Consider the following 51077-nt stretch of genomic DNA (forward strand, 5'->3'; position numbering starts at 1 on the left):
GCACGCCGCGGGACCGGCGGTCCCCGGCGGCGCGTGCGCCACCGGACTGCTCGCCCGCGAGGCGGCGGACGGCGGCCTGGAACTCCTCGGCCACCGTGCCGACCAGCGGGTCGACGCGGCCGGCTACACCGTCCGCCCCGCCGAGAGCCGCTGGGTCCTCACCTCCCTGCCGGAAGTGGCCGACGCCCGCGTCGGGTTCGACCCGGACGGCGTGCTGAGCGCCCGGATCACCCCGCGCCCCGCGGACGACGGCACCCCGGCCGCCGTGGACGCGGCGGCGCTGACGCGGCGCCTGCGCACCCTGCTCCCCGGATACCTGCGCCCCGTCCGGCTGGTGGTGGACCCGCCGGCCCACGGGACGCTCCCGCACCACTGAACGACGTCCAGGAAGAACTGGTGAGTGTATTGAGCAAGGCCGACCACGGCGGCGGCACGCGCCCCGCCGCACACGATCCGCGCGACTGGATCGTGCTCCGCGGAGTACGGGAGCACAACCTGCGGATCGAGGAGCTGGCCGTGCCGCGGCACGGGGTGACGGTGTTCACCGGCGTTTCGGGCAGCGGCAAGTCCTCGCTGGCCTTCGACACGATCTACGCCGAGGGCTATCGGCAGTACCTGGACAGCCTGTCCGCGTACGTGCGCCGCAAGCTGCCCAAGGTTCCCCGGCCTGCGGTGGAGTGGATCAGCGGTCTGAGCCCCACCGTGGCCATCGAGCAGCGCACCATCAGCCGCAACCCGCGGTCCAACGTGGGCACCATCACTGAGATCTCGGACCGGCTGCGGCTGCTGTACGCGCGGGCCGGACGGCACGAGTGCCGTGGCTGCGGCCAGGACGTCTACCCGCGCGACGTCACCGAGCACCTGCGGGCCCTGGCGGCGGCCGCGGCGACCGGCCCGCTGGAACTGGTGCGGCCCGCCGCCGACGGGCCCGGCGGACCGGCGGCCGAACGGGTCCTGCTGCTGGCGGCCTGCCCGGACGATGATGAGCTGGCCCGGGCCCGGCAGGCCGTCGAAGCGGCCCACCGCGACGGGAGCCGGTTGGTCGCCCTCCGGGACGGAAGCCCGGTCCGCCACCTGACGGCCGGCTGGACCTGCCCCGACTGCGGGACGGAAGCACGCGCCACCTCCTCCCACTGGTTCACCCCGAACTCGCCGGCAGGCATGTGCGAGGACTGCCAGGGGCTCGGCTTCACCTACCGCGTCGACCCGGCCCTGCTGGTCGGCGACCCCGACGCATCAGTGCGTTCCGGCGCGCTGACCTTCTTCGGGGACCGCACCCGCAGCAAGAAGACCTGGTGGCCGCTGCGCGAGCTGCCCACCGTGCTGGAGCTCGCCGGTGCCGGCCTGGACACGCCCTGGCGCCTGCTCCCCGAGGGCGTGCGGGAGCTGGTCCTCACCGGCGCCACCGCGCACCCCCTGCCGGAGCCGCTCGCCCGCGAACTGGCGGCCAAGCCGTTCGACGGCCTGGCGCAGCACCTGGAGAGGCTGTTCCGTGAGGCCGACTCGCCCGAACGCAAGTCCTTCTACCAGGTGTTCATGGCCGCCCGCGGCTGCACCGGCTGCGGCGGCACCCGCCACCACCCCGAGGCGCTCGCCGTGCGCCTCGCGGGCCTGAACATCGCCGAGGTGAACGCGCTGCCCGTGACCCGGCTGGTCGACTGGCTGGCAGCGGTCCGCGCCGAACTCGCCCCGACCTTCCTCGCCGAGCTGGCGGAAGAGCTGCTGGCCCAGATCGGCACGCGGCTGACCTTCATGCTCGACGTGGGCCTGGGCTACCTCTCGCTCGACCGCTCCGCGCCCACCCTGTCCGCGGGCGAGGGCCAGCGGCTCCGGCTGGCCCGGCAGCTCGGCTGCGGACTCGTCGGCGTCACCTACGTGCTGGACGAGCCGTCCATCGGGCTGCACGCCCGGGACAACGCGCGGCTGATCGCCCTGCTTCGGCAACTGGCCGACGCGGGCAACACGGTGCTGGTCGTCGAGCACGACCAGGAGACCATGGAGACCGCCAACCACCTGGTCGACCTCGGGCCGGGCGCGGGTACCCGGGGCGGAACGGTGATCGCGGCCGGGCCCACCGCCGAGGTGGTCGCCCACCCCCGCTCCCGGACCGCCGCCTACCTGCGCGGGGAGCTGGTTGTCGGCTCCCCCCGCACGGCCCGGCGGCGCCCCGGCGACGCCTGGCTGACCGTCCGCGGAGCCCACCTGCACAACCTGCGCGGCGTGGACGCCGCCCTGCCGGTCGGCCTGCTGACCTGCGTGACCGGGGTGAGCGGCAGCGGCAAGAGCTCCCTGATCACCCGTACCCTGCAGCCCGCCCTGGAGCGGGCGCTGAGCTGCCGGCACGCCCCCACCGGGCCGTTCACCGAACTGACCGGCTGGGAGTCCTTCAGCCGGGTGGTCACGGTCACCCAGGAGTCCATCGGCGCCTCCTCCCGGTCCACGCCGGCCACCTACGTGGGCGTCTTCGACGAGATCCGCAAGCTCTTCGCGAAGACCGACGAGGCCGTCCGGCGCCGCTGGTCCACCGCCATGTTCAGTTTCAACACCGAGAAGGGCGGCCGCTGCGACCGCTGCGCGGGCAAGGGCACGATCCGCATCGAGATGCTCTTCCTCGCCGACTTCTCGGTGCGCTGCCCCTCCTGCGACGGGCGCCGTTATCACCCGCGCGTCCTGGAGGTCACCTGCCGGGGGCGGGACATCGCCGAAACCCTGGACCTGGAGGTCGCCGAGGCGCTGGAGGCGTACGCGGACGTCCCCGCGATCGCCCACCCGCTGCGGATGCTGTGCCAGGTGGGTCTCGGCTACCTCCGGCTCGGCCAGGACACCACCACCCTCAGCGGCGGCGAGGCCCAGCGGCTCAAGCTCGCCCGGGAGCTGATGCGCCGGGACGACGGCCGGACGCTGTACCTGATCGACGAGCCGACCACCGGACTGCACTTCTCCGACGTGGAGGTGCTGCTGGGCGTCGTCCACGACCTGGTGGACCTCGGCAACACCGCGGTGGTGATCGAGCATAGCGTCGAGTTCGCCGCCGCCTGCGACTGGATCGTCGACCTGGGCCCGGGCGGCGGCGAGCACGGCGGTGAACTGGTCGCCGCCGGCCCGCCGGAGGAGGTCGCCGCCCACCCCGCGAGCGCACTGGCGCCCTATCTGGACCGCCAGCTTCAAGTCATGTCGAGCAGAGGAGAACACCGTGCCGGGACTGAGCGCTGAACCGGTCGTCGACGTCGTCGCCGCCTTCGGGCGATGGGTGGAGCGTGAGCCAGGGCGGCCCGCGGTCACCGGCGAGGGCCGTACCTGGACGTACGGCGAACTGGGCGCGGCCGCCGATCGCGTCGCCGGGCGCCTGCGGGCGCTGGGCGTCGGCGCGGAGAGCCGGGTCGCCGTGCTCGCCGGACGCACGCCCGAGATGCTCGCTGCCCTCGTGGGAGTCCTCAAGGCGGGTGCCGCCTACGTTCCGTTGGACCCGGCCTATCCGCGCGAGCGGATCGGCTACATGCTCGGCGACTCCGGCGCGGCGGCCGTGCTGGCCGAGCGGCGGCACGCCGGCTCACTGGACTACGACGGCCCAGAACTGGTCCTGGAGGAGCTGGTGGCGGGACCGCACGACCCGCCGGGGGAGCCGGCCGCGCCGGTGACCGGGGGGCAGCTCGCCTACGTGATCTACACCTCGGGGTCCACCGGACGGCCCAAGGGGGTGCTGGTGCCCCGGGCGGCGATGAGCGAGTTCGTCGCCGCGGCGGCGGCCCTGCTGGGCCCGGTCGCCGCCGCCACCATGGTGGCCACCTGCCCCACCTCGTTCGACTTCTCGGTCTGCGACGTCTTCACCCCGCTCTACGCGGGTGGCCACGTGATGCTGGCCCAGGACGTGTTCTCGCTGGTCGAGCCGGACGGCTGGGTCACCGGGGACGCCGTCTGCGCGGTCCCCTCGGCGCTCGCGCAGATGGTGGCCCTGGGCGGACCGCCGCCACGGATCAAGGCCGTGCTCACCGGCGGCGAGGCGATGCCCAAGGCGCTGCTGGCCGAGCTGCGGGCGCGCGGGGTGACCCAGGTGTTCAACATCTACGGGCCGACCGAGACCACCGTCTCGGCGGCCGCCGCCCTGCTCGACTGGGACGACGAACTCGTCTCCATCGGAACGCCGTTGCCGGCGATCCGGGCGTACGTGCTGGACGAGCAGCTGCGCGAGGTGCCGGACGGCACCCCGGGCGAGCTGTTCGTCGGCGGGGCCCAGGTCGCCCGCGGCTACCAGGGGCGCCCCGGGCTGACCGCGGAGCGGTTCCTGCCGGACCCGTTCTCCGGCGAGCCGGGCGCCCGCATGTACCGGACCGGGGACCGCGTGTGCCGGCGTCCGCAGACGGGTCTGCTGGACTACTTCGGGCGGCTGGACGCGCAGGTCAAGGTGCGCGGGTTCCGGGTGGAACTCGGCGAGGTGGAAGAGGCGTTGACATCCTGCCCGGGTGTCGTACACGCTGCGGTGGCACTCCGTGACGATCTTGCCGGCGGTCCCCGCCTGGTGGCGTACACGGCTCCGGCCGGCCCCTCGGCGCCGACCGGGGAGCAACTGCGGGACCACCTCAGGCGCAGCCTGCCGGAGCACATGGTGCCCAGTCAGTTTGTCCGACTGGACGCCCTGCCCCTCACCCCCATCGGCAAGCTCGACCGCAAGGCACTGCCCGCGCCGGCCCTGCGCCGCTCCCGGGCCGAGGTGCTGCCCAGCCGGTGACCGCGGCGAAATCTTCCGCGGACCACTGAGAATCCATTTCTTATCTTTGTCGATCGAGCGGAACACGATAAGCTCGCGGCATACGGACCACGGCTCAAGGAAACTACTCCAGGGGCCTGTTGGAGGTTGAATACCGGTGCGCCTTCTCGCGATCGAACGGGACCAGTTCGAGGACCGGCTCAGGGGTATATTCGGACCGCGGATCACTCCGGTCGAGGAATCCTTCGACATCATTCAGAAATTCAAGGACGGATCGTTCGCCATGGGGCATATCGGCCTCATGCTCTATGCGAACGGATACAATCTGCGGGGGGCCAGCAGCAAGTACCCGAACGGGCTCGTCTACCACGACGGGAGCAACATCTTCGGGGTGGGGTACTTCAGCAAGGAGGGGCACGTCGCCAAGCACCTCCACATCGTCGCCCCGAAGGGCCCGACCCGGGTCGAGGCGGTGCGGGAGTTCATCGCCGCGGTCCGCGCGGCGGGCCTGGCCAAGGAGTCGGTGTACGTCCGACACCTGTTCGCCGAGGACCGCGACGCCTTCCTGGCGGCCGGGTTCACGGGGATCGAGACGGACCCGTGGCACCTGGGCGCCCCGGAGGAGGACGAGACCTACCCCAACCGCGTCTACTACCTGGACGAGCTGTTCGAGCAGGACGCGGACGGCGCCCTCCAGGTGGCCAAGCTGGCCGGCGAGGAGCGGCGGAAGTACAAGAACAAGAACAAGCTGGCCTACCGGCGGTTCCAGAACTTCCTGGAGCGCAATCCCCACCTCTCCTTCGAGATCGATCCCTACCATTACTCGGGACCCGAGAAGGAAAGCGCCCGCAGCGTGGTCGAGAGCTACTTCCAGGCCCGCCGCGAACAGGGCACCGTGGTCGGCTCGACCCCCGAGGACTATTTGGCCATCGTCCGCGAGAAGCCGGGCGGAGAAAATGAGCGTGACTATTTCTCCTACCTGGGGAACATTGTCACCGAGGATGGCGAGAGGTTCCCCGCGATGTTCTTCGCGGGGGAGCGGATAGGGGAGCGCCGGGCCGCCTTGTACTGCACGATGACAATGCGTTTCCGTGAGCGGCTGACCGGGCTCTTCAAAGACAGCACCGGATTCACCGCGATTCCCCAGTACGTCTGGCTCAACGTGTTCCGGCTCATGTGGGAGCAGGGAATCCGCGAAGTGGACGCCGGAGGTTCCGAGGTCAAGGGCCTCGACGATCAGAAGCGCCAGCTGGGCGGAAAGCCGGAGAAGACCTTCTGGGTCGTCGGGGCCGCGGCCGGCGACTCGTCGGCCGCCTGATGTGACCAGTGTCGAAGTCGAGGGGGAAATGATGGAGTCAACCATGTCCAATGCGGACTACGACGTCTGCGTCGTGGGACTGGGGTACGTCGGCGTCACGCTCACCGCGGCTCTGCTGAAGACCGGCAGGAGCGTCCTGGGCTACGAGTACAACAAGTCCGTCGCCGAGGACCTGGACGCCGGCGTGCTCCAACTCGCCGAGCCCGGCGTCGAGGAGGTCATCCGCGCGTCCGTCGGCTGCCGGCTGCGGGTCACCTCCGAGCTCGGGGCCGGCCCGCTCCCGCCGGTGGTCATCATCTGCGTCGGCACCCCGATCGAGGCCGGCGGCACCGACCCCAACCTGAAGCACCTGGAAGCGGCGGTGGAGACCATCACCGAGGGGATCGACGAGCAGACCCTGGTGATCGTCCGCAGCACGGTGCCGGTGGGCACCACCCGCAACCTGGTGCTCCCCCTGCTGCGCCGCAAGGTCGCCCGGCCGCTGGTCGCCTTCTGCCCTGAGCGGACCATCCAGGGAAAGGCGTTGGACGAGCTGCTCTCCCTGCCGCAGATCGTCGGCGGCATCGACGACGAATCGGTGCGCCGGGCCACCGAGCTGTTCGCCTCCCAGACGCCCACCGTGGTGCCGGTCTCCTCGGTCGAGGCCGCCGAGATGATCAAACTGATCTGCAACTGCCACACCGACCTGATCTACGGGTTCGGAAACGAGGTGGCACTGATGGCCGAGAAGCTGGGCCTGGACGCGGTGGAGCTGATCAAGAGCGCCAACTTCGGCTACCCGCGGCCCGACCTCAGCCTCCCCGGGTTCGTAGGCGGCAGCTGCCTCACCAAGGACCCGTACCTGCTCATGCACGCGCTCAAGCCGCACGACCACACGCCCGGCATGATCGCCGCGGCGCGGCAGCTCAACGAGTCACTGCCGCGCCGGATCGGCGAGCGCGTCCTGGCCGCGCTGTGGGAGCAGGGCTGCGACCCCGCCGGCGCCCGCGTGCTGGTGTCCGGCTTCGCCTACAAGGGCCAGCCCGAGACCGACGACCTGCGCGGCGCCGCCTACGAGGGCCTGCTGGAACTGCTGCGCGGTCGGGTCGGTGAGATCGTCGGCCACGACTTCGCGGTCCCGCGCGAGCGCATCGCCGCGCTCGGCGTACGCCCGGTGGACCTGGCGGAGGGCTTCGAGGGAGCCCATGCCGCCGTGATCCTCAACAACCACCTCTCCTACCGCGACCAGGACCTGGACGCGCTGGTGGCCACCATGCGGCCGCCGGCGGTGGTCTACGACACCTGGCGCATCCTCCCCGCCACGTCGAACGTAATGAGGCTCGGCCATGCGTAAGAAGATCCTGATCACGGGCGGCGCCGGATTCATCGGCATGCACCTCGCCCGCCGGCTGGCCGACGAGCACGACGTCACCGTCGTCGACGACTTCAGCCGCGGACGCCACGACACCGAGCTCGACGCACTCCGCTCCAAGGTCACCGTGTTCACCCACGACCTGACCCTGCCACTCCCCGCCGACCTGCCGCGCGACTTCGACGAGGTCTACCACCTCGCCGCCGTCGTCGGCGTCGTGTACTCCAACGAGGAGCCGCAGCGGGTGCTGCGCACCAACCTGCTGTCCACCATCCACGTCCTGGACTGGTTCAAGGAGCTCGACGGGGCCACCCTCTGCTTCGCCTCCTCCAGCGAGGCCTACGCCGGCAGCGTCACCGCGGGCGTGGCGCCCGTGCCGACCCCCGAGGACGTCCAGCTGGTCGTTTCCGCCCCGACCGTGGCCCGCTCCTCGTACGGCTTCAGCAAGATCGCCGGCGAGCTGCTCTGCCGCAACTACGCCCAGGCGTACGGCTTCCCGCTGCGGATGGTCCGCTTCCACAACGTCTACGGGCCCCGCATGGGGTACGAGCACGTCATCCCGCAGTTCATCGAGCGGCTGCTCGGCGGCGCCGACCCGTTCCAGATCCACGGCGCCGACCAGTTCCGGGCGTTCTGCTACGTCGAGGACGCCGTCGAGGCCATCGCCGCGCTCACCGCACTGCCGACCAAGGAGACCCTCCTGGTCAACGTCGGCAACGACCGCGAGGAGATCCGTATCGACGACCTCGCCCGCGTGGTCTTCGACGTGGTCGGTCGCCACCCGGAGCTCGACGTCCACCCGGCGCCGCCGCTCTCCCCGGAGCGCCGCGTCCCGGACATCTCCCTGCTGCGCTCCCTGGCCGGCTACGAACCGCGCACCGCCCTGCGCGAGGGCGTCCGCCGCACCTACGAGTGGTATGCCGCCGCCCGGGAGCAGCGGGCATGACGTCGGTGCGGGTGGTCCACCGCGGCTACTTCCCGGCCCGCGCGGGCGCCGAGGTGATGGCCCAGTACCTCGCCGAGTCGCTGCGCCGACGCGGCCACCGGGTCGGGCTCTACTGCAGCGGCATGGACGGGGAGTCCGCTCGCTGGATGGCCTCGGCGGGGGTCGAGGTCGGCGTGCTGCCGGCCACGGCCCGGCCCGGGGACCGGCCCGACCTGGTGCACGCCGTCGACTGCGTCTGGCCGGACTACCCGCAGGCCGCGCTCCGGCTCGCCCGGGCGTGGCGGGTGCCCTTCGCGTTCACCCCGGCCTCCGCACCCGGCGTGTGGCGGGACCGGGAGGCCGTCCTGGAGGTCGCCCGGGCGGCGGACGCCGTCTTCGTGCTCACCGAGGCGGAACGCCGGGTGTTCGCCGGCGCCGGCGTCGCCCCGTCGGCCCTGCACCTCATCGGGCAGGGCCCCCACCTGAGCAGCACCGCGCCCGACGGCGCGGCCTTCCGGGCCCGCCACGGCATCGACGGGCCGATGGTCCTCTTCCTTGGCCGGAGGATGCGGACCAAGGGCTACGAGCTGCTGCTGCGGGCCGCCCGCACCGTGTGGGCGGACCACCCCGGCGCCCGGTTCGTGTTCGCCGGGCCCGACTGGGACGAGGACTGCGCGGAGGTGTTCGCCGCCCACCGGGACCCGCGGATCCTCGACCTCGGCCTGGTCGACGAGGCGGAGAAGGCCGACGCCCTCGCCGCCTGCGACCTGTTCTGCCTGCCGTCCACCGTGGACGTCTTCCCCCTGGTCTTCGTCGAGGCGTGGGCCAGCGGGAAACCGGTGGTCTCGGCCGCCTTCGAGGGCGGCGAGGAGGTCGTCCGACACGGTGTGGACGGTCTGCTGTGCGATCGCGATCCGGACGCCGTCGCGGCGGCCGTCGGCCGGCTGCTCGGCGACCCGGCCGCGGCGGCGGCCATGGGCGCGGCCGGACGCGCCCGCACCGAGCGGGAACTGGGCTGGGAAGCGGTGACCGACAAGGTCGAGGTCGTCTACGCCCGGCTCACCGCGCCCCGGGCCGGCTCCGCCGACAGCACCTCTTAGGCCGTTCCCCGGCGGTCCCTCCCGACCGGCGGGATCCCGGGGGGGCGACCCGCGCGCGTGCCGCCCGGCAGCCCGGCTGCCGGCGCCACGCGCACCGTGCCCGATGCACACGCACGCGGCACCCGATCGAACACCGCGCACCACCGGCGCGCGGGGGGATGGTGGAAAGATGTCCGACTGGAAGGTGAACCTCTACCGGCCGCGGCTCGGCTCGGCCGAGGCCGATGCCGTGGCGACCGTGCTGCGCTCGGGCTGGCTGTCGAACGGGCCGGTGACCCGGGAGTTCGAGGAGACGTTCGCCCGGGCCGCGGGCGCCGACGACGCCGTCGCGGTCAGCAACGGCACGGCCGCCCTGCACCTGGCCTTCCTCGCCCTCGGCCTCGGCCCCGGCGACGAGGTGGTGCTCCCGTCGCTGAGCTTCGTCTCCGCGGCGGCCGTCGTCACCCTCTGCGGAGCCACCCCGGTCTTCGCCGACATCACCGGCCCGGACGACCTGTGCGTGGCGCCCGGCGACGTCGCCGCCCGCATCACCCCCCGGACCAAGGCCGTCGTCGCCATGCACTACGGCGGGGAGGCGGCCGACCTGCCCGCGTTCGCCGCCCTCGCCCGCAAGCACGGCGTGGCCCTCGTCGAGGACGCCGCGCACGCCCCCGCGACCCGCTCCGCGCACGGCGCGTTGGGCACCGTCGGCGACATCGGCTGCTACAGCTTCTTCGCCACCAAGAACCTGGCCACCGGAGAGGGCGGCATGGTGGTCGCCCGGGACCCGCGGCTGCGGGACCGGATCCGCCGGCTGCGCTCGCACGCGCTCACCGTCAGCGCCCAGGACCGCCACCGCGGCGGCCCCTCCCTCTACGACGTCGACTCCTTCGGCCTCAACTACCGCCCCACCGAACTCGGCAGCGCCATCGGCCTGGTGCAGTTGGCCGACCTGCCCGAGCGGCAGCGGCGGCGGCAGGAGATCGTCAGCCGCTACCGCCGCGGTCTCGCCGGCACCCCCGGCCTCGGCCTGCCCTACCACGACCGGCCCGTGGAACTCGCGGCCCACCACCTCTTCGCGGTCCTGCTGCCGGAGGGAGCGGCCCGCGGCGCGGTCCAGGACGCGCTGCGCGCGGCCGGCGTGCAGAGCGGGGTGCACTATCCGCCCAGCCACCTGTTCACCGCCTACCGGGAACGCTTCGGCTACCGGGAGGGCGACCTCCCCGTCACCGAACGGGTGATGGAACGCCAGCTGTCGCTGCCGCTGCACGTGGACATGTCCGACGACGACACGGACTTGGTCGTCCACGCCCTGCGCGACGCCCTGTCCGGGGCTGCCGGGGTAGGCGCATGAGCGCGCACCAGGCCCATCGACACACTCTCCGGGACGGCGGGTTCCTGCGGGACGGCGAGCCGTACTTCAGCGTGGGCTTCAACTACCATCCCTCGTCCACCGGGTGCGACTACTGGCGGGACTGGGACCCCGAGCAGATCGGCGCCGACTTCGCACGGATGGCCGAACTCGGCTTCAACACCGTCCGGTTCTTCGTCTTCTGGGCCGACTTCGAACCCGAGCCCGGCGCGTACGACCCGGTCGCCACCGAGCGGCTGCGGACCTTCGCCGCCCTCGCTGCCCGCCACCGGCTGCAGCTGCTGCCGTCGCTGCTGACCATCTGGATGAACGGACAGCGCTTCGACCCGCCCTGGCGGGCCGGCCGGGACCTCTGGCACGACCCGGAGATGACCGAGCGCCAGCTCGGCTACGTCCGGCACATCGCACGGACCCTGCGCGACGCCGGGCGCGACGTCCTCGCGTACGACCTCGGCGACGAGGTCATCCACGTCGACCGGAACGCCTCCGGATCGCTCGGACCCGAGGGCGTACGCCGCTGGTGGGACCTGCTGGCCGGGGCCGTCCGCGAGGCCCACCCCGGCGCCCTAGTGCTCCAGGCCAACGAGGCGTCGGCGGTCACCGGGGAGCACTCCTTCCGCCCCGAGCACGCCGCACCGCTGGACCTGGTGGGCCTGCACGGCTTCCCGGTGTGGACCCCGTTCCACATGGAGTCCGTGGCCGCGCCCAAGGCCAGCTCCTTCGTGCCGTACCTGGTGCGCCGCGGCCTCGCCCACCGCCCGGTGCTGGTCGACGAGCTCGGCAGCTACGGCTGCGACGAGGAGACCGCCCGTGACTACCTGCGGGCCGCCGCCCACGCCGCACTGGCCGCCGGCGCCTGCGGAGTCATCGTCTGGTGCTGGCAGGACTTCATCACCGAGCGCAAGCCCTACGCCCTGCGCCCCAACGAACGCTTCGTGGGCCTGCTGCGCGCCGACGGCACGCCCAAACCGGCCATGGCGGCCTTCCGGGACTTCGCCCGGCGGGCCACCGGCGAACTGGCCGGGTTCCGCCCGCTTCCGGCCCCCGTCGGCATCCACCTGCCGGAACACCGGGAGGAAGGCGATGCGGGCTACCTCGCGAGCGGCGGTTCCGACGCGGCGGCTGGCTTCTACGCCGCCCAGCTGCTGCAACGCGCCCACCTGCCGTACGCGTTCACCTCCGGCGTCCCGGCCGCCCCGGACGGCCCCGGCGGCCACCGCATGCTGGTCTGCCCTTCGGTCCGCCACCTCACCCTGGCGGACCAGCAGGCCCTGGCCGGGTACGTGGCGGCCGGCGGCGTCCTGCTCTACACCGGTGGCGACCTGCTGCACGGCTTCGGCGGCGAGGAGCTGTTCGGGGTGCGGACCGCCGACTTCACCCTGCGGGCGGCCGACGTCGACTCCTTCACCTGGCAGGGAACGCTCTACCAGCTCGAGCGTGAACCGGGCCAGCTGCCCGTGCTCACCGCGACCACCGCCAAGGTCCTCGCCGAGTTCCCCGACGGCTCGCCCGCCCTCACCCGGCACCGCTACGGCCAGGGCGTCGCGTACCACCTCAACGCCCCGTTCGAGCGGCAGCTGAACGCCCCCTACCGGCTCCGGGAAGCCCCCTGGCATCAGCTGTACGCCGACGTCGCCGCCGCCGAGGGCCTCACCGGCGAACTCCTGGCCGGACCCACCGTGGACGACCCCGACGTCGAGGTCACCGTCCTCGGACGCGGGGACGAGCGCTGCGCGCTGGTGATCAACCACGCCCCCCGCCCGGTCCGTACGACCCTCCACCAAGACGGCCGCGCCGAACCTCTCGACCTCGGCCCCAAGGCTGTGCACCTGGCCACCTGGACCGAACGACGGAAGGCCCACGCGTGATCATCGACGCCCATGTCCACGCGGGCGAGTTCTACCGGCACTACACCGCCGCCTTCGCCGAGGAGATGATGGCCACCACCGGCATGCCGCCGGAGGCCCTCACCGCGCCGGAGGGCCGGCTCCTCGCCCACATGGACGAGGCCGGGGTGGACCGTGCCTTCCTCCTCGCCTTCGACGTCCAGCGGATCGAGGGGTTCAAGGTCCCCAACGAGTTCGTCGCCGATATCTGCGCCCGCCACCCCGACCGGTTCACCGGTTTCGCCTCGGTCGACGCCGGCACCGCCGGCGCCGCGGACGAACTCCGCCGGGCCGTCACCGAGCTGGGACTCGCCGGACTCAAGACCGCCCCCTGCTACCTGCGGATGTCCCCGGCCGACCCGCGCTGGAACGACGTGTACGAGGTCGCCCAGGAACTGGACGTTCCGGTCCTGGTGCACACCGGCTACACCCCGGCGAAGAAGGCGGACCCGCGGTTCTTCTCCCCCCGGCTGCTCGACCGGGTCGCCACCGACTTCCCCGGCCTGCGGCTGATCCTCGCCCACCTGGGCACCCCCTGGACCGATACCGCCCTGGACCTGATGTCCCGGCACCCGCGGGTCCACGCCGACCTGTCGATCTTCAGCTGGTACCGCCCGGCCACCATGGTCGCCGCCGCCCTCGCGCGGGCCCGCTCCCTCGGCGTCCTGGACCGCCTCCTGTGGGGCACCGACCACCCCTTCTGCACCATGACCGACTCGGTGTCCCGGATGCGGGAGCTCGCCACCGACGGCTCGCTCTGGCCCGACGGCACCGCCCTGACCCCGGCCGAGTACGCCTCCCTGATGGGCGGCGCGGCAGCCGGGCTCCTCGCCACGACCCACGGGGGAACGACCCGATGAAGACCCTGCAATGGCACGCCCCCTACGACGTCCGCGTCCTCGACGCCCCCGTGCCCGCCCTCGCCGGCCCCGGCGACGCCCTGGTCCGGGTGGTCCGCTCCGCGATCTGCGGCACCGACCTCCACCCCTACCGCGGCGAGATCCCCGGCTTCACCCCGGGCACGGTCACCGGCCACGAGTTCACCGGGGTCGTCGAGGAGACCGGCCCCGGCGTGCGCGGCTTCCGGCCCGGCGACCGGGTGGTCGCCTCCGACGTCATCGCCTGCGGCGGGTGCTGGTACTGCCGGCGCGGCTGGCACTACCAGTGCGCCGAGGTCGGCCTGTTCGGCTACGACACCGTGGTCGGCTCCACCGCGGTGGCCGGCGGCCACGCCGAGTACGTCCGGGTGCCGTTCGCCGACACCGTGCTCAGCCCCGTCCCCGACGGGGTCACCGACGAACAGGCGCTGTTCGTCGGTGACATCCTCGCCACCGGCTACGCCGCCGCCGAACGCGCCGGGGTCCGGCCCGGCGACACGGTCGCAGTGGTCGGCTGCGGCCCGGTCGGCCTGATGGCCCTCAAAGCGGCCGAGCTCATGGGCGCGGCCCGCGTCCTGGCGATCGACCCGGCCCCCGGCCGGCGCGCCATGGCCGAGGCCCAGGGCGCGGTGCCCCTGGAGACCGGCGACGACCTCGTCGAGCAGGTCCGCGAACTGACCGGCGGCCGCGGTGCCGACGTGGTCCTCGAAGCCGTCGGGGTGGACGCCTCGCTGCTCAGCTCGCTGGAGATCGTCCGGCCGTGCGGCACCGTGTGCGCCGTGGGGGCGCACGCCTCTGCGGCCATGCCGATGCCCACGGGGCTCGCCTTCGGCAAGGAGCTCACGCTCCGGTTCGCCGTCGGCGACCCGATCAGCTCCCGCGACCGGCTGATGCCGCTGATCCGCAACGGCCGCATCGACCCCACCTTCGTCATCTCCCACCGCTTTCCGCTCGCCGAGGCCGCCGAAGGCTTCAAGGTGTTCGACTCCGGCCAGGCCACGAAGGTGGTACTGGTCCCGTGAACTCCCCCCACCGCCCCGACCCTTCCGCGGGAGCGCCGGACACCCTCCCCGCCCTGCTTGCGGAGCGGGTCCGCAGCACCCCCGACGCCGACGCCCTGCGCTGCGGCGGCGCCCGGCTCAGCTATCGGGAACTCGACCGGCGGGCCACACTGCTGGCCGGCCGGCTGCGCCGGGCCGGCGTCGGCCCGGACGTCCCCGTCGGCATCCACCTGCACCGCTCGGTGGAACTGGCCGTCGCCCTGTTCGCCGTGCTGAAGGCGGGCGGGGCGTGCGTACCGCTGGACCCGGCCTACCCGGCCGAGCGGCTCGCGTTCGTCCTCGGCGACGTCCGGGCCCCGGTGCTGCTCACCGGCACCGGCCTGACCGACCGGCTCCCGGCGCACACCGCCCGCGTCCTGCTCGTGGAGGCCGGGGACGCGACGCCGCCCGCGGGCGCCGCCGCCGACGACGAGGGAGCGGACACCAGGACCCCGCCGCACCCCGGGCACCTGGGCTGGATCGCGTACACCTCCGGGTCCACCGGCCGCCCGAAGGGCGTCCCGCTCGGCCAGGGGGCGCTCGCCGCCCTGGCCAGGGGCATCGCCGGCCGCCTGGACCTCACCCCGGCCGACCGGGTCCTTCAGTTCGCCTCCGTCGGCTTCTCGGTGGCAGCCGAGGAGGTCCTGGCCACCTGGGCCGCCGGAGCCTGCCTGGTCATGGACCCCGAAGGCGAACTGGCCGACAGCGCCCGGCTGCTCGCCCTCGTCGAACGCGAACGCGTCTCCGTCCTCCAGCTGACCCCGTCCTACTGGTACGAGTGGCTGCGTGAACTCGACGGCGGGCAGGGGCCGGTCGCCCCGTCCTCGCTCCGGCTGCTCGTCGTCGGCAGCGAACCCGTGGCCGTCGATCGGGTCGCCGACTGGTGCGCCACCGGGGTACGCCTGGTCCAGGAGTACGGCGCCACCGAGGCCACCGTCTCGCAGCTGCTGTACGAGACCCAGGCCGGCCCCGAGGAGATCCGCGGCTGGGACCGGCTGCCCATCGGCACCCCGCTGCCGGGGGTGCGCGCCCACGTCCTGGACGACCGGCTGGAGCCCGTGCCCGACGGCGAGGCCGGGGAGCTCTATCTGGGCGGCCCCGGGGTGTCGCGCGGCTATCTCGGACTCCCCGCCCTCACCGCCGACCGGTTCCTGCCGGACCCGTTCACCGACCGGCCCGGCGGCCGGATGTACCGGACCCGGGACCTGGCCCGCCGACTGCCCGGCGGGGCGCTGGAGTTCCTCGGCCGCATCGACTACCAGCTCAACGTCCGCGGCATCCGTATCGAGCCCGGCGAGGTCGAGAACGCCATCGGCCAGTTCCCGGGCGTCCTGGAGAGCGTCGTACTGGCCCGGCCGGACGACTCCGGCGCGGACCAGCTGGTCGCCTGCGTCGTGTGGGCGGGGGAGCCGCAGGTGCGGGGCCTGCGCGCCCGGCTCCGGGAGGTGCTGCCGCCGGCCCTGGTCCCCGCGAGGTTCGCGGCCCTGCCCGCCCTCCCGCTCAACGCCAACGGCAAGGTGGACCGGCAGGCCCTGCGCACGCTCCCCCTCGACCTGTCCTCCGGCCCGGCCGGGACGGGCACGGGCACCCCGCTCACCACGCTCCAGGCAGCGCTGACCGAAGTCTGGGAGGAGGTCCTCGGCACCGCCCCGATCGGACCGGACGACGACTTCTTCGAGCTTGGCGGCGACTCGCTGACCGCCGTCCGGCTGGCCGCCGCCTGCCGCGCCCGGCTCGGCACGGACGTCCGCCAGCGCACCCTGTTCCAGTCGCCCACGGTGGCCGCGCTCGCCGCGGAGCTTGGGGGCGCCGCCCCCGACGCCGTCCGGCCGCAACCGCACCCGGCCCCCGTCTCGGCCGACGAGGATGGCCGTCCCGGAGCCGTCCCGGCCGCCTTCGCCCAGCAGCAGATGTGGCTGCTGCACAAGCTCGCCCCCGGCTCGCCCCGGTTCAACGAGCCGGTGGTGCTGCGGCTCTCCGGACCGCTGGACCGCGCCGCCCTGCACACGGCGCTGGGCGCCCTGGTCGCCCGGCACGCCGCCCTGCGCACCGTGTTCGCGACCGAGGGCGGCCTGCCGGTGCAGATCCTGCGGGACCCCTACCGGCCGGAGCTGCCCCTGCTGGACCTGACCGGGCAAGGCTGGGACGCCGCCGACGCGGTGGTGGCGCGGCTGGTGCGCGAGCCCTTCGACCTGACCCAGGGCCCGCTGCTGCGGTCCTCCCTGGTCCGCCGCGGCCCCGAGGACCACCTGCTGGTGCTGGTCCTGCACCACATCGTCTTCGACGGCGGCTCGATGGAGGTCCTCTTCGACGAGCTCGGCCCGCTGTACGCCGCCGCGGCGGCCGGCACCGACGCCGCGCTGCCGGCCCCCGCCGCCTCCTACGCCGACTGGGCCCGCGAGCAGCACCGGCAGGCGGCCGAGCAGGGGTACGACGAGCAGCTGGCGTACTGGCGCAAGCAGCTCGCGGGCGCGCCGGAGACCACTCGCCTGCCCGCAGCCCCCGAGGGGCCTGCTCTCGCAGGCCACCGCCGCGGCGGTGGCGGCAGGGGCGCCGTGCACGCCTTCTCCGTGCCCGCCCCGCTCACCGCCCGGCTGCGGGAGCTCGCCGGGGCCGAGCGGGCCACGCTGTTCATGGTGCTGCTGAGCGCCTTCCAGGAGCAGGTGCATCGGGCCACGGGTGCCCGCGACCTGGTCGTGGGCACCCTCACCTCGGGCCGTGACCGGCCCGAACTGGACGGGTTGGTGGGCATGTTCGTCAACACGCTCTGCCTCCGGACCGAGCTGGAGCCCAGCCGGTCGTTCCGCGAGCTGCTGTCCTCGGTGCGCCGCACCGTGCGCGAGGCGCTCGCCCACCAGGACGTGCCGTTCGAGCGGGTGGTGGAGGAGCTGAGGCCCGCCCGCGGCCGCGGGCACAGCCTGTTCTTCCAGCTGATGTTCTCCTACGGCAGCACCCCGTCCCGGGGGCCCGCACTGCCGGGCCTGGCGTGCGAGGTGGTGCCCTGCGACACCGGCACCGCGAAGTTCGACCTCACCCTCGCGCTGGACGAGGACGACGCGGGCGGTCTCACCGGCCGGCTGGAGCACGACCTCGACCGCATCGGCGCGGCGGCCGCCCGGGAGCTCGCGGAGGGCTACCTCGCCCTGCTGGAGCGGGCCGCCGCCGACCCCGGCCACCTGGTGGGTGCCGGATGACCGGGATCCGGCCGCGTCCCGCGGTGGACGGCCGTTCCGGGCCGCGGTCAGGCTGCGGGGCCGCCCGCAAGGGGCAGTCGGCGGGCCACCTCGGCCACCAGGGCCCGCTCGTGCTCGCGCAGGTAGAAGTGGCCGCCGGGGTAGGTCAGCACCTCGGACCCGGCGCCGGTGACCTCCTCCCAGCTGGCCAGCTCGGCCACCGGGCAGGCCGGGTCGTCCTCGCCGCCGAACACGGTGACCGGTACGTCCAGCCGCTCCTCGGGCGCCGCCGGTCGGTAGCGGTCCAGCATGGTGTAGTCGGCGCGCAGCGACGGCATCAGCAGCTCCCGCATGTCGGGGTGCTCGTAGGCGTCGGCGTCGGTGCCGGACAGCGCCCGGACCACGGCGATCAGCGACGCGTCGTCCAGGCCGGGACGGCGCCGGCCGCCGTAGCCGACGTGCGGGGCGCCGCGTCCGGACACCATCAGCCGCGGTACCTCCTGCCCGTCCTGCCGGAGGGCGCGGGCCACCTCGTAGGCCACCGCAGAACCCATGCTGTGCCCGAACATCACGAGGGGGAGGCCGGTATGGGCCTTCAGGGCCACGGCCACCGCGGCGGCGAGCTCCGGGAGGGACTCGAAGCAGGGCTCGGCGATCCGGTTTTGCCGTCCCGGGTACTGCACGGCCAGCAACTCGACGCCGTCCGGCAGCAGTTGCGGCCAGCCGAAGTAGCCGGTCGCGGTGCCGCCCGCGTGCGGGAAGCACACGAGCCGCACCCGGGCGCCGTCGACCGGGTACCGCCGGAACCAGGGATCGCCGTGGTCCACCCTCGGACGCTGCGCCGCCACCATGACCACCCCGTTCCCGCCCGCGTCCCGCAGCCCCCAGCGGGCGGAAGGACGACCGGCCACTTGATCAACGGCGTCACCCTACCAACGGGCTCGCCCCGCCCTACCGGTGACTTTCGACCCGAGCCGCACTGGAGCACCGCATGACCACGGCACCGACCGACCACTGGACACCCTGCACCGCGATCGACCAGAAGCGGCTGTACGACCTCTACACCAGCGTGCCCACGGCCGCCGGGTACGAGGAGATGCTCGGGATGGAGGAGCGCTGGATCGACGCGATCGCCGAGGGCCACCGGCGCAGCGCCCCGCAGTTCGCCTCGCACACCGAGCTGTTGCGCGAGCTGTCCGGCTTCCTCGCCCGGGAGGGCACGGTGGCCTCCGACAGCCACCGGTTCCTCGCGGAGGAGGCGACCCTCGACCAGTTCCGCGTCGTCGTGGGCGAGTTCGCCCTCGACGGGCTCACCGAGTCGCTCAACCTGCTGCCGGTGGTCCCGCGACTGCCCTACAAGGCCGGCATGGCCGTGTTCCGCGTGATGGTGGACGAACTGGGCTGCGGCAACGACGACCAGGCGCACTCGGAGCTCTACCGCGAGCTGCTGCGCGAGCTGGACATGCCGACCGAGGTCGAGGCATACCGGGCCGGGGCCAGCCCGCAGAGCCACGCCTACGTCAACATGTTCCACTGGCTGGCCTCGCGCGCGCCCTCCCCGGAGTACTTCCTCGGCGGCTATGCGTACTTCGAGGCCAGCGTGCTCTACGGGTTCCGCAGCTTCGCCCAGGCCGCCCGGCGGCTCGGCCTGAAGGCGGCCCGGTACTACACCGAGCACCTGTACATCGACACCTACCACAGCAAACAGATGCGGGTGGCGATCCGGGAGACCCAGGCGGCGCGCGGGCTCGACCTGGCCAAGGTGTGGGCCGGGGTCGAACTGACCAGCGCGATCGTGCACGACGCGACGGAGACGGCGATATCCCTGGCCCGGGAGGCGGGCGGGGCATGACCACCACCGCTTCCGAGGACGCGCGGGACACCGGCGCCCCGCAGACCGCCCATCCCCCGCAGGACTCCCGCGTCCAGCAGGTCAGCGAACGGCTGATCCTGGTCGAGGCAGGCGGCAGGCGGCTGCTCACCGACGCCGTCTGCCCGCACCGCAAGGGTTGGATGCGCTACGGCCACCTGGATGCCGAGCGCATGCTGCTCCGCTGCCCGCTGCACCACTCGGCCTTCGACCTCTTGGGCGGCGGCCGCCGCGTCGCCGGACCGGCCTGCGACGTCCTGCGGATCGTCGCGGAGCTGCCGGCCGGGGCGCCCGTACCGCCGGAGGACGAACTGCGCCGCCTGGAGGGGCGACTCGATGCATTGGACTGACCCCGGCTCCGCACCGGCGGACGGGCGGCGCGGGTCAGCCCGCGGGGGCGGCTCCGGGGGCCCCCGCGCCGTCCTGGCCGGCGAGTTCCGCGAGCAGGACCGCCCGGAGCTCCTCGTAGGTCGGCGCGAGCTCGCGCAGTCCGGCGACCACCGCCGCGTCGTCCAGCGTCACCAGCGGGTACTGGAGGCCGCCCAGGATCCGCGCCTGGCGGGTCAGGACCCCGGCCGAGCCGGCGAAGCCGATGCCCGCGAGGCAGGAGGCCGCGTCCGAGGTGCGCCGGGCACCGGCCCGGAGGGAGAACTTCTCCATCATCTGCCGGATGTCCGGGTCGAGCCCGTCCGCCACCTGCTCGGCCAGCCGTTCCAGGCCCGCGGCGCCGCCGAGCGATCCGGGCGGCAGGTCGGACCCGGCGGAGGTCTCGTGGGCGCGCAGCAGCTCCGCGGCCCGCGGCAGCGAGGCCCGTACGGCCTCGGCGGCCGTGGTCTCCCGGCTGCGGGTGAAGCCGGTCCGCATCACGAAGGGCCGGTCCACGTAGTCGATCTGCTCGGCCTGCCAGGCGGCGAGGAAGGCCGGTACCGGCAGCGTCGCCCACGGGTGGCCGTGCGGGTCGTGGAAGACCACGGTGTCCTTCTCGACGGCCACCACCAGGACGTAGTGGTCGGCTCCGACGGCCGTGCCGGAACCGGGCTGCTGGAGCAGCAGGCCCATCTCCAGCGGCCCCGCCAGTACCGGGCCCCGCTCCACCGCCCGGCGCAGCCGTTCCTCGGCCTCCTCCGGGCTCTCGCCGTCCGTGCGCAGGCACTCCCACCCGAGCAGCCCGAGGGCCGACTCCAGCCCGTTCTCCGGGTCCCAGCCGAAGGGGTCGAAGAACGGCAGCGCCCCGTCGATCAGCTGGAAGCCGAACGGTGACCCCGTCAGCACCTCCAGCACTGGCGTGCCGGGTGAACCCGGCCCCAGCGCCATGGCGAGCGAGTTGGAGAAGCAGTAGGGGCCGGAGCCGATGTAGGGGAACAACACGACCTCATCACCTGGAACTTGACAGCACGATCCCGCTCACCTTAGGCACCGCGCCTGGCCCACACCACTCGGCTCACAGTGCACCACCTCCGCAGAAGGGACTTGATCATGCACGCTTTCATCATGGCCGGTGGCAAGGGCATCCGGCTGCGGCCCTACACCACTGCGCTGCCGAAGCCCCTGGTCCCCATCGGCGACCAGCACGCGATCCTGGAGATCGTGATGCGGCAGCTGTCCGCGGCCGGTTTCACCCGGGTCACCCTTGCGATCGGACACCTGGGCCACATCATCCGCGCCTACGTGGGCGACGGCAGCCAATGGGGCCTGGAGGTCGAGTACGCGGTGGAGGACAGCCCGCTGGGCACGCTCGGCCCGCTGGTCATGATGCGCGACCGGTTGCCCGAGACCTTCCTGGTGATGAACGGCGACATCCTCACCTCGCTGGACTACGCCGCAGTGCTCGAACGGCACCGCACTGGGGGAGCCCCACTGACCATCGCCACCCACAACCGGCAGGTGACCATCGACTTCGGCGTGCTCTCCACGGACGAGGGTCGCGTCACCGAGTTCCGGGAGAAACCGAGCCTGGCCTACCAGGTGTCCATGGGCGTGTACGGGCTGAGCCGCACGACCTTGGAGGGCTACCACCCGGGCCTTCCGCTGGGCTTCGACGAACTGGTCCTGGACCTGCTGAAGCAGGGCACGCCCCCGGCCACGTACGAGTTCGACGGCTACTGGATGGACATCGGGCGCCCCGAGGACTACGACCGGGCGAACACGGAGTTCGTCACCCACCGCGACCTGCTGCTCGGCAGCGGCTGAGGACCACTGCCGGCCCGCCCAACCGCGCCGCGCCGCCCGAAGCAATTCCGGCGGCGCGGCGCCGTCGCACGCTCGTCTGGTGGCTGCGGGCCTGGAGGTCCCTCTGGGGGTCTGCGAGTGTGCGTCGGCAGTGCGCACGTAGCGCCCATGGCGCCCGTAATGCACATTGATCTTGAGTTCGATTTGCGCCATGTAAGCCGCTGACCTGTAGTTTTCTTTAACCTGTTCCGTGTGGACCTCTTTCTTGTGGCGCATCACGTGGAGTGGTGGCGATCTTGGAGCCGGCCGCAAAGGGCTCCTGGCCTGCGTTTGCCCCTGCATTTTATGCGCGGTATGGGCGTTACAGGCGATGTCTTGACGCTGAAATGACGCTCGTGACGCTCGTTCTGATGGCGTGTCGGGTGCGCCGGTGGGCTGGCTGGTCGGGCTGCTGGAGCAGTGTTGGCGAGCGAGGAGCTCTTCTTTTCGCCACCTCAGCGGCGGTCGTCCGCGCTGATAGCACGTCGTCAGACTGCGGGCTCGAGGGAAGTCAGTTCCTCAGAGCGTGGACGCCCGAAGTGCTTGCCGAGCTCTACCTTCGTGGCGTGGCCTGGCTGCCCGGAGGAGTCGGATGTTGGCCGTATCGCCCGTGAGGGGCCAGTTTGCCTAGTGCCGTGGGGATATTTCCACGGCACCGTACTTGCCCCTCGCTCGGCTTCCCTGGGCTCCCGTTCCCGGTGGTCGGCCAGATGTGATCAGTCGATGTCCGGATTATCCGACTCTTCGAGGAGTCGGGCCGCGAGGTCGTCGGCCCACTCCACGGCCCAGGCGCGAAGAGCGGTGATGGTGGCCTGGTCCAGGCCGTAGGCGGCGAAGGCTTCGTCGTCGGTCCACTCGGATCCGGCGAGGTTTGCCTGCAGGTCTTCGCGCTCGAAGCGGCCGCGGGCGTGGCGGCGGCCGAATTCTTCGAGATCGGCAGAGCTCCAGCGGCGCGAGGCTGCGAACACGTCGATCAGGTCACGGGGTGCTCCGCGGTCGGCGAGGGCGCGGACCTTGGTCCCGATCACGTCCTCCTCCGCGAGGACGGGCCCGTACGGGCTCTGGGCGACCGGCCGCCAGAAGATCTCCTTGAGGATGTCGACCTCGCAGTCCTGCCCGGTGGCCGGGTCGGCCACGGTGAAGCGGGCGGACAGCGGGGCCGTCTCCAACGCGTGCACCTTCCAGCCGCGGGCTTCCAGGCCGGCGCGGAGCGTGGCCGCGATGTCGGCCATGGGCGCCGGGTTCTCGGTGGCGACATCGAGGTCCTGGCTGGGGCGGTTCACGAGGCGGTGCGCCCGCACGGCATACCCGCCAGTGAGGACCAGGGGATACGGGGAGCCGAGCGCGATCACATCCGCCAGGAGCCGCGCGTGCAGCTCCGGCATGTCCGTCACGCGGCTGCCTGGGTGCGGGAGGCGAGCTGAGGAAAGGCGTCCTCCCACACGGTGCGCACGGTGCGGCCGACGAGAGTGCGCAGCACCGGCCACAGCTGGAGGAGCAGGTCCTGGTTGAGGTAGCGGGGCAGGTCGTCGTGCAGGCCCTCATGCAGGACAGTGCGGTACAGGCCCATGCGCTGGCGCGGCTTGCCCAGGTCGTACGAGGTCATCCCGGACCAGGCCATGTGCAGCGGCAGCTCGACGACCCCCTGGGTCGGGCCGTGCAACTCGTCCAGCGACTCCGGCAGACGGCACCGGAACTTCTCCCGGTACAGCGCGAGGTCCTCGGCGTCCGTGCCCGAGAGGTTCTTCGACGCGGGTGCGGGGTGGTGCGGGCTGGAGGGCATGCCTCCCATTATGGCGGCAGCTTCCCGCTCGCCGAGCAGCTGGACGCGGCCGATCACCGGCCGATATCCACCGGCAGGAAAGCCGGAACGGTCCGCCGCCGCGGCAAACTCGTTGGCGCGGGCGTCTCTGGACATGCGGACGAGGGCAATGCGGTAGAGGGCTGAGTTGGCTCCGCGATTACCGCTGCGCGGGACGGCAACCAAGGCCCAGATCCGCGCCTTGGTTGCCGGCCAGCTCCGGCAAGCTCATGGGTCTGGCCGGCTACGGCAACCCCGACCGCTGCACCCTCGACTTCCTACCGCCCGCGCTGGCGGCTCGTCGAGAAGGAGCTGAGCGACGTCATCGTGACGGCCGCAGTGGCACTTGCCACCATCAGCCCGGACCCGGAGAAGGCGCTCGCCGGCCGTGTCCAGGGCCTGCTGGCGCGCCTCAGCCTCGACTGACCCGGGCCGGCCGCCACGCAGAAGGGCCCGCACAGCTGCTGCTGTGCGGGCCCTCCTTTCTGCTCCCGACTTTGCAGGTGCGCACTTCTGGCTGATCGTCTCCCAGTCTCCTGGGTGGGAGACGAGTGGGAGATGATCATGGCGTGGTGATGCAGTCAGGCGCTAGGAAATGCTAGATAGCGCTACCTGTGCGGCCCTGATTCAGCCGCCGGATTCTCCGGCGTGCGGGCTGAGCACATCAGTTCCGACCAGGATGAACAGCACAAGTCCCAAGATGACTCGGTAGATCACAAACGGCATGAAGCTCTTCGTAGTGATGAACTTCATGAACCAGGCGATGACCGCGTAGCCGACCGCGAAGGCGATGACCGTCGCGAAGATCGTCGGCCCCCACGACACATGCCCCTCTCCCACATCCTTCAGCTCGTACGCCCCCGAGGCCAGCACGGCCGGGATGGCCAGCAGGAACGAGTAGCGGGCCGCCGCCTCGCGGGTGTAGCCCATCAGCAGGCCGCCGCTGATCGTGGCCCCGGAGCGGGAGACGCCCGGGACCAGCGCCATGGCCTGGCACATGCCGAAGATCAGGCCGTCCCGGATGCCCAGCTGCTGGAGCGTTTTGCGCTCCCGGACGGCGCGGTGCCGGCCGCCGGTCTCGTCGCGCGCGGCCAGCCGGTCGGCGATGCCAAGCACCAGACCCAGCACGATCAGGGTGGTGGCGATGAGCCGCAGATCGCGGAAGGGGCCCTCGATCGCGTCCTTGAGGGTGAGGCCCAGCACACCGATCGGAATGGAGCCGACGATCACCAGCCAGCCCATCTTGGCGTCGTGGTCGCTGCGCATCTCCTTGTCCGTCAGCGAGCGCGTCCACGCCGACAGGATCCTGAGGATGTCCTTGCGGAAGTAGATCAGCACGGCCGTCTCCGTGCCGATCTGGGTGATCGCCGTGAAGGCCGCCCCCGGGTCCTCCCAGCCGGCGAAGGCCGCGGTGAGCCGCAGATGCGCGCTGGAGGAGATCGGCAGAAACTCGGTCAGCCCCTGGACGAGCCCGAGGATGAATGATTCGAACCAAGACATGGAAAACTAAGCCACCCAAGAGATGATCACGTATGACCGGCCGACGCGTGCTCCCGATCTCCCGATCATGCGCCGATCGGGAGGCAGCGTAGCGTCCTTGGGTGACCGCCCCGCGCCAGCCCCCGCAAACGGGCCCGCACGGCCGCCGCTCCGCCGCCTTTCGAAGGCCGCCCGGCGTTCGGCTCGCCCGCCTCTCGGGCCCCGGCTCGGGCCCGCCGCTCAACGGCTGTGCAGTCGGTGGCGTTTGCGCCAGGCGACCACGGCCGCCGCGAGCCCCGTCAGCACGATGAACCCCATCGCGCACAGAAACGCCGGCGACGTCGGAGTGGTCGCCCGGCTGCCCGCGACCGCGTACGCGGCCGTGTTGGGGATGGAACCGAGGCCGGTCGCCAGCAGAAAAGGCGCATACCCCATGCGGGAGACGGCCGCGCAGTAGTTGGCCGCGGCGAACGGCACCCCCGGGAATAGCCGGATCGCCAGCATCGAGCGGAACCCATGGTGGCTCAACTGCCCGTCGGCGGCCGTCAGCCAGCGGCCTCGTACGAACGGCCGCAGCGCGTCCTGGCCGAGCACCCGGCCCAGGGTGAAGGCGATCCCGGCGCCCAGCACCGTCCCTCCGAGCGCCGCGGCCAGCCCGAGCTGCGCGCCGAACAGCGCGCCCGCCGCGAGATTCAGCAGCGGGCGCGGCACGAACGCGGCGGTGCACAGCCCGTACGCCACGGCGAACACCGCCGCCGCACCCGCGCCGCTCAGCTCCGGCGGCCACCCCGAGGCGAGCAGCCGCTGTGGCTCGTACAGCAGCACGGCGACGCCCGCGCAGGCCAGCACCGCGACCAGCGTCGCCAGCCGCAACCAGGGGGAGGACAGCACGGTCCCGGCCGGCCGGACCGGCCCGGACGGCGCCTCGGACACGGCGGCGGGACACGGGTCCGGGGAGGGGTCGGGGAGCGTACCGGGGACGAGGAGCGGCATCCGGGGAGACTAACCGATGGCCTGATGTGATCGCCGTAATGTAGGCGTATGACCGCTGTGACCGCCCGGACGACGCCGCGTCCCGGGTGCCCGCCATCCCGGACAGCTCCCTCGCCGGCGTAGCACCCCGCCCCGCTCAACCGCCCCGCGCCGAGCGGAAAACCACTCGACGCCGCGGACGCCGTACGCCACCATCGTGACCATGTTCCGGCACGCCTTCACCGCAGCGCCGTCCGCAGTCGCGGACGCGCCGAAGGCTGCCGTCGTCACCGCCCCGGCGCCCCTCGACGGCGCGCGAAGCTGACCCTTCCCGGACCGTCCGGAGGACCCCGCAGGGGAAGGGTCGGCAAGGCCCAGGGGTCCCCCTCCGCTCAGAGCGCTCTCCGCGCGGAGTTCACTTGTCGAGTTCCGGGAAGGAACTGCTTCCAGCCATGCCCAAGACGGCATACGTGCGGACCAAGCCGCACCTCAACATCGGCACCATGGGCCACGTCGACCACGGCAAGACCACACTCACCGCAGCCATCACCAAGGTCCTCAGCGACCGCGGGACCGGCGGCGCGTACACCCCCTTCGACCGCATCGACCGCGCGCCGGAGGAGGCGCGCCGCGGTATCACCATCAACATCGCGCACGTCGAGTACGAGACCGACACCCGGCACTACGCCCATGTGGACATGCCAGGGCATGCCGACTACATCAAGAACATGGTGACCGGAGCGGCCCAGCTCGACGGGGCCATCCTGGTCGTCTCCGCCCTCGACGGGGTGATGCCGCAGACCGCCGAGCACGTCCTGCTCGCCCGCCAGGTCGGCGTCGACCACATCGTCGTGGCGCTCAACAAGGCGGACGCCGGCGACGACGAGCTGACCGACCTCGTCGAGCTGGAGGTCCGCGAGCTGCTCACCGCGCACGGGTACGGCGGGGACAGCGCGCCCGTCGTACGCGTCTCGGGACTGCGCGCCCTCGAAGGCGACCCGCGCTGGACCGCGGCGGTCGAAGCGCTGCTGGACGCCGTCGACACCTATGTGCCGACGCCCGTCCGGTACACGGACGCGCCGTTCCTGCTGCCCGTGGAGAATGTGCTGACCATCAGCGGCCGGGGCACGGTCGTCACCGGCGCCGTGGAGCGTGGCACGGTCCGGACCGGCGACCGCGTCGAAGTGCTCGGCGCCGGGATCACCACGGTCGTCACCGGTCTGGAGACCTTCGGCAAGCCGATGGAGGCCGCCGAGGCCGGGGACAATGTGGCGTTGCTGCTGCGCGGGGCGCCGCGCGACGCCGTCCGGCGCGGGCATGTCGCCGCGGCGCCCGGCAGCGTGACGCCGAGCCGCCGTTTCCGGGCGCAGGTGTACGTCCTCTCCGCACGGGAGGGCGGCCGGACGACGCCCGTCTCCACCGGCTACCGGCCGCAGTTCTACATCCGCACCGCGGACGTCGTGGGCGAGGTCGACCTCGGCGGAGCGGGCGTGGCGGCTCCCGGTGACACGGTCTCCATGACCGTCGAACTGGGGCGGGCGGTTCCGCTGGAGCCGGGGCTCGGCTTCGCGATCCGCGAAGGCGGGCGGACGGTCGGGGCGGGCACGGTGACCGCGCTGCTCTGAGCTTCCGGGGGCTCCGCCCCGGACCCCCGCGCGGCAAGCTCCCCCAGCTGCCTCCCCCAGACTCCGTCCGGGGGTACTCCCACGGCGGTACCCCCAGGCGGGGCTGGATGTGCGCTTGAGGACACGGCCCAGGGCCGTACCGGGGGTCTGGGGGCCTTAAGCCCCCGGTTACGGGACGCGCGGCACGGCACGGGCACAATGGGGCCGTGGAGCCGCAGATACCCGTCATCCGCGACGTCGACCGCGGCGTCGCCAAGCTGATGCCCGATGTGGACCGGCCGCGCGGCTGGCTGCTCACCGTCGACGGCTCACCGCAGTCGTACGTCGACCTCGACGCCCCGGACCATCTGGAGTTCGAGTACACCCGGCGGGTCGCCCATGTGCTCGACGTCTTCGCCGAGGAGGGCGCACCGCTGGATGTGCTGCACCTGGGCGGCGGGGCGCTGACGCTGCCCCGCTATGTCGCGGCCCGCCGGCCCGGCTCCCGGCAGGACGTGGTGGAGGCGGACCGGGGGCTGCTCGCGCTGGTCGCCGAGCGCCTTCCGCTGCCGCCGGGCTCCGGCATCTCCGTGCACGGCGCGGACGCCCGCGCCTGGCTGGAGGCCGCCCCGGCCGACAGCGCCGATGTGCTGATCGCCGATGTCTTCGGCGGGGCACGCGTCCCCGCCCATCTCACCACCGCCGAGTACGCGCGGGCCGCCGAGCGGGTCCTGCGCCCCTCGGGGATCTATCTGGCGAATCTGGCTGACTCCGCGCCGTTCGCGTTTCTGCGCTCGCAGCTCGCCGCCTTCGCCCGGGTCTTCGAGGAGCTTGTGCTGATCGCGGAGCCGTCCGTGCTGCGCGGCCGGCGCTTCGGCAACGCGGTGGTCGTCGCCGCGCACCGGCCCGTCGACACCGCGGCCCTGGCCCGCCGCACCGCGGCCGACGCCTTTCCGGCCCGCGTCGAGCACGGCCGGGCGCTCGTCCGCTTCATCGGCGACGCGGTCCCGGTGGCGGACGCGGCGGCCGTACCCTCCCCGGAACCGCCGGACGGGGCCTTCAGCATCGGCTGAGGCCCCGTCATCTGGTGTGCGAGCGGCGCAGGTCAGCTGGCCAGCCGCACGGTGCTGAGGATCTTCTGGATCGTCTCGTCCGGGAGTTCGTCCTCGATGCCCGCGTTGGCGTACAGGATCCAGGTCTTGAAGTCGCCGCCCGCGTCCTTGAAGGAGAACGCGATGGACTTTCCGTCCGTCTCGCACTTGTTCTCCTTCTTCACCCCCTTGGCGGTGGCCGTGGCGACGCTGCCCTTCAGCCCGGACGCGGTGGTGTAGTCCTTGGCTTCGGCGACCTTCACCGTGCCCTTCGGCTCGGTCTGCGCGTAGGCGGCCCAGGCCCAGTTGCCTGCCTCGTTGTACGCGGCTTCGGCGGCGCTCTTCGCGCCCTTGCCGCCCTTGGAGCCGGCCGTGGCGAGCCCCCAGTCCTCCTTGCGCCCGTCCTTGTCGCTGTCGAACTCGCACCACTTGCTCTTGAGGTGCGCCGGGGCGGACATGCCGACGGCCAGGGAGCCGTCACCCTTCTTCTCGTCCTCGTAGCCGGTGATCACACCGGCGCCCGCGACGTCCCAGTCGGCCGGGACGTCGAACTGCGTGCCGTGCTTGGGGTTGGTGACGACCTTCCAGCCGGGGACGGTCGGCTTGGCGTCCTCGCCGCCGCGGGGGTTCTCCGCCGGAGACCCGGCGCTCTCGGCGGGCGCCTCCGGCTCGGCCGACGCGGAGGCGGACGGGGACGAAGACGCGGCGGCCCCCGCGCCGCCGGCCTTGTCCGATGTGCCCTTGCCGTCGTCCTTGAACACAACGACGCCGGTGATCACGGCAGTTGCGATGACGGCTGCGGCGGCGACGATCGCCGTGATCACCGTCTTCTTCTTCTCGTCCTTCGCCGGCTGCGGAGCTCCCGGCGGCTGGCCGGGCACGGCGTACTGCGGCACGGTCGGCTGCTGATACGGATTGGGCTGCTGGTAGCCCGGCTGCTGGTAGGGGTTCGGCTGCTGATGCCCCGGCTGCTGGTACGGATTCGGGTTCTGCTGCTGCGGATTCTGCTCGCCCCCGGGCGGCTGCTGTCCTGGCCACATGGCGAGTAACCATAGAGGGGGCCGGCCGCCGCCTCCACGTCCGCCCCCGCCGGGCTCGCCTGCCGCGCGCCGTCCGGGGATGGCCAAGCGACCTACTCGTGGGTAACATCACGGCTCATGAGCGCAGATCAGATGTCCGCCGGCGAGATGGTCGCCGCCTCGGTCCCCATGGTCAGGACCCTCAACCTGGAGTTCCTGGAGAGCACCCCCGAGCGGGCCGTCGTCCGGCTGCCGGACCAGCCCGCCTACCACAACCACGTCGGCGGGCCGCACGCCGGCGCGATGTTCACCCTCGCCGAGACCGCGAGCGGCGCCATCGTCATGGGCGCCTTCGGCGATCAGCTCAGCCGTGCCGTGCCGCTCGCGGTGAGCGCGGACATCGCGTACAAGAAGCTGGCGAAGGGCGTGGTGACCGCCACCGCCACTCTCGGCCGCCCCCGCGAGGAGGTCATCGCCGAGCTGGACGCGGGCGGCCGCCCGGAATTCCCGGTCGCCGTCTCCATCACCCGCGAGGACGGCGCGGTCACCGGAGAGATGACCGTCGTCTGGACGCTGCGCCCCCACAGCTGAGCCGCGGGCGAGCCGCCGCGGGCGGGCGGGACTCCCTCAGGCCGGGCCCCTCGCCGTTCCCGCTGGTCCGGCGGGGTAGGCTGCCCGGCGTGCGCCGCCACGGAGCGCACGCCGGGCAGCGCACGGGCGCAGCGGCACAGCACTTTCGGGAGGAACCGGCTTGCACGTCCAGGAGTGGCTCGAGACCGTCCCCGCGGTCAGCATCTACCTCCTGGTGGGGGTGGTGATCGGGCTGGAGAGCCTCGGCATCCCGCTGCCGGGCGAGATCATCCTCGTCAGCTCGGCGCTGCTCGCCTCCCAGCACGGCGAGATCGATCCCTACGTCCTCGGGGCCTGCGCCATCGCTGGAGCGATCATCGGCGACTCGATCGGCTATGCCATCGGCCGCAAGGGCGGCCGTCCTCTGCTGGCCTGGCTCGGCGGCAGATTCCCCAAACACTTCGGCGAAGCGCAGATCGCCATGGCGGAGCGCTCCTTCGAGAAGTGGGGCATGTGGGCCGTGTTCTTCGGCCGCTTTGTGGCACTGCTGCGGATCTTCGCCGGACCGCTCGCGGGTGTGCTGCGCATGCCGTACTGGAAGTTCCTCATCGCCAACGTTCTCGGCGGCATCCTGTGGGCCGGCGGCACGACCGCCGTCGTCTACTCCGTCGGGGTCGTCGCCGAGGCATGGCTCAAGCGATTCTCCTGGCTGGGGCTGGTCCTCGCCGTGGCCATCGGGCTCACCTCCATGCTGGTGCTCAAGAGCCGCGCCAAGAAGGCCGCCGCCCGCCAGGAATCGCCGGCGGACGGCGACCGGGCGGCCTCGGAGCGGGAACTCGTCGCCGCCGGCGACTGAGCCGGGCGAGCACCTGCGGAGGACCTGTGAGGAGGAGACGGCGATGACGGAACGCGCACTGATCGCGGCGGTCGGCGGAAAGGCCCCGCGAATCTCCCCGGACGCCTTCACGGCGCCCACGTCCGTGGTCGTGGGGGAGGTGACCATGGAGGCCGGCGCGAGCGTCTGGTACCACACGGTGCTGCGCGCTGACTGCGGCCCGATCGTCCTCGGAGCCGGCTCCAATATCCAGGACAACTGCACCGTCCATGTCGACCCCGGCTTCCCGGTCACCGTAGGGGCGCGCGTCTCGGTCGGACACAACGCCGTACTGCACGGCTGCACCGTCGAGGACGATGTGCTGGTCGGCATGGGCGCGACCGTCCTGAACGGGGCGCATATCGGCGCGGGCTCGCTGATCGCCGCGCAGGCGCTGGTGCCGCAGGGCATGCGGGTGCCGCCCGGCTCCCTGGTCGCGGGCGTGCCCGCCAAGGTCAGACGTGAGCTGACCGATGAGGAGCGCGAGGGCATCAAGCTCAACGCGGCGATGTACACGGACCTCGCCGAGGCGCACCGCGCTGCCGAGCCGCAGTCGCGCTGATCCCGCTGACCCCGCTGACCCCGCTGATCGCGCTGTGGGCGCGCCACTCGCGCCTCGCGCCTGAGCGGCGTACGGGCGGCGGGCGGTCCGCTTCTTCTCAGTGCGGCGGGCCCGGCTGCGGCGGCAGACCGCAGCGGCATGGGCCCGTGCAGCAGGCCGCCATCAGGATCTCGGCCACCACGACGCTCCCCACCTCCAGCCGGCGGGTCGTCGTACGGCTGGCGAAGGCGTCCACCAGCCGCAGCCCGTGGCCGCAGTCCGCGTCAGCGTCCAGGGGTTCCCGGCGGCGGGACGTGCGGTGCTTCCACCGGCCGCCGTCCCTCACCTCCGCCGTCAGCGTGTCGCCGCGCACCTTGATGGCCACCGCCACCCAGGGGCTGCCGCTGTGCAGCACCACATTGGCCACCAGCTCGCTGACGATCACCGAGAGCGCTTCATGGAAATGCTCCGCCAGCCGCCAGCGCCGCGCCACAGCCCCGGCGAAGTGCCGCAGCACCCGCGCGGACTCGGGGGTCGCCGGCATCGCGCACTGAGCGAGGCCTGAGGAACCGCCCGGTGGTGCGAGAGAGGAAGAAGGCAGGCGGGAGGTCTCCTCTGATGCGATCACGTCGGCTCCTTCTGCCCGGGCGGCTGCCCGGGCGAGTGTGTGACGGCCGGGGCCGAGAAGCCCGCCGTCATCTCCGCGCGCAGGGTCGTCCGGCCCTGGTCCGGCAGCTCAAAGCTTCCCGCGGTGCGCCCCGCGCGCAATCAGGGAGACTGAAGTACGGATACGTAAACAAATGAAATGCCCGGAATTGTCTATGAGGGTGAGCGGGTGAGCACACTGGGTGAGCCCTTCAGCGACGTGACCTGGGAGCGGTGGCTGCGGCAGAGCCTCATGCGCACCGCCCGCCGGCCGTCCCTGCTGTTCGTCGAGGGAGCGGCAGGGCTCGGCAAGAGCCGCCTGGCCGGCCGGCTGCTCGAATCCCCCGCGGCGGCGGACCGGAGGCGCTTGACCCTCGCTTTCACCACGGCCGGGATGCTGCTGGAGCACCGACCCGCCGGGCAGATCCGGCAGCAGGCCCGGGCCCCGACCCATGCCCCCGCTCCGGCCGCCGCTCCCCAGCTGCCGGACCCGGCCGCCGAGGCCCCGTCCGGCAGCCGCTACCCGGATGCCGCCGCCCTGGCCGCGGACCTCGCCGAACTGCTGCACCCCGACGGGCCGGCCCTGCTCGTCGCCGAGGATGTGCACCTCGCGGGGCCGGACGGACTGGACCTGCTGCGGCGGCTGCTGGAGCAGCCCCCGGACGCCCTTGCCGCCGTCCTCACCTACCGGCCGGAAGAACTCCCCGAACCGGCCCTGCCGCTGGGCGCGGCCGTGAACTACCCCGCCGCCCTGTCCCTGCTGCACATCCGGCTGGAGCCGCTGGACGCGGACCAGGTGCGCCGGATCCTTCAGGAGCGCCTCGGAGCGGAGTCCTGCACGCCCGCCCTGGCCGCCCGCGTCCACCACCTCAGCGGCGGCGTGCCCCAGGTCGTGGTGGACCTGGTGCGCCAGCTCGAAGACGTCTGCGGCCCGAAGGAGCGGTACGCGGCCCGCGACGTGGACGCGGCGGGGGTCCCCGCGCGCCTGGCCCAGCTGGTGCTCGGACGCCTCGCGGCACTGCCCGGCGAGCACCGTCCCCTCGTCCACGCCGCGGCCGTGCTCGACCGGCCCGCCGCCGCGGACGAACTCCGCGCCGTCGCCGCCCTCGACCCCGACGCGGCCCGCCGCGCCCTTGAGGAGGCGCTCGCCGCCGGCGTACTCGAGGAGAAGGGCCTGGACCGCTACGGGTTCCCCGCACCGCTGGCGGCCACGGCCGTCTACCGGGAACTGCCCGGCCCGGCCCGCCAGGACCTGCACCGCAGAGCCGCCCGTGTCCTCGCCCGACGTCAGCCGGTCCCCTGGGACCGGCTCGCCGAGCACCGGCGCCTCGGCGGCGGGCCCCTGCGCGGCTGGCTCCAGGCCGCCGAACGGGCCGCCCGGCAGAGCGCTGCGGCAGGGGACCACCAGAAGGCCGTCGGCCTGCTCGAACAGGCGCTGTCCCACCCCGCGGTGCCGGTGCCCGTACGGGCCCGGCTCGCCCCCCTTCTCGCACACAGCGCCGTCCTGGGACTGCACACCGAACAGACCGTGGCGGTGCTGCGGCAGATCCTCTCCGAGCAGTCCCTGCCGCCCGTCGTACGCGGCCAGATCCGCCTCGACCTCGGGCTGCTGCTCTACAACCAGGCCGGCATGGGCCTGGAAGGCTGGGTGGAGCTCGAACAGGCCGTCGACGAGCTGGCGGAGCGCCCCCCGCTGGCCGCTCGCGCCATGTCCGCGCTGGCGATGCCCGTGATGTCCGCCGTGCCCCTGGAACGCAACCTCGAGTGGCTCGAAAAGGCGCAGAAGGCGGCGGCGGGCAGCGGGGACGCCGAAGTGCAGGCGGCGGTGGCGGCCAACTGCGTCGCCGCGCTGCTGGAGACCGGCGACCCCGCGGCCTGGGAGGCCGTCGAGTCGCTGCGCGCCGGCGCGGACGACGCCCTGCGCGCCCCGCATATCGCGCGCGGACTGGTCAACGCCGCCGACGCGGCACTGTGGCTCGGCTATCTGCCGCGCGTCGGCGAACTGCTCGACGAAGGAGTCGACCTCGCCGCGGCCAGCGGGTCCACCTATGTCGAACAGGACGGGCGCGGCACCCGGCTGCTGCTCGACTGGACAGTCGGAGACTGGACCGGCCTGTCCGCACGGGCGCGCGCCTTCATCGCCGAGGGCAAAGTGATGCCGGGCCCCGCGGCCGACGCCCGGATCGTCCTCGGCCTGCTCGCACTGGCCCAGGGCGAGTGGCAGCAGATGGCCGCCTGGCTGTCCGGCGACGGCCATCCGCTGCCCGCCGGCTCCCCGCTGCCCCACGCGGCCACCGCCTCCGGCGCACTGGTGCGCACCGCGCTGGCCCGCGACGACCTGGACACCGCCGCAGCCGAGGCTGCCGCCGCCTGGGACCGGCTGCGCGACAAAGGAGTATGGGCCTGGGCGTCCGAACTCGCCCCCTGGGCCGTCGAGGCCGCCGCGCGCGCCGGACGCCGCCGGGCGGCGCAGGACCTGCTGGACGAATTCGAAGCCGGCCTCAAGGGACATGTCGTGCCCTCGGCCGCCGCCTCCCTCAGCTGGAGCCGCGGCGCGCTCCACGAAGCGGTCGGCGAACCGGAGCAGGCGACCGCGCACTACCGGCAGGCCGCCGTGCAGTACGAGCGGATGCCACGCCCCTACCCGGCCGTGCTCACCGCGGAGGCCGCGGCACGGTCCGCGCTGGCGTGCGGTGAGAACCCCGAGGCGGCCGTCGGCGAACTCACCGCCTGCGTGGCGAAGCTGACCGAACTGGGCGCCACCTGGGACGCGGCCCGCGTACGGGCCACCCTCCGCACCCACCAGCCCGCGCCGGAACAGCCCCGCCCCCGTGGCCGGCCCGGCTACGGCGACCAGCTCTCCCCGCGCGAGCAGGAGGTCGTCGACCTCGCCTCGGCGGGCCTGACCAACCGTGAGATCGCCGCGACGCTGCATCTGTCGCCCCGCACCGTGGAACAGCACGTGGCGCGGGCCCGCAAGAAGCTGGAGTCCCAGTCCCGGGGCCACCAGCTCACCCGGACCAACCGGAGCCGCACCACGGGCGGCCTCTAGCCGCGCCCGTCGCAGCCTTTCCCCGAACCCTGGGGGCTCCGCCCCGGACCCTCGCGCCTCAATCTCCCCCAGACTCCGTCTGGGGGAGATTGAGGCGCGAGGGGCTGCACAATCAAGCCCCGCCGGCGTTTGAGGCGCGGGGGTCTGGGGGCGGAGCCCCCAGTTTCGGGAAGGGGCGGGGAGGGGAACATCACAGCCCGCACCGAAGATCACCGGCACCCCGCGGACTACCGTAAACCCGTGCCCACGAACAGAAACACGTTCTCGTCGGCGGCCTCCTCCGCGCTCCACCGCGCCGCCACCTGGCGTCGCCGCGCCCTGACCCGGGCGGTCCACCGGGGCTGGGCCTGGGTGCAGGACGCCGGGGCGGTCACCGCCGAGCGCCCGGGGCGGCTGCGGTTCCGGCGGCTGGGAGCGGGGACCCGGCTTGCGTTCCCGCAGGGCACCGTCTTCGGTGAGGCGTGGATCGAGCTGGGCGACCACTGCATCATCGGCGAGCAGGTCACCCTCACCGCCGGCATGATGCCCGGCCTCGATCTCGGGCCCGACCCGATCCTCACCCTCGGCGACGGGGTGGTCCTCGGCCGCGGCAGTCATGTGATCGCCGACACGCGGGTGACCATCGGCTCGGACACGTACTGCGGCCCGTATGTCTACATCACGTCCACCAATCACAGCTACGACGACCCCCAGCAGCCGGTCGGCAAGCAGTGGCCGCGCACCGAACCCGTGGAGATAGGCCCCGGCTGCTGGCTGGGCACCGGCGCGGCCGTGCTGCCGGGAGCCCGGCTGGGCCGCAATGTGGTGGTCGCCGCGGGCGCTGTCGTCCGGGGCGAGGTGCCCGACTGCTCGGTGGTCGCCGGGGCCCCCGCCAGGGTCGTACGCCGCTGGGATCCGGAGGCCGGCTGGCAGCCGCCGCTGCGCACCCCCGCGCCCGTGCCCATACCGGAGGGCGTCACACCGCAGCAGCTGCTCGCTCTGGCGGAGCTGGAAGAGGACTGACGGCGGCTCGCGGTCGGTCCAGCCGCTCAGTCCAGCCGCTCAGTCCAGCCGGTCAGCCCAGGCCGTCAGCCCAGGCGGGGGATCTCGATCGCGGGGCAGCGGTTCATCACCATGTCGAGGCCTGCCGCACGCGTCCGCTCGTACGCCTCCTCGTCGACGACGCCGAGCTGGAACCAGACCGCCTTCGCCCCCTTGGCCACCGCCTCGTCCGCGATCCTGCCCGCGAGCTGCGAGTTGACGAACACACCGACCACGTCGACGTCGAAGGGTATGTCGGCGAGCGTCGCGTACCCCTGCTCGCCGTGCACCGTCTCCGCCTTCGGATGCACCGGGACGATGCGCTTGCCGTAGCGCTGGAGGACTTCCGCCACGCCGTGCGCCGCCCGTTCCTCGTTGTTCGACAGGCCCACCACGGCCCACGTGTCGCCCGTCTCGGTCAGTATCCTGCGGATGGTCTCTGCGTCTGCGTGCATACCCGGCACAACCCGCACCTCCCGCGCCGCATTCCCCCGGACGCGCTCAGGGGCAGGGGCAGGGGCCAGGCCACCCGCGCAGGAGCCCGCACAGCAGCCCGCGGCGGCTCGCATAGGGTGGCCTGATGCAGGAGCAGTACCGCACGGTCGCCCGCGCAGGCGTGCACGAGAGCGAAATCAACCGATCGCGTTTCATCTGCGCGCTCGCGCCCGCCGCGACCGAGCAGGAGGCGCAGGAGTTCATCGCGCGTATCCGCAGGGAGCACCCGACCGCCACCCACAACTGCTCCGCATACGTCATCGGCGCGGACGCCGCCGTGCAGAAGGCCAGTGACGACGGCGAACCGGGCGGCACCGCGGGCGTGCCCATGCTCCAGATGCTGATGCGCCGCGACGTCAGATACGCCGTGGCCGTCGTCACTCGCTATTACGGCGGTGTGAAGCTCGGTGCCGGCGGGCTCATCCGGGCCTACGGGGGAGTCGTCGGCGAAGCTCTCGACGCGATCGGCACCATCACCCGGCAGCGCTACCGGCTCGCTTCCGTCACCGTCGACCACCAGCGCGCCGGAAAGCTGGAGAACGATCTGCGCGCCACCGGCCGGGCAGTCCGCGATGTCCGTTATGCGGAGTCCGTCACTATCGAGATCGGACTGCCGGACGCCGACGTCGACGCCTTCCGCGCCTGGCTCGCCGACGCGACGGCCGGCGCGGCCAGCCTCGAACTCGGCGGCGAGGCGTATGGCGACGCCTGAGCAGGCGACGCCGGAGGGCGGTGAAACACCCGAAGCCGCATGCGCTGTCAGTGCCTGCCGATACGCTCACGGATCATGAGACTCCTGCATACGTCGGACTGGCACCTGGGGCGCTCGCTCCACCGGGTCAGCCTTCTCGACGCCCAGGCCGCCTTCCTCGACCACCTGGTCGACACCGTGCACGCCCGCGACGTGGACGCGGTGCTGGTGGCAGGAGACGTCTACGACCGCGCCGTGCCGCCTCTCGCCGCCGTCGAGCTGTTCGACCGCGCGCTGCACCGGCTGGCCGCCGCCGGCGTGCCCACGGTCTTGATCTCCGGCAACCACGACTCGGCCCGCCGCCTCGGCGTCGCCGCCGGGCTCATCGACCGCGCCGGGATCCATCTGCGCACCGACCCGGCCGACTGCCACACCCCGCTCGTGCTGCGCGACGCCCACGGCGACGTGGCCTGCTACGGCCTGCCCTATCTGGAACCCGCCCTGGTCAAGGACGAGTTCCAGGCCGAGAAGGCCGCGCACGAACAGGTCCTGACCGCCGCCATGGAGCGGGTGCGGGCCGACCTCGCCCAGCGGCCCGAGGGCACCCGCTCCGTCGTCCTCGCCCATGCCTTCGTCGCCGGAGGCGAGCCCAGCGACAGCGAACGGGACATCGCCGTCGGCGGAGTGTCCGCCGTGCCCGCCTCCGTCTTCCACGGCGTCGACTACGCGGCCCTCGGCCATCTCCACGGCTGCCAGACCCTCTCCGAACGCGTCCGCTACTCGGGTTCGCCGCTCGCGTACTCCTTCTCCGAGGCCCGTCACCGCAAGAGCATGTGGCTGATCGACCTCGGCCCGGCCGGCGAGATCGCGGCTGAACGGGTCGACTGCCCCGTGCCGCGTCCCCTCGCCCGGCTGCGCGGCAGACTCGACGACCTCCTCGCCGATCCGGCCCACACCCCCTGCGAGCAGTCGTTCGTCGAGGCCACCCTCACCGATCCGGTGCGCCCGGCGGAGCCCATGGCACGGCTCGCCGCACGCTTCCCGCACACCCTCAGCCTCCTCTTCGACCCCGACCGCGGTGAAGAGGACCCCCACGCCACCTACGCCCAGCGCCTCAGGGGGCGCAGCGATGAGCAGATCGCGGAGGACTTCGTGGCCCATGTACGCGGCGGCAGCGGCCCCGACGAGCAGGAACGCGCCGTGCTGCGCGAGGCGTTCGAGGATGTGCGCGTCACGGCGGATATGACTCAGGCGGCCGCCCGGTGAGACTGCACACCCTGACCGTCACCGCCTTCGGCCCCTTCGCCGCCCGCCAGCACATCGCCTTCGACGACCTCGCCGACGCCGGACTGTTCCTGCTGCACGGCCCCACCGGGGCGGGCAAGACATCCGTCCTCGACGCCGTCTGCTTTGCCCTGTACGGCGCGGTGCCCGGCGCCCGCCAGAGCCCCGGCGCCTCTCTGCGCAGCGACCACGCACCTCCCGGCGTCCTCACCGAAGTCAGCCTTGAACTCACCGTCGCGGGGCGGAGACTGGAGATCACCCGGCGCCCCGCGCAGCCCCGCCCCAAGGCCCGCGGCACCGGCTTCACCACGGAACGCGCCCAGAGCCTGCTGCGCGAATACGACGCGGAGAGCGGCGCATGGAAGGCGCTCAGCCGCTCCCACCAGGAGATCGGCGAAGAGATCGGCCAGCTCCTGGGCATGAGCCGGGACCAGTTCTGCCAGGTCGTGCTGTTGCCGCAGGGGGACTTCGCACGCTTCCTGCGCGCCGACGCCGAAGCCCGCGGCAGACTCCTCGGCCGGCTCTTCGACACCCGCCGCTTCGCCGCCGTCGAAGACCGCCTCGCCGAGCGGCGCCGCGCGGCGGAACACCAGGTGCGGGCCGGTGACGAGAAACTCCTCGCACTCGCCCACCGTATGCAGCAGGCCGCGGGCCCCGCCGCGGACGGCCTGCCCGCCCCGCGGCAGCAGCCCGGCGACCCCGGACTCGCCGCGGCCGTCCTGGAGTGGGCCGCCGTCGCCCGCGCCGGGGCCGGGGAACGCCGCGACATCGCGCAGAGCGCCCTCGACGCCGCCGAGAGCCGCAGGACAGCCGCCCTGCACGCCCTGGACGCCGCACAGGAACTCGCCCGGCTGCAACAGCGGCACGCCGACGCCCGTCGCCGCTCCGATGCGCTCCACGCCCGCCGCGCCGAGCGGGAACAGCTCCAGGAGCGGCTCGACCGGGCCCGCCGCGCCGACCGCGTGGCCACCGCGCTGCGGCTGCGCGACGACGCGGAGCGCGAGCACCGCGAGGCGAGCGCGGCGCACCGGCGGGCCGCCGCGCAGCTCCCGCCCGAGAACGCCGACGCGGGCGCGGAACACCTCTCCGCGCTCGAACGACAGCTCCGCCAGGAAGCCGGCGGGCTCGACGCCGCCCGCCGCGCCGAGACCCGCGACGCCGAGCTGGCCCGGGAGCTGGCCGCGCTGGACCGGCAGGCACGCGCCGACGACGAACTCCTCCAGGAAGCCGACGGCTGGCTCGCCGGCTGGGACACGGTCCACGACGGCCTCAGACGGCGCATCGCCGACGCGCAGGAGGCGGCCACCCGCGCCGAACACCTCGCGGGCCGCCTCGACCCCGCCCGCCGCCGCCGGGACGCCGCCCGCGAGCGCGACCGGCTCGCCCTGCGCGCCGAAGAGGCCGTGGAGCTGCTGAGCCGGAGGCGTGACGAGACGGCCGCCGCCCGGGAACGCTGGCTCGACCTCAAGGAGCGCCGACTGCGCGGCATCGCCGCCGAACTCGCCGGCGGGCTCACCCCCGGCGACCCCTGCGCCGTCTGCGGTTCCCCCGACCACCCGGCCCCGGCCCGCACCACGGCCGACCACGTCGACCGCGCCGCGGAAGAAGCGGCCTACGCGCGCTATGCGGAAGCCGACGCCGACCGGACGTCCGCGGAACGCGAACTGGCCGTCCTCCATGAGTCGTTCACCGCGGCCCGCACCCAGGCCCGCGCCCCGGGACCCGGCGGCCCCGCTGGGATGGTGCCGCTGCCGCGCCATTCCGCCGAATCGGCCGGCCGGCCCGCCAGGAGCCCCTCCGCACCGAAGCCGCCGGTCGCACCGGACACCGCCGGGGCCGGGGCGACCGCCCGCGCCCCGCAGCCCTACGCTGCGGGCCGCTCGCGTCCGGACTCCGCCGGGGCGCCCCCGGCGGCGGTCGACTCCGCCGTGGCGTGCACGCCTGCCGCCCCTGCCCGGGGGCCCGGGGGCCCGAGCGGCTCTTCCTGCCCGGACACCGCGTCGGCGGCGGATTCGGCCGCCGTGCGGGCAAATCCGGTCGCGACCGACTCCGACGCCACCGCGGGCGCGGCGGGGGAGGGGACCAAGGCGCAGCGCCACCCGGCCGCGGTGGACCCCGCCGCGGCTTGTACGGCGGCCGATGCGAGGGCTGACGCGCCGCGCCCCGGCGGCGCGGGCGGCTCCTCGCCTCAGGACGCCGCTTCGGCGGCGGAACCGGCGGGCGTCGTGCCTGGCCGCCCGGGTGTGGGGGACGCCGCCGTCGTCGCCGACAGGCGGGCGTTCCGCCTCACCGCCGAGGACCCGGCCGCGGCCGAACTGGAGCGGCGTGTCGCGGATCTGGAGCGCGAGCACGAAGAGGCACACCGCGTCGCCTCCGGCCTGCACGCAGCGCAGGAAGCTCTGGAGCGTGCCGAGCGGGAGCACCGGGAGCGGCTGGACGCCCGGCAGCAGGCCGAGCGGCGGGCCGCCGCCCGGATGTCGCGGCGCGAGGCGCTCGAACGCGAACAGGCCGGGCTGCGGGACGAGCTGGCCCGGGCCCGGGGCGGCGCGGGCAGTGTCGCCGAGCGGGCCGCCCTGCTGGAGCGGGGCATCCTGACGCTCTCCTCCGCCGCCGAGGCCGTACGCGCCGTGGAGGACAGCGCCCGGCGGCTGAAGGAGGCCGACGACCGCCTCGCGGACGCGGCGTTCCAGGCCGGATTCGACACACCGCGCGCCGCTGCCGCCGCCCTGCTGGACGACACGGAACAGCGCGAGCTCCAGCACCGCGTCGACGCCTGGCACACCGAGGAGGCGGCCGTGGCCGACCGGCTTGCCGAGCCGGAGACCCGGGCCGCCGCCGAACAGCCGCCCGCCGACCCCGGCATGGCCCGCGCCGCCCATGAGGCCGCCGAGCGGCGGCTGCGCGACGCCGCTTCCAGGCTGGCCGCCGCCCGCGAGCGCTGCGCCGAACTGGCCCGCCTCTCCCGCCAGGCCGCCGCCGAGGCCCGCGGCCTCGGCCCGCTGCGCGAGGAGTACGACCGCATCGCGCGTCTCGCCGGGCTGGCCGCCGGCACCTCCGCCGAGAACGAACGCAAGATGCGCCTGGAGTCCTACGTACTGGCCGCCCGGCTCGAACAGGTCGCCGCCGCCGCGACCGTACGGCTGCAGCGGATGTCGGCGGGCCGCTACACCCTCGTCCACTCCGACGCCCGCACCGGAGGCAAGCGCTCCGGCCTCGGGCTGCATGTGGTCGACGCCTGGACCGGCCGCGAACGGGACACGGCGACGCTCTCCGGAGGCGAGACCTTCTTCGCCTCGCTCGCACTGGCGCTCGGCCTCGCCGACGTCGTCACCGAAGAGGCGGGCGGAGTGCGGCTCGACACCCTCTTCATCGACGAGGGCTTCGGCAGCCTCGACGACCAGACCCTGGACGAGGTCCTCGACGTCCTCGACTCCCTGCGCGAACGCGACCGCAGCGTCGGCATCGTCAGCCACGTCCCCGACCTGCGCCGCCGCATCCCCGCCCAACTGGAGGTGGTCAAGGGCCGCGCCGGCTCCACGGCCCGCCTGCGCACCGCCGCGGACGCGCTCAGCGGCTGACGGCACGGTGGGGGAGCGGCGAGGAGTAGACCACGCTCGTGGTGACGGAGCCGAGCGCCCCGATCCGTCCCGAGATCTCCTCCAGATGGCTCATCGAGCGCGCCGCCACCTTCAGCACAAAGCAGTCGTCGCCGGTGACATGGTGCGCCTCCAGGATCTCAGCGGTCGCCGCGAGCAGATCGTGGAACGGCTTGTAGTTCCCGTTCGGATAGCGCAGCCGCACATACGCCAGGATCGGCAGCCCCAGTTTCTCCCGGTCCACCACCGCCGCATAGCCGGAGATCACCCCGGCCTCCTCCAGCCTGCGGACCCGCTCGGTCACGGCGCTCGGCGACATCGACACGGCCCTGGCCAGCTCGGCGAAGCTGACCCTGCCGTCCTGCTGCAGGACATCCAGAATGCGCCAGTCGGTGGCATCCGGTGAAAACGCGGTCATCGACCCTGAATAGCAGGGGATTCCACCGCCGATCAAGGCCGGTGCCGTGGAACGTGCCTTCAGCGGGCGGAAGAGAGGCCATAGTTTTCCAGGCATGACGACAGCGCATCGCACCACGGCCCCGGCCGGCCACCCCGTCCTGCGGACCCCGCCGATGTCCCCGCCGGCGTCCCCGGCGGCTGCCGCGGCCTACTTCAGCGCCGCCCTGGCCTTCCACACCGACTGCTCCGACGTCGCCGCCGCGCTCGCCGCGGACGACGGTCCGGGCTTTGTCCTCCTCGACTCCCGCTCGGCCGAAGCCTGGGACCAGGGGCATGTCCCCGGCGCCGTGCATCTGCCTGGCGGCCGGATCGCCCAGCGGGCCGGGCAGCTGCTCGACAGGGCCGTGCCGGTGGTCACGTACTGCTGGGGCCCCGGCTGCAACGGCGCGACGCGCGCCGCACTCGCTCTCGCGGAACTCGGCTACCAGGTCAAGGAGATGCTCGGCGGCTTCGAATACTGGGTGCGCGAAGGCTTCGCGTACGAGACGGCCCAGGGCGCCGCCAGCCGCGTACCCGATCCGCTCACCGCGCCTGCCGGCGCCGCCTGCGGCTGTTGACGGCCCCGTCCCCGGGGCGGCCGGGGCCGAGGGCAGCGGTCCGCCCAGGCGCATCCGGTGAACCCGGCACGGTCCGGGGCCGTCGACCGGCGGTCCCCCCGGCCCGGCGCAGCGCGCGCCGGGCCGGGGGGAGTGAGCACCGCCCGTCCCGTCAGAGCTTCGACAACTCGTCCACCAGGTCGTCCAGACCCAGCGACCCCTGTGACAGCGCCGCCATATGCCACGCCTTCGCGTCAAACGCCGCGCCGTGCGCCCTGCGGGCGTTCTCCCGGCCCAGCAGCCATGCCCGCTCGCCCAGCTTGTAGCCGATCGCCTGAGCGGGCATCGACAGATACCGGGTCAGCTCGCTCTCCACGAAGTCCGCGGGCCTGCTGCTGTGCATCCCGAAGAACGTCTGCGCCAGCTGCGGCGTCCAGCGCTCACCCGGCCGGAAGGGCGAGTCGGCCGGGATCTTCAGCTCCAGATGCATGCCGATGTCCACGATCACCCGGCAGGCGCGCATCATCTGGGCGTCGAGATAGCCGAGCCGCCGCTCCGGGTCGGGCAGGAACCCCAGCTCGTCCATCAACCGCTCGGCATAGAGCGCCCAGCCCTCCGCATTGGCGCTCACCTGCCCGATCGTCGCCTGATAGCGGGAGAGCCGGTCCGCGACATGCACCCACTGCGCCATCTGCAGATGATGTCCGGGCACGCCCTCGTGGTACCACGTGGACACCAGGTCGTACACCGGGAAGCGCGTCGCCCCCATCGTCGGCAGCCAGGTCTGCCCGGGGCGGCTGAAGTCCTCCGACGGCGGGGTGTAGTACGGAGCGGCCGCGCCGCCCGGAGGGGCGATCCGGGACTCCACCCTCCGCACCCGCTCGGCGAGTTCGAAATGCGTGCCGTCGAGCGCGTCGATCGCCTCGTCCATCAGATTCTGCAGCCAGACCCGCACCTCCTCGACACCCTCGATGTGCTCGCCGTGCTCGTCGAGGTGCGCCAGCGCCTCCCAGGGGCCCGCGCCCGGCAGGATCCTGTCCGCCTCTTTCCGCATCTCGCCCAGCAGCCGGTGGTATTCCGACCAGCCGTACGCATACGCCTCGTCGAGATCGAGGTCCGTGCCGTTGAAGTACCGCGACCAACGGGCGTACCGCTCCCGGCCCACCGTGTCGGCCGCGCCGGACACGGCGGGGGCGTACACCTCGCGCATCCAGCCGCGCAGCTCGTCCAGCGCGGCGCTCGCGGTCCGGGCCGCCTCGTCCAGCTCGGTGCGCAGCCGTTCTGGACCGCCCGCGGCGAACTCCTCGAACCAGCTGCGGCGTCCGCCGCTGCCGCCCTCGCCGAGCCATTGGCCGAGCTGGCCGATGAACGTGCCGGCGGCGCGCGGGCCTCCCGGCAGTCCGCGGTCGAGGCCGAGTGCCAGCGACGCCCGGTAGCCGTCGAGCGTCTGCGGCACCGCCCGCAGCCGCCGCGCCACCGCCGCCCAGTCCTCCTCGGTCTCGGCAGGCGTCACGGTGAACACCTCGCGGACGGTGTGGGCGGGCGAGTGGATATTGCTCACCGCCCGCAGGCCCTCCTCCGCCTCGTGCACGGCCAGTTCGGCCGTCAGCCGCTCCCGGAGCAGCCGTCCGCAGCGCCGCTCCGCGTCGTTGTTCGCCTCCGGCTGCTTCTCCGCCTCGTCGAGTCTGCCGAGGGTGTCCCGGGCGAGGTCGGCAAGTGCCTCCTGGCCTGCGGGGGAGTAGTCGGGCAGCCGACTCGAGCTCTGCTGGTGTCCCAGATATGTGCCGATGGCGGGGTCGAGTTCGATACGGGCGTCGACATAGGCGTCGGCGACCTGTCGGGGCAACGCGTTGCTGGAAGTGACTGGCATGCGCACATCCTCATACGAGGACGGGCCCCGCGTCACCATCATTCGATCTCAGGCGACAACCGGCGGTGACGGGGAGACCGCCGGCGTCATGTCCAGCCGTGCCGTGATGACCAGCGTGCCCTCCTCGATCTGGTAGTCTAGGGGGAGACCGAGGCCGCGCATCGCCGCTGCCATGCCGGTGTTGGAGGACCGGGTGACCGCGTAGACGCTCTCGCAGCCCGCCTCGATCGCCAGGGCCGTCAGCCGGCGGAGCAGCTCGGAGCCGATGCCGCGGCGCTGCCACTCGTCCTCGACCAGCAGGGCGACCTCCGTCTCGTCCCCGTCCCACAGCAGATGGCCGAGGGCCACGAGCCTGCCGGACGCCGTCTCGACGGCCAGGGTGCGGCCGAAGCGGGGGCTGAGCAGATGGCTGAGATAGCGGTCGGCGTCGCCCACGGGGCCGTGGTACCGCTTGGCCAGGGTCTGCTCGGAGCAGCGGTCGTGCATGGCGCGGGCGGCCGGCAGATCGCTCTGGTCCGCCCGGCGCACGGTGATCTCATTGCCCTCGGGGAGCGTGAGGACGTCCTGGCTGCGCGGGACGCGCGGTCCGAGCCGGGTGTCCAGCTCCACCAGGGCACGCGCGCGGGCGAACTCCGTGGGGGTGAAGGGCAGATAGGGGCGCTCGACGGTGATCGACCCGCCGTTCGGGTCGCGCAGCCGCATGACGGTGTCCTTGTCCTCCAGCATGCCTTCCACGGGCGGCGTCTGGCCGGTGGGGCGGCCGGTGAGGGTGAGCGCCGGGCGGGAGTGGATGGTGCAGCGGCCCAGCAGCTGACGCAGAGCGAGCGGGAGTTCGGCCGCGTCCAGGGCGGTGCGGGTGGCCAGGCCCAGGACGCGGGTGGGGGTGTCCACGAGATCGTGGGCGTCGGCGCGCTCGATCCAGGTGCCTGCGCCGCCCGCCGCGGCGATCTCCCTGGTCAGCTTATGCGCGGGCAGGGCGGCGGGGGCACGCAGCAGGAACTCGTCCACCGTGCCCTCGGCGAGCGGATGCGTCTGCAGGGTGAGGATGTCGACGTCGTGCCGGGCCAGCGCCGTGCACAGCGCGGCCAGGCTGCCGGGGGCGTCCCGTACGGTCGTGCGCATCCGCCACAGCGTGGTCTCCCGGGCGGGCTGCCCGCCCTGCCCCGCCGGCGCAGCGGCCGCGCCGCGGCCCCCGCCGACGTCAGCGGCATCGGCGCCGGCGGCTTCGTCCGCCGGAGGCGCATGGCTGTGGCGGCGCGCCCACCAGGTGTGGAACGCGGCCGTGGCCACGAGGACCCCGGCTGATCCGAGCAGCAGCTCAGGGCCGTCGGGACCGTGGCCGATCAGATTGGCCACGGCGTCGGCGACGGCGACGGCGGTGAACAGGGCGGCCAGCTCGACGAGATCCCGCCGCCAGTGGTGCGGACGGCGGGCACTCTTCGCAGAAGTCACATCTGTCATGCCTTCAGCGTGACCGAGCGGTGTTGCGTGATCACGAACGCCTTGTGACTGATGGGTTAAGCGGGTATCTGGGTGACTCTTGACTGATTTTTAACGATTGCTACTGCCCCACTCGTCCCGGCTGCAGCGTCGTACTGAACAGCACTGTGCCGCCCTCCGCCCGCAGCCGCACCGTCAGCTCGCCGCTCCCGCCGTCCACGGCCACCTCGCCGAAGTGCTGCGGAGCCTCCATCGGCGACACGTTCGCCCGCGTGGGGGCGTGGACGAACACCCGCTCCGGGCCGAACGTCCCGTCCAGCGCGTTCGCCGGGAAACCGCCGGCCGCCAGCGGACCGGAGACGAACTCCCAGAACGGCGCGAAGTCCTTGAACGCCGCCCGCTCGGGAGCGTAGTGCTGGGCCGCCGTGTAGTGCACATCGGCGGTCAGCCAGAACGTGCCCGTGATCCGGCGGCGCCTGATGAACCGCAGCAGCTCCGCGATCTGCAGCTCACGGCCCAGTGGAGCCCCCGGATCGCCCTGCGCGACCGCTTCGATGTCCGCCGGCCCGTCCGGCACCACCAGACCCAGCGGCATGTCCGCGGCGATCGCCTTCCACACGGCGCGGGAGCGCGACAGCTCCCGCTTGAGCCAGGCGAGCTGCTCGGCCCCCAGGATGCCGTCGCGGTCCGACGTCTGGCGTCCGGGCGAGTTGGCGTTCCGGTACGACCGCATGTCCAGCACGAACACATCCAGCAGCGGGCCGTAGCGCACCACCCGGTGCATCCGCCCCTTCCGCCGTCCGCGGACCGGGAGCGTGGAGACCGGGAAGTACTCGGAGAACGCGCGCAGGGAGCGTCCTGCGAGCACGTTGACGTTCTTCTCCGTGTAGCGGGGGTCGTCCAGGATCTGCCCCGGATACCAGTTGTTGCGCACCTCGTGGTCGTCCCACTGCACCACCGTGGGCACCTGTGCGTTGAACCGCCGTACGTTGGCGTCGAGCAGGTTGTAGCGGAAGTTTCCCCGGAAGTCGGCGAGCGTCTGCGCCACCCGCGACTTCTCCTCGGTGGTGACGTTCCGCCAGACGCGGCCGTCAGGAAGCGTCACCGACGGTTCGATCACCCCGTCGGCGTACACGGTGTCGCCGCTGCACAGGAAGAAGTCCGGGTCCAGCCCGCGCATCTCCGCAAAGGCGCGGAAGCCCCCGATGTCCGGGTTGATGCCCCAGCCCTGGCCCGCGATGTCCCCGGACCACAGGAACCGCACCCCGGCCCGGCGGTGTGCGGGCGCGGTGCGGAACGTGCCGTACACCGGTTCGCCGGTACGGCGCGGATCGTGCGGGTCGGCAAGGGTGACCCGGTAGTGGATCTGCTCGCCGGCGGGCAGACCGCGCAGCGGCACCGTGCCGGTGAAGTCCGTGCCGGGGCCGAGCAGCGGACCGTGGCAGCGGCGGGAGCGGCGGAACGACTCCGTCGCCGAGACTTCCACCGCCATGCGCGCGGGCCGGTCGGCGCGCACCCACACCAGCGCCGACGAGCAGGTCACATCGCCCGTCTGGACGCCCCAGGCCGCCCGTGGACGGCCGGACAGCGCGAGGGCGGGAGCGGCGGCTGACACGGGCAGGGCGAGCGCCGCAGAGGCGGCGACCGTGCCGCGCAGCAGGGAGCGGCGGTCGGGGGACGGACTGCGACGCTCAGTCGATGACATCGGTGCGCCTCCAGGCGATGGACTTCACCCGAGCTGCTTAGCGCCCCTTCGCGGCGGCGTCATGAACCCGATGTGAACAACCGCCCCCGGAGGCCCTCGTCACACCGTGTCAGCCCGTTGCCGCGTCCGCCAGCAGCCGCACGCCGCGCACGATCTCCGCGGGCGTCAGATGGGCGTACCCCAGCACCAGCCGCACCGCGGCGTCCGGCGTCCGCTCCGCGGGCTCCCGCGCGGGGGTGCGGAAGTCGGCAAGCGGCCGTACGGCGATCCCGGCCGCGGCCGCCCGCTCAAGGAACCGCGGCTCGGGGCCGTACCCCTCGGGCAGCCGGGCGATGATGTGCAGCCCGGCCGCGATGCCGCTGACCTCCGTGCCCGGGAAGTGCTCGGCGAGCGCCGCCGTCAGCGTGTCCCGGCGCTCCCGGTAGGCGCGCTGACAGCGGCGCAGGTGGCGGTCGTACGCGCCGCGCACGACGAAGTCCGCCAGCACCGCCTGGTCGAGCACCGGATGGCCGAGGTCCATGGTGCGTTTGCGGCGCACCACGGCCCCGGCGAGGCGTCGCGGCACCAGCAGCCAGCCGAGCCGCAGCCCCGGAGCGAGCGACTTGCTGACCGAGCCGGTGTACGCGACCCGCTCCGGGTCGAGGCCCTGGAGTGCGCCGACCGGGGCCCGGTCATAGCGGAAGTCGCCGTCGTAGTCGTCCTCCACGATCAGCCCGTCCACGGCGCGCGCCCAGTCCAGCAGCGCGGCGCGGCGGCCGGGGGAGCAGGCGACGCCGGTGGGGAACTGATGGGCCGGGGTGATCACCACGGCCCGTACGCCGCTGTCGCGGAGCGGGCCGGGCGTCAGGCCGCAGCCGTCGAGCGGCAGCCCCTCGGCACGCAGCCCGGCGGCCGCGAACAGCCCGCCGTGCTCCGGACTGCCCGGGTCCTCCACCCCGACCGCACGGTGCCCGCGCTCGCGCAGTGCGAAGCCCAGCAGGCTGAGCGCCTGGGCCACGCCCGAGCAGATCACCAGTGACTCGGGGTCCGCGACCACGCCGCGCCGCCGGGCCAGCAGGGCGGCCAGCGCGGTGCGCAGCTCCGGCAGGCCGCGCGGATCCGGGTAGCCGAGGGCATGGCGCTCAAGGCGCGTCAGCGCCGCCTTGTGCGCCGCCGCCCACGCGGTGCGCGGGAACAGGGACAGATCCGGAGTGCCGGGCCGGAAGTCGGCCGTCGCGCCGGGAGCGCGGGGCGCGAGATCGCGTGCCGGCGCCGCTCCCGCGCGCACCGCGTCGCCGACCCAGGTGCCCGCTCCGCGCCCGCTGCGCAGATAGCCCTCCGCGGTGAGCTGTTCGTACGCCTCGGTCACCAGCCCCCTGGAGACGCCCAGGTCCGCGGCGAGCTCCCGGCTCGACGGCAGCCGGGTGCCCGCGGCCAGCCGCCCGGACCGCACCGCCTCGCGCAGCGCCGACTGCAGAGCACGGCCGCGGCCGCGCGGCGGGGCGGAGGCCGCGGGCAGCAGCAGCTCCCAGGCCGCCGCCCACACCAGGCCGCCTCCGGGGCCCGCCCCGGCATCCGCACCCGAACCGCCCGCCGAACCGCCCGCCGAACCGGCCACCGAATCGTCCCCCGCACCGGTCCCCGAATTGGTCCCCGAAACCACCATGGAAGTGGACCTTAAACCGGTCCGCCCGCCGCGCCTAGCGTCGGCCGCATGAACACCCACTCCCTGCGCGGGGCGCTGCTCGCCGCCTTCGCCTGCCTCCTCGTGGGCGCGTCCTTCACCGCCAACAGCGTCCTCGGCGGCTACCCGTACGCCGGCGGCCAGGCGCTGCGCTACGGACTGGCCTTCGTCCTGCTCCTGCCGCTGCTGGGACGCGGCGGCGGCGCGCCCCTGCGCAGGCTGACGGCCCGTCAGTGGGGGCGGCTTGCGCTGCTCGCGGCGGTCGGCATGGTGGGCTTCAACCTGTCGGTGCTGGCGGCGGAGCGCACCGCGGAGCCTGCCGTTCCGGGAGTGTTCGTCGGCTGCGCGCCCGTGGCCGTCGCCGTGCTGGCCCCGCTGCTCGACGGCCGGCGGTGCGCGCGCCCGGTGCTGCTGGGCGCGCTGCTGGTGGCGGCCGGGGCGTTCACGGTCCAGGGGTGGGGGCGCACGGACGCGGCCGGGATCGCCTGGTCGCTCTGCGCGCTCCTCGGCGAGGTCGGGTTCGCCCTGCTCGCGGTGCCCTTGGTGCGTCCCCTGGGCCCCCGCCTGCTGTCGGCGGCGGTGTGCGGAATCGCGGCGGCGGAGTCGGCGCTCATCGGACTGGCCGTGCACGGCAGCGGCATGCTGCCCGTGCCCACCGCCGCCGAGGCGCTGGCGCTGCTGTGGCAGGCGGCGGTGGTGACCGTGGTCGGCTTTGTCTGCTGGTACCGGGCCATGCAGCACATCGGCGCCGAGCGCGCCACGCTCTTCTCCGGGCTGATCCCGGTCTCCGCTGCCCTGACCGCGCCGCTCGTCGCCGCGGGCGCGTACGGGCTGCCGCAGGCGCTGGGCAGCGCCCTGGTGGCGG

Annotated in this window: 40 protein-coding genes and 1 pseudogene; 27 read left to right on the top strand and 14 right to left on the bottom strand. The window is 73.3% G+C overall.

Annotation, left to right across the window (positions count from 1 at the left end; translation table 11 throughout):
• From OF819_RS25030 to OF819_RS25085, 12 genes and pseudogenes are all read left to right on the top strand, one after another.
• Window positions 1-376, top strand: a pseudogene (locus OF819_RS25030) (hypothetical protein); the annotation flags it as partial.
• A 20-nt stretch (window positions 377-396) separates the two neighbouring features.
• Window positions 397-3213: an excinuclease ABC subunit UvrA gene (gene uvrA / locus OF819_RS25035; RefSeq protein WP_267245893.1), complete on the top strand. Its 2817-nt coding sequence runs from the start codon at window positions 397-399 to the stop codon at window positions 3211-3213.
• Complete coding sequence (locus OF819_RS25040; protein WP_267245894.1) at window positions 3194-4726, top strand: amino acid adenylation domain-containing protein; 1533 nt, start codon at window positions 3194-3196, stop codon at window positions 4724-4726. The genes uvrA and OF819_RS25040 overlap by 20 nt, the downstream gene beginning before the upstream one ends.
• 136 nt (window positions 4727-4862) lie before the next feature.
• Window positions 4863-6023 carry a hypothetical protein gene (locus OF819_RS25045; protein ID WP_267245895.1) on the top strand — a complete coding sequence of 387 codons (1161 nt, stop codon included), beginning with the start codon at window positions 4863-4865 and terminating at the stop codon, window positions 6021-6023.
• A gap of 43 nt (window positions 6024-6066) precedes the next feature.
• On the top strand, window positions 6067-7356 hold the full coding sequence (locus OF819_RS25050) for a nucleotide sugar dehydrogenase (protein ID WP_267245896.1): 1290 nt from the start codon (window positions 6067-6069) through the stop codon (window positions 7354-7356).
• Entirely contained in the window at window positions 7349-8320 is a 972-nt protein-coding gene (locus tag OF819_RS25055; protein ID WP_267245897.1) for an NAD-dependent epimerase/dehydratase family protein, read from the top strand. The genes OF819_RS25050 and OF819_RS25055 overlap by 8 nt, the downstream gene beginning before the upstream one ends.
• Window positions 8317-9399: a glycosyltransferase family 4 protein gene (locus tag OF819_RS25060; RefSeq protein ID WP_267245898.1), complete on the top strand. Its 1083-nt coding sequence runs from the start codon at window positions 8317-8319 to the stop codon at window positions 9397-9399. Before OF819_RS25055 ends, OF819_RS25060 begins: the two co-directional genes overlap by 4 nt.
• A gap of 169 nt (window positions 9400-9568) precedes the next feature.
• Window positions 9569-10732 (top strand): DegT/DnrJ/EryC1/StrS family aminotransferase, encoded by a 1164-nt coding sequence (locus tag OF819_RS25065; RefSeq protein WP_267245899.1) that lies wholly within the window; start codon window positions 9569-9571, stop codon window positions 10730-10732.
• Window positions 10729-12618, top strand: coding sequence for a beta-galactosidase (locus tag OF819_RS25070; protein WP_267245900.1), 1890 nt, complete (start codon window positions 10729-10731; stop codon window positions 12616-12618). The genes OF819_RS25065 and OF819_RS25070 overlap by 4 nt, the downstream gene beginning before the upstream one ends.
• Window positions 12615-13496: an amidohydrolase family protein gene (locus OF819_RS25075; RefSeq protein ID WP_267245901.1), complete on the top strand. Its 882-nt coding sequence runs from the start codon at window positions 12615-12617 to the stop codon at window positions 13494-13496. The genes OF819_RS25070 and OF819_RS25075 overlap by 4 nt, the downstream gene beginning before the upstream one ends.
• Window positions 13493-14536 carry an alcohol dehydrogenase family protein gene (locus tag OF819_RS25080; protein WP_267245902.1) on the top strand — a complete coding sequence of 348 codons (1044 nt, stop codon included), beginning with the start codon at window positions 13493-13495 and terminating at the stop codon, window positions 14534-14536. The genes OF819_RS25075 and OF819_RS25080 overlap by 4 nt, the downstream gene beginning before the upstream one ends.
• The gene (locus tag OF819_RS25085; protein ID WP_267245903.1) at window positions 14533-17748 is read left to right on the top strand and encodes an amino acid adenylation domain-containing protein; all 3216 of its coding nucleotides are present in this window, start codon (window positions 14533-14535) and stop codon (window positions 17746-17748) included. The genes OF819_RS25080 and OF819_RS25085 overlap by 4 nt, the downstream gene beginning before the upstream one ends.
• A 47-nt stretch (window positions 17749-17795) precedes the next feature.
• On the opposite strand, the gene OF819_RS25090 is transcribed toward OF819_RS25085, so the two are convergent.
• Window positions 17796-18638, bottom strand: coding sequence for a thioesterase II family protein (locus OF819_RS25090; protein WP_267245904.1), 843 nt, complete (start codon window positions 18636-18638; stop codon window positions 17796-17798).
• 80 nt (window positions 18639-18718) lie between these two features.
• Here OF819_RS25090 and OF819_RS25095 point away from each other — a divergent pair, with 80 nt between their 5' ends.
• Window positions 18719-19579: an iron-containing redox enzyme family protein gene (locus OF819_RS25095; RefSeq protein ID WP_267245905.1), complete on the top strand. Its 861-nt coding sequence runs from the start codon at window positions 18719-18721 to the stop codon at window positions 19577-19579.
• Entirely contained in the window at window positions 19576-19947 is a 372-nt protein-coding gene (locus OF819_RS25100) for a Rieske (2Fe-2S) protein (RefSeq protein WP_267245906.1), read from the top strand. The genes OF819_RS25095 and OF819_RS25100 overlap by 4 nt, the downstream gene beginning before the upstream one ends.
• Window positions 19948-19981: 34 nt before the next feature.
• On the opposite strand, the gene OF819_RS25105 is transcribed toward OF819_RS25100, so the two are convergent.
• Complete coding sequence (locus OF819_RS25105) at window positions 19982-20965, bottom strand: hypothetical protein (RefSeq protein ID WP_416370620.1); 984 nt, start codon at window positions 20963-20965, stop codon at window positions 19982-19984.
• A gap of 108 nt (window positions 20966-21073) precedes the next feature.
• On the opposite strand from OF819_RS25105, the gene OF819_RS25110 reads away from it, so the two are divergent.
• Window positions 21074-21787 (top strand): sugar phosphate nucleotidyltransferase, encoded by a 714-nt coding sequence (locus tag OF819_RS25110; protein WP_267245907.1) that lies wholly within the window; start codon window positions 21074-21076, stop codon window positions 21785-21787.
• 734 nt (window positions 21788-22521) lie between these two features.
• Here the strand turns inward: OF819_RS25110 and OF819_RS25115 are convergent.
• From OF819_RS25115 to OF819_RS25130, 4 genes are all read right to left on the bottom strand, one after another.
• Window positions 22522-23190, bottom strand: a complete 669-nt coding sequence (locus OF819_RS25115; RefSeq protein ID WP_267245931.1) for a nucleotidyl transferase AbiEii/AbiGii toxin family protein — start codon at window positions 23188-23190, stop codon at window positions 22522-22524.
• 5 nt (window positions 23191-23195) lie between these two features.
• Window positions 23196-23588: a hypothetical protein gene (locus tag OF819_RS25120; protein ID WP_267245932.1), complete on the bottom strand. Its 393-nt coding sequence runs from the start codon at window positions 23586-23588 to the stop codon at window positions 23196-23198.
• A gap of 645 nt (window positions 23589-24233) precedes the next feature.
• A complete protein-coding gene (locus OF819_RS25125) occupies window positions 24234-25106 on the bottom strand; it encodes an undecaprenyl-diphosphate phosphatase (protein ID WP_267245908.1) in 873 nt (290 codons plus the stop codon).
• Window positions 25107-25325: 219 nt separating this feature from the next.
• Window positions 25326-26078 (bottom strand): TVP38/TMEM64 family protein, encoded by a 753-nt coding sequence (locus tag OF819_RS25130; protein WP_267245909.1) that lies wholly within the window; start codon window positions 26076-26078, stop codon window positions 25326-25328.
• A 431-nt stretch (window positions 26079-26509) separates the two neighbouring features.
• Between OF819_RS25130 and tuf the strand changes: the two genes are divergently transcribed.
• Entirely contained in the window at window positions 26510-27682 is a 1173-nt protein-coding gene (gene tuf / locus OF819_RS25135; protein WP_267245910.1) for an elongation factor Tu, read from the top strand.
• Window positions 27683-27888: 206 nt separating this feature from the next.
• The gene (locus OF819_RS25140; protein WP_267245911.1) at window positions 27889-28734 is read left to right on the top strand and encodes a spermidine synthase; all 846 of its coding nucleotides are present in this window, start codon (window positions 27889-27891) and stop codon (window positions 28732-28734) included.
• Between the two features lie 32 nt (window positions 28735-28766).
• Here OF819_RS25140 and OF819_RS25145 read toward each other — a convergent pair whose 3' ends face one another.
• Window positions 28767-29792: a hypothetical protein gene (locus OF819_RS25145; RefSeq protein WP_267245912.1), complete on the bottom strand. Its 1026-nt coding sequence runs from the start codon at window positions 29790-29792 to the stop codon at window positions 28767-28769.
• A gap of 117 nt (window positions 29793-29909) precedes the next feature.
• Here OF819_RS25145 and OF819_RS25150 point away from each other — a divergent pair, with 117 nt between their 5' ends.
• The 3 genes from OF819_RS25150 to OF819_RS25160 all read left to right on the top strand — a co-directional run bounded on the left by OF819_RS25150 (window position 29910) and on the right by OF819_RS25160 (window position 31777).
• The gene (locus OF819_RS25150; RefSeq protein WP_267245913.1) at window positions 29910-30362 is read left to right on the top strand and encodes a DUF4442 domain-containing protein; all 453 of its coding nucleotides are present in this window, start codon (window positions 29910-29912) and stop codon (window positions 30360-30362) included.
• A 160-nt stretch (window positions 30363-30522) separates the two neighbouring features.
• Window positions 30523-31197 (top strand): DedA family protein, encoded by a 675-nt coding sequence (locus OF819_RS25155; RefSeq protein WP_267245914.1) that lies wholly within the window; start codon window positions 30523-30525, stop codon window positions 31195-31197.
• A 43-nt stretch (window positions 31198-31240) separates the two neighbouring features.
• Window positions 31241-31777, top strand: a complete 537-nt coding sequence (locus OF819_RS25160; protein ID WP_267245915.1) for a gamma carbonic anhydrase family protein — start codon at window positions 31241-31243, stop codon at window positions 31775-31777.
• Window positions 31778-31874: 97 nt separating this feature from the next.
• On the opposite strand, the gene OF819_RS25165 is transcribed toward OF819_RS25160, so the two are convergent.
• On the bottom strand, window positions 31875-32300 hold the full coding sequence (locus OF819_RS25165; protein ID WP_267245916.1) for an ATP-binding protein: 426 nt from the start codon (window positions 32298-32300) through the stop codon (window positions 31875-31877).
• A gap of 261 nt (window positions 32301-32561) precedes the next feature.
• On the opposite strand from OF819_RS25165, the gene OF819_RS25170 reads away from it, so the two are divergent.
• Both OF819_RS25170 and OF819_RS25175 read left to right on the top strand, forming a co-directional pair.
• Complete coding sequence (locus OF819_RS25170) at window positions 32562-35453, top strand: LuxR C-terminal-related transcriptional regulator (RefSeq protein ID WP_267245917.1); 2892 nt, start codon at window positions 32562-32564, stop codon at window positions 35451-35453.
• Between the two features lie 240 nt (window positions 35454-35693).
• Entirely contained in the window at window positions 35694-36455 is a 762-nt protein-coding gene (locus OF819_RS25175) for an acyltransferase (RefSeq protein WP_267245918.1), read from the top strand.
• 65 nt (window positions 36456-36520) lie between these two features.
• Here the strand turns inward: OF819_RS25175 and OF819_RS25180 are convergent, their stop codons facing one another.
• Window positions 36521-36928 carry a CoA-binding protein gene (locus OF819_RS25180; RefSeq protein ID WP_267245919.1) on the bottom strand — a complete coding sequence of 136 codons (408 nt, stop codon included), beginning with the start codon at window positions 36926-36928 and terminating at the stop codon, window positions 36521-36523.
• Between the two features lie 125 nt (window positions 36929-37053).
• On the opposite strand from OF819_RS25180, the gene OF819_RS25185 reads away from it, so the two are divergent.
• The 3 genes from OF819_RS25185 to OF819_RS25195 all read left to right on the top strand — a co-directional run bounded on the left by OF819_RS25185 (window position 37054) and on the right by OF819_RS25195 (window position 42521).
• Window positions 37054-37680, top strand: a complete 627-nt coding sequence (locus OF819_RS25185; RefSeq protein WP_267245920.1) for a YigZ family protein — start codon at window positions 37054-37056, stop codon at window positions 37678-37680.
• A gap of 75 nt (window positions 37681-37755) precedes the next feature.
• A complete protein-coding gene (locus OF819_RS25190; RefSeq protein ID WP_267245921.1) occupies window positions 37756-38925 on the top strand; it encodes an exonuclease SbcCD subunit D in 1170 nt (389 codons plus the stop codon).
• Window positions 38922-42521, top strand: coding sequence for an AAA family ATPase (locus OF819_RS25195; protein ID WP_267245922.1), 3600 nt, complete (start codon window positions 38922-38924; stop codon window positions 42519-42521). The genes OF819_RS25190 and OF819_RS25195 overlap by 4 nt, the downstream gene beginning before the upstream one ends.
• On the opposite strand, the gene OF819_RS25200 is transcribed toward OF819_RS25195, so the two are convergent.
• Window positions 42511-42957: an Lrp/AsnC family transcriptional regulator gene (locus OF819_RS25200; RefSeq protein WP_267245923.1), complete on the bottom strand. Its 447-nt coding sequence runs from the start codon at window positions 42955-42957 to the stop codon at window positions 42511-42513. The two genes, OF819_RS25195 and OF819_RS25200, sit on opposite strands and share 11 nt — an antisense overlap.
• 94 nt (window positions 42958-43051) lie before the next feature.
• Between OF819_RS25200 and OF819_RS25205 the strand changes: the two genes are divergently transcribed.
• On the top strand, window positions 43052-43555 hold the full coding sequence (locus OF819_RS25205) for a rhodanese-like domain-containing protein (protein ID WP_267245924.1): 504 nt from the start codon (window positions 43052-43054) through the stop codon (window positions 43553-43555).
• Window positions 43556-43706: 151 nt separating this feature from the next.
• On the opposite strand, the gene OF819_RS25210 is transcribed toward OF819_RS25205, so the two are convergent.
• The 4 genes from OF819_RS25210 to OF819_RS25225 form a co-directional block, all read right to left on the bottom strand.
• Complete coding sequence (locus OF819_RS25210; protein ID WP_267245925.1) at window positions 43707-45404, bottom strand: DUF885 domain-containing protein; 1698 nt, start codon at window positions 45402-45404, stop codon at window positions 43707-43709.
• Between the two features lie 48 nt (window positions 45405-45452).
• A complete protein-coding gene (locus OF819_RS25215) occupies window positions 45453-46865 on the bottom strand; it encodes a GNAT family N-acetyltransferase (RefSeq protein ID WP_267245926.1) in 1413 nt (470 codons plus the stop codon).
• A 100-nt stretch (window positions 46866-46965) separates the two neighbouring features.
• Complete coding sequence (locus OF819_RS25220) at window positions 46966-48549, bottom strand: alkaline phosphatase D family protein (protein WP_267245927.1); 1584 nt, start codon at window positions 48547-48549, stop codon at window positions 46966-46968.
• Window positions 48550-48658: 109 nt separating this feature from the next.
• Entirely contained in the window at window positions 48659-50194 is a 1536-nt protein-coding gene (locus tag OF819_RS25225; RefSeq protein WP_267245928.1) for a PLP-dependent aminotransferase family protein, read from the bottom strand.
• Window positions 50195-50242: 48 nt separating this feature from the next.
• On the opposite strand from OF819_RS25225, the gene OF819_RS25230 reads away from it, so the two are divergent.
• The coding region (locus OF819_RS25230; RefSeq protein WP_267245929.1) for a DMT family transporter at window positions 50243-51077 on the top strand (835 nt) is incomplete at its 3' end.

This window comes from Streptomyces sp. PR69 (assembly GCF_026420845.1).
Lineage (GTDB): Bacteria > Actinomycetota > Actinomycetes > Streptomycetales > Streptomycetaceae > Streptomyces.

Excerpts from the sequence above, each read along its gene's own strand:
- OF819_RS25050 (WP_267245896.1), top strand. The coding sequence starts at position 6,067 with ATGTCCAATGCGGACTACGACGTCTGCGTCGTGGGACTGGGGTACGTC.
- OF819_RS25055 (WP_267245897.1), top strand. The coding sequence starts at position 7,349 with ATGCGTAAGAAGATCCTGATCACGGGCGGCGCCGGATTCATCGGCATG.
- OF819_RS25060 (WP_267245898.1), top strand. The coding sequence starts at position 8,317 with ATGACGTCGGTGCGGGTGGTCCACCGCGGCTACTTCCCGGCCCGCGCG.
- OF819_RS25065 (WP_267245899.1), top strand. The coding sequence starts at position 9,569 with ATGTCCGACTGGAAGGTGAACCTCTACCGGCCGCGGCTCGGCTCGGCC.
- OF819_RS25070 (WP_267245900.1), top strand. The coding sequence starts at position 10,729 with ATGAGCGCGCACCAGGCCCATCGACACACTCTCCGGGACGGCGGGTTC.
- OF819_RS25080 (WP_267245902.1), top strand. The coding sequence starts at position 13,493 with ATGAAGACCCTGCAATGGCACGCCCCCTACGACGTCCGCGTCCTCGAC.
- OF819_RS25095 (WP_267245905.1), top strand. The coding sequence starts at position 18,719 with ATGACCACGGCACCGACCGACCACTGGACACCCTGCACCGCGATCGAC.
- OF819_RS25100 (WP_267245906.1), top strand. The coding sequence starts at position 19,576 with ATGACCACCACCGCTTCCGAGGACGCGCGGGACACCGGCGCCCCGCAG.
- OF819_RS25110 (WP_267245907.1), top strand. The coding sequence starts at position 21,074 with ATGCACGCTTTCATCATGGCCGGTGGCAAGGGCATCCGGCTGCGGCCC.
- OF819_RS25115 (WP_267245931.1), bottom strand. The coding sequence starts at position 23,190 with ATGCCGGAGCTGCACGCGCGGCTCCTGGCGGATGTGATCGCGCTCGGC.
- OF819_RS25120 (WP_267245932.1), bottom strand. The coding sequence starts at position 23,588 with ATGCCCTCCAGCCCGCACCACCCCGCACCCGCGTCGAAGAACCTCTCG.
- OF819_RS25125 (WP_267245908.1), bottom strand. The coding sequence starts at position 25,106 with ATGTCTTGGTTCGAATCATTCATCCTCGGGCTCGTCCAGGGGCTGACC.
- OF819_RS25130 (WP_267245909.1), bottom strand. The coding sequence starts at position 26,078 with ATGCCGCTCCTCGTCCCCGGTACGCTCCCCGACCCCTCCCCGGACCCG.
- tuf (WP_267245910.1), top strand. The coding sequence starts at position 26,510 with ATGCCCAAGACGGCATACGTGCGGACCAAGCCGCACCTCAACATCGGC.
- OF819_RS25145 (WP_267245912.1), bottom strand. The coding sequence starts at position 29,792 with ATGTGGCCAGGACAGCAGCCGCCCGGGGGCGAGCAGAATCCGCAGCAG.
- OF819_RS25150 (WP_267245913.1), top strand. The coding sequence starts at position 29,910 with ATGAGCGCAGATCAGATGTCCGCCGGCGAGATGGTCGCCGCCTCGGTC.
- OF819_RS25160 (WP_267245915.1), top strand. The coding sequence starts at position 31,241 with ATGACGGAACGCGCACTGATCGCGGCGGTCGGCGGAAAGGCCCCGCGA.
- OF819_RS25165 (WP_267245916.1), bottom strand. The coding sequence starts at position 32,300 with ATGCCGGCGACCCCCGAGTCCGCGCGGGTGCTGCGGCACTTCGCCGGG.
- OF819_RS25170 (WP_267245917.1), top strand. The coding sequence starts at position 32,562 with ATGCCCGGAATTGTCTATGAGGGTGAGCGGGTGAGCACACTGGGTGAG.
- OF819_RS25180 (WP_267245919.1), bottom strand. The coding sequence starts at position 36,928 with ATGCACGCAGACGCAGAGACCATCCGCAGGATACTGACCGAGACGGGC.
- OF819_RS25185 (WP_267245920.1), top strand. The coding sequence starts at position 37,054 with ATGCAGGAGCAGTACCGCACGGTCGCCCGCGCAGGCGTGCACGAGAGC.
- OF819_RS25190 (WP_267245921.1), top strand. The coding sequence starts at position 37,756 with ATGAGACTCCTGCATACGTCGGACTGGCACCTGGGGCGCTCGCTCCAC.
- OF819_RS25200 (WP_267245923.1), bottom strand. The coding sequence starts at position 42,957 with ATGACCGCGTTTTCACCGGATGCCACCGACTGGCGCATTCTGGATGTC.
- OF819_RS25205 (WP_267245924.1), top strand. The coding sequence starts at position 43,052 with ATGACGACAGCGCATCGCACCACGGCCCCGGCCGGCCACCCCGTCCTG.
- OF819_RS25210 (WP_267245925.1), bottom strand. The coding sequence starts at position 45,404 with ATGCCAGTCACTTCCAGCAACGCGTTGCCCCGACAGGTCGCCGACGCC.
- OF819_RS25215 (WP_267245926.1), bottom strand. The coding sequence starts at position 46,865 with ATGACAGATGTGACTTCTGCGAAGAGTGCCCGCCGTCCGCACCACTGG.
- OF819_RS25220 (WP_267245927.1), bottom strand. The coding sequence starts at position 48,549 with ATGTCATCGACTGAGCGTCGCAGTCCGTCCCCCGACCGCCGCTCCCTG.
- OF819_RS25225 (WP_267245928.1), bottom strand. The coding sequence starts at position 50,194 with ATGGTGGTTTCGGGGACCAATTCGGGGACCGGTGCGGGGGACGATTCG.